This is a genomic window from Variovorax sp. Varisp53, from assembly GCF_059491555.1.
The window spans coordinates 1,640,761-1,695,301 of record NZ_CP168512.1 but is presented as its reverse complement, the minus strand read 5'-3'; the positions used below and the strand labels follow the sequence as shown (position 1 = coordinate 1,695,301).

At 66.1% G+C, this 54,541-nt stretch carries 56 protein-coding genes and 1 other RNA gene (2 of these 57 running past the window's edge); 32 read left to right on the top strand and 25 right to left on the bottom strand.

Features of this window, described 5'->3' with window-relative positions:
• Both ACEOAB_RS07755 and msrA read right to left on the bottom strand, forming a co-directional pair.
• Window positions 1-126 carry the beginning of a hypothetical protein gene (locus tag ACEOAB_RS07755; RefSeq protein ID WP_413750245.1) on the bottom strand. It extends 246 nt beyond the left edge of the window, so the window shows 126 of its 372 coding nt (coding positions 1-126); the start codon lies at window positions 124-126; its stop codon lies beyond the left edge, outside the window.
• 23 nt (window positions 127-149) lie between these two features.
• On the bottom strand, window positions 150-701 hold the full coding sequence (msrA, locus tag ACEOAB_RS07750; protein ID WP_056587401.1) for a peptide-methionine (S)-S-oxide reductase MsrA: 552 nt from the start codon (window positions 699-701) through the stop codon (window positions 150-152).
• Window positions 702-805: 104 nt separating this feature from the next.
• Between msrA and ACEOAB_RS07745 the strand changes: the two genes are divergently transcribed.
• From ACEOAB_RS07745 to ACEOAB_RS07730, 4 genes are read left to right on the top strand one after another with little or no spacing between them, the layout of a single operon-like run.
• Complete coding sequence (locus ACEOAB_RS07745; RefSeq protein ID WP_413750246.1) at window positions 806-1,531, top strand: TetR/AcrR family transcriptional regulator; 726 nt, start codon at window positions 806-808, stop codon at window positions 1,529-1,531.
• Window positions 1,532-1,552: 21 nt separating this feature from the next.
• Complete coding sequence (locus ACEOAB_RS07740) at window positions 1,553-2,230, top strand: protein-L-isoaspartate O-methyltransferase family protein (protein ID WP_056587397.1); 678 nt, start codon at window positions 1,553-1,555, stop codon at window positions 2,228-2,230.
• 16 nt (window positions 2,231-2,246) lie between these two features.
• The gene (locus ACEOAB_RS07735; RefSeq protein WP_413750247.1) at window positions 2,247-2,594 is read left to right on the top strand and encodes a rhodanese-like domain-containing protein; all 348 of its coding nucleotides are present in this window, start codon (window positions 2,247-2,249) and stop codon (window positions 2,592-2,594) included.
• A gap of 21 nt (window positions 2,595-2,615) precedes the next feature.
• On the top strand, window positions 2,616-4,151 hold the full coding sequence (locus ACEOAB_RS07730) for a TolC family outer membrane protein (protein ID WP_495653570.1): 1,536 nt from the start codon (window positions 2,616-2,618) through the stop codon (window positions 4,149-4,151).
• A gap of 130 nt (window positions 4,152-4,281) precedes the next feature.
• Here the strand turns inward: ACEOAB_RS07730 and ACEOAB_RS07725 are convergent, their stop codons facing one another.
• Together ACEOAB_RS07725 and ACEOAB_RS07720 are read right to left on the bottom strand one after the other, a co-directional pair.
• Complete coding sequence (locus ACEOAB_RS07725; protein WP_495653569.1) at window positions 4,282-5,664, bottom strand: 3-deoxy-D-manno-octulosonic acid transferase; 1,383 nt, start codon at window positions 5,662-5,664, stop codon at window positions 4,282-4,284.
• A 4-nt stretch (window positions 5,665-5,668) separates the two neighbouring features.
• A complete protein-coding gene (locus ACEOAB_RS07720; RefSeq protein WP_413748056.1) occupies window positions 5,669-7,051 on the bottom strand; it encodes a phosphomannomutase/phosphoglucomutase in 1,383 nt (460 codons plus the stop codon).
• A gap of 110 nt (window positions 7,052-7,161) precedes the next feature.
• On the opposite strand from ACEOAB_RS07720, the gene ACEOAB_RS07715 reads away from it, so the two are divergent.
• Genes ACEOAB_RS07715 through ACEOAB_RS07705 form a run of 3 tightly spaced genes read left to right on the top strand, consistent with a single transcriptional unit; the run spans window position 7,162 to window position 10,241 of the window.
• Window positions 7,162-8,766 carry a DNA-3-methyladenine glycosylase 2 family protein gene (locus ACEOAB_RS07715; RefSeq protein WP_495653568.1) on the top strand — a complete coding sequence of 535 codons (1,605 nt, stop codon included), beginning with the start codon at window positions 7,162-7,164 and terminating at the stop codon, window positions 8,764-8,766.
• Between the two features lie 6 nt (window positions 8,767-8,772).
• A complete protein-coding gene (locus ACEOAB_RS07710) occupies window positions 8,773-9,270 on the top strand; it encodes a methylated-DNA--[protein]-cysteine S-methyltransferase (RefSeq protein ID WP_056587378.1) in 498 nt (165 codons plus the stop codon).
• Between the two features lie 29 nt (window positions 9,271-9,299).
• Window positions 9,300-10,241: a DMT family transporter gene (locus ACEOAB_RS07705; protein WP_413748055.1), complete on the top strand. Its 942-nt coding sequence runs from the start codon at window positions 9,300-9,302 to the stop codon at window positions 10,239-10,241.
• A 21-nt stretch (window positions 10,242-10,262) separates the two neighbouring features.
• Here ACEOAB_RS07705 and ACEOAB_RS07700 read toward each other — a convergent pair whose 3' ends face one another.
• Window positions 10,263-10,925: a DUF1345 domain-containing protein gene (locus tag ACEOAB_RS07700; protein WP_056587373.1), complete on the bottom strand. Its 663-nt coding sequence runs from the start codon at window positions 10,923-10,925 to the stop codon at window positions 10,263-10,265.
• A gap of 207 nt (window positions 10,926-11,132) precedes the next feature.
• Between ACEOAB_RS07700 and ACEOAB_RS07695 the strand changes: the two genes are divergently transcribed.
• From ACEOAB_RS07695 to ACEOAB_RS07680, 4 genes are all read left to right on the top strand, one after another.
• A complete protein-coding gene (locus ACEOAB_RS07695; RefSeq protein ID WP_413748054.1) occupies window positions 11,133-11,948 on the top strand; it encodes a hypothetical protein in 816 nt (271 codons plus the stop codon).
• A 96-nt stretch (window positions 11,949-12,044) separates the two neighbouring features.
• Complete coding sequence (locus ACEOAB_RS07690; protein WP_413748053.1) at window positions 12,045-13,655, top strand: class I adenylate-forming enzyme family protein; 1,611 nt, start codon at window positions 12,045-12,047, stop codon at window positions 13,653-13,655.
• Between the two features lie 142 nt (window positions 13,656-13,797).
• On the top strand, window positions 13,798-14,634 hold the full coding sequence (locus ACEOAB_RS07685) for a phosphate/phosphite/phosphonate ABC transporter substrate-binding protein (RefSeq protein ID WP_413748052.1): 837 nt from the start codon (window positions 13,798-13,800) through the stop codon (window positions 14,632-14,634).
• Window positions 14,635-14,716: 82 nt separating this feature from the next.
• Window positions 14,717-15,421: a glutathione S-transferase N-terminal domain-containing protein gene (locus tag ACEOAB_RS07680; protein WP_495653567.1), complete on the top strand. Its 705-nt coding sequence runs from the start codon at window positions 14,717-14,719 to the stop codon at window positions 15,419-15,421.
• A gap of 7 nt (window positions 15,422-15,428) precedes the next feature.
• Here ACEOAB_RS07680 and ACEOAB_RS07675 read toward each other — a convergent pair whose 3' ends face one another.
• The 4 genes from ACEOAB_RS07675 to nthA all read right to left on the bottom strand — a co-directional run bounded on the left by ACEOAB_RS07675 (window position 15,429) and on the right by nthA (window position 18,604).
• Window positions 15,429-16,679 carry a glutamate carboxypeptidase gene (locus ACEOAB_RS07675; RefSeq protein ID WP_056587345.1) on the bottom strand — a complete coding sequence of 417 codons (1,251 nt, stop codon included), beginning with the start codon at window positions 16,677-16,679 and terminating at the stop codon, window positions 15,429-15,431.
• Between the two features lie 167 nt (window positions 16,680-16,846).
• Complete coding sequence (locus ACEOAB_RS07670; protein ID WP_056587342.1) at window positions 16,847-17,215, bottom strand: nitrile hydratase accessory protein; 369 nt, start codon at window positions 17,213-17,215, stop codon at window positions 16,847-16,849.
• Between the two features lie 61 nt (window positions 17,216-17,276).
• On the bottom strand, window positions 17,277-17,942 hold the full coding sequence (nthB, locus tag ACEOAB_RS07665; RefSeq protein ID WP_056587339.1) for a nitrile hydratase subunit beta: 666 nt from the start codon (window positions 17,940-17,942) through the stop codon (window positions 17,277-17,279).
• Window positions 17,939-18,604: a nitrile hydratase subunit alpha gene (gene nthA / locus ACEOAB_RS07660; protein ID WP_413748050.1), complete on the bottom strand. Its 666-nt coding sequence runs from the start codon at window positions 18,602-18,604 to the stop codon at window positions 17,939-17,941. Before nthA ends, nthB begins: the two co-directional genes overlap by 4 nt.
• A gap of 70 nt (window positions 18,605-18,674) precedes the next feature.
• Here nthA and ACEOAB_RS07655 point away from each other — a divergent pair, with 70 nt between their 5' ends.
• The 5 genes from ACEOAB_RS07655 (at window position 18,675) to ACEOAB_RS07635 (ending at window position 22,160) form a co-directional block, all read left to right on the top strand.
• Window positions 18,675-19,517, top strand: a complete 843-nt coding sequence (locus ACEOAB_RS07655) for a thymidylate synthase (RefSeq protein WP_413748049.1) — start codon at window positions 18,675-18,677, stop codon at window positions 19,515-19,517.
• A gap of 5 nt (window positions 19,518-19,522) precedes the next feature.
• On the top strand, window positions 19,523-20,047 hold the full coding sequence (locus tag ACEOAB_RS07650; protein WP_413748048.1) for a dihydrofolate reductase: 525 nt from the start codon (window positions 19,523-19,525) through the stop codon (window positions 20,045-20,047).
• Window positions 20,048-20,250: 203 nt separating this feature from the next.
• Complete coding sequence (locus ACEOAB_RS07645) at window positions 20,251-20,490, top strand: hypothetical protein (RefSeq protein WP_007829428.1); 240 nt, start codon at window positions 20,251-20,253, stop codon at window positions 20,488-20,490.
• Between the two features lie 353 nt (window positions 20,491-20,843).
• Window positions 20,844-21,629, top strand: coding sequence for an exodeoxyribonuclease III (gene xth / locus ACEOAB_RS07640; protein WP_413748047.1), 786 nt, complete (start codon window positions 20,844-20,846; stop codon window positions 21,627-21,629).
• A gap of 3 nt (window positions 21,630-21,632) precedes the next feature.
• A complete protein-coding gene (locus ACEOAB_RS07635; RefSeq protein WP_056587322.1) occupies window positions 21,633-22,160 on the top strand; it encodes a hypothetical protein in 528 nt (175 codons plus the stop codon).
• A 158-nt stretch (window positions 22,161-22,318) separates the two neighbouring features.
• On the opposite strand, the gene ntrC is transcribed toward ACEOAB_RS07635, so the two are convergent.
• The 12 genes from ntrC to ACEOAB_RS07575 all read right to left on the bottom strand — a co-directional run bounded on the left by ntrC (window position 22,319) and on the right by ACEOAB_RS07575 (window position 35,945).
• Window positions 22,319-23,851, bottom strand: a complete 1,533-nt coding sequence (gene ntrC, locus ACEOAB_RS07630; RefSeq protein WP_413748046.1) for a nitrogen regulation protein NR(I) — start codon at window positions 23,849-23,851, stop codon at window positions 22,319-22,321.
• A gap of 26 nt (window positions 23,852-23,877) precedes the next feature.
• Window positions 23,878-24,957: a nitrogen regulation protein NR(II) gene (gene glnL, locus ACEOAB_RS07625; protein ID WP_056510423.1), complete on the bottom strand. Its 1,080-nt coding sequence runs from the start codon at window positions 24,955-24,957 to the stop codon at window positions 23,878-23,880.
• 4 nt (window positions 24,958-24,961) lie between these two features.
• Window positions 24,962-25,471 (bottom strand): hypothetical protein, encoded by a 510-nt coding sequence (locus ACEOAB_RS07620; RefSeq protein ID WP_413748045.1) that lies wholly within the window; start codon window positions 25,469-25,471, stop codon window positions 24,962-24,964.
• Between the two features lie 135 nt (window positions 25,472-25,606).
• Window positions 25,607-27,022, bottom strand: coding sequence for a type I glutamate--ammonia ligase (glnA, locus tag ACEOAB_RS07615; protein WP_007829403.1), 1,416 nt, complete (start codon window positions 27,020-27,022; stop codon window positions 25,607-25,609).
• 146 nt (window positions 27,023-27,168) lie between these two features.
• Entirely contained in the window at window positions 27,169-27,969 is an 801-nt protein-coding gene (locus ACEOAB_RS07610) for a competence/damage-inducible protein A (RefSeq protein WP_200955376.1), read from the bottom strand.
• Window positions 27,966-28,856: an EI24 domain-containing protein gene (locus ACEOAB_RS07605; protein WP_056587310.1), complete on the bottom strand. Its 891-nt coding sequence runs from the start codon at window positions 28,854-28,856 to the stop codon at window positions 27,966-27,968. Before ACEOAB_RS07605 ends, ACEOAB_RS07610 begins: the two co-directional genes overlap by 4 nt.
• Window positions 28,857-28,906: 50 nt before the next feature.
• Window positions 28,907-29,881, bottom strand: coding sequence for a sterol desaturase family protein (locus tag ACEOAB_RS07600; RefSeq protein ID WP_056587307.1), 975 nt, complete (start codon window positions 29,879-29,881; stop codon window positions 28,907-28,909).
• A 13-nt stretch (window positions 29,882-29,894) separates the two neighbouring features.
• Window positions 29,895-30,707: a polysaccharide deacetylase family protein gene (locus ACEOAB_RS07595; RefSeq protein WP_056587304.1), complete on the bottom strand. Its 813-nt coding sequence runs from the start codon at window positions 30,705-30,707 to the stop codon at window positions 29,895-29,897.
• Window positions 30,691-31,698, bottom strand: a complete 1,008-nt coding sequence (locus tag ACEOAB_RS07590; RefSeq protein WP_082571939.1) for a YncE family protein — start codon at window positions 31,696-31,698, stop codon at window positions 30,691-30,693. Before ACEOAB_RS07590 ends, ACEOAB_RS07595 begins: the two co-directional genes overlap by 17 nt.
• Before the next feature lie 90 nt (window positions 31,699-31,788).
• The gene (locus ACEOAB_RS07585; protein WP_056587302.1) at window positions 31,789-32,538 is read right to left on the bottom strand and encodes a pseudouridine synthase; all 750 of its coding nucleotides are present in this window, start codon (window positions 32,536-32,538) and stop codon (window positions 31,789-31,791) included.
• Between the two features lie 61 nt (window positions 32,539-32,599).
• Window positions 32,600-34,336, bottom strand: coding sequence for a gamma-glutamyltransferase (ggt, locus tag ACEOAB_RS07580; RefSeq protein ID WP_413748044.1), 1,737 nt, complete (start codon window positions 34,334-34,336; stop codon window positions 32,600-32,602).
• A 37-nt stretch (window positions 34,337-34,373) separates the two neighbouring features.
• Complete coding sequence (locus tag ACEOAB_RS07575; protein ID WP_413748043.1) at window positions 34,374-35,945, bottom strand: class I SAM-dependent methyltransferase; 1,572 nt, start codon at window positions 35,943-35,945, stop codon at window positions 34,374-34,376.
• Window positions 35,946-36,292: 347 nt separating this feature from the next.
• Between ACEOAB_RS07575 and ACEOAB_RS07570 the strand changes: the two genes are divergently transcribed.
• Together ACEOAB_RS07570 and ACEOAB_RS07565 are read left to right on the top strand one after the other, a co-directional pair.
• Window positions 36,293-36,568: a hypothetical protein gene (locus tag ACEOAB_RS07570; RefSeq protein ID WP_056587284.1), complete on the top strand. Its 276-nt coding sequence runs from the start codon at window positions 36,293-36,295 to the stop codon at window positions 36,566-36,568.
• Between the two features lie 9 nt (window positions 36,569-36,577).
• Window positions 36,578-36,781, top strand: coding sequence for a hypothetical protein (locus ACEOAB_RS07565; protein ID WP_413748042.1), 204 nt, complete (start codon window positions 36,578-36,580; stop codon window positions 36,779-36,781).
• Window positions 36,782-36,849: 68 nt separating this feature from the next.
• Here ACEOAB_RS07565 and ssrA read toward each other — a convergent pair.
• From ssrA to ompA, 4 genes are all read right to left on the bottom strand, one after another.
• Window positions 36,850-37,234: a transfer-messenger RNA gene (gene ssrA, locus ACEOAB_RS07560) on the bottom strand.
• Between the two features lie 12 nt (window positions 37,235-37,246).
• Window positions 37,247-37,912 (bottom strand): HAD family hydrolase, encoded by a 666-nt coding sequence (locus ACEOAB_RS07555; protein WP_413748058.1) that lies wholly within the window; start codon window positions 37,910-37,912, stop codon window positions 37,247-37,249.
• Window positions 37,912-38,640 carry a bifunctional 2-polyprenyl-6-hydroxyphenol methylase/3-demethylubiquinol 3-O-methyltransferase UbiG gene (gene ubiG, locus ACEOAB_RS07550; RefSeq protein WP_413748041.1) on the bottom strand — a complete coding sequence of 243 codons (729 nt, stop codon included), beginning with the start codon at window positions 38,638-38,640 and terminating at the stop codon, window positions 37,912-37,914. The genes ACEOAB_RS07555 and ubiG overlap by 1 nt, the downstream gene beginning before the upstream one ends.
• Before the next feature lie 132 nt (window positions 38,641-38,772).
• Window positions 38,773-39,423 carry an outer membrane protein OmpA gene (gene ompA / locus ACEOAB_RS07545; protein ID WP_056587277.1) on the bottom strand — a complete coding sequence of 217 codons (651 nt, stop codon included), beginning with the start codon at window positions 39,421-39,423 and terminating at the stop codon, window positions 38,773-38,775.
• A gap of 224 nt (window positions 39,424-39,647) precedes the next feature.
• Here ompA and gyrA point away from each other — a divergent pair, with 224 nt between their 5' ends.
• The 14 genes from gyrA to ACEOAB_RS07475 form a co-directional block, all read left to right on the top strand.
• Window positions 39,648-42,293: a DNA gyrase subunit A gene (gene gyrA / locus ACEOAB_RS07540; RefSeq protein WP_056587274.1), complete on the top strand. Its 2,646-nt coding sequence runs from the start codon at window positions 39,648-39,650 to the stop codon at window positions 42,291-42,293.
• Window positions 42,290-42,880 (top strand): DUF2059 domain-containing protein, encoded by a 591-nt coding sequence (locus tag ACEOAB_RS07535; protein WP_413748040.1) that lies wholly within the window; start codon window positions 42,290-42,292, stop codon window positions 42,878-42,880. Before gyrA ends, ACEOAB_RS07535 begins: the two co-directional genes overlap by 4 nt.
• 7 nt (window positions 42,881-42,887) lie before the next feature.
• Window positions 42,888-44,018 (top strand): 3-phosphoserine/phosphohydroxythreonine transaminase, encoded by a 1,131-nt coding sequence (serC, locus tag ACEOAB_RS07530; RefSeq protein WP_413748039.1) that lies wholly within the window; start codon window positions 42,888-42,890, stop codon window positions 44,016-44,018.
• Window positions 44,019-44,042: 24 nt separating this feature from the next.
• Complete coding sequence (gene pheA / locus ACEOAB_RS07525) at window positions 44,043-45,167, top strand: prephenate dehydratase (RefSeq protein ID WP_413314741.1); 1,125 nt, start codon at window positions 44,043-44,045, stop codon at window positions 45,165-45,167.
• A gap of 19 nt (window positions 45,168-45,186) precedes the next feature.
• Window positions 45,187-46,077, top strand: coding sequence for a prephenate dehydrogenase (locus ACEOAB_RS07520; protein WP_056587258.1), 891 nt, complete (start codon window positions 45,187-45,189; stop codon window positions 46,075-46,077).
• 1 nt (window position 46,078) lies between these two features.
• Entirely contained in the window at window positions 46,079-48,091 is a 2,013-nt protein-coding gene (locus ACEOAB_RS07515; protein WP_413748038.1) for a bifunctional 3-phosphoshikimate 1-carboxyvinyltransferase/cytidylate kinase, read from the top strand.
• A 230-nt stretch (window positions 48,092-48,321) separates the two neighbouring features.
• Window positions 48,322-50,010 (top strand): 30S ribosomal protein S1, encoded by a 1,689-nt coding sequence (gene rpsA, locus ACEOAB_RS07510; protein WP_007829366.1) that lies wholly within the window; start codon window positions 48,322-48,324, stop codon window positions 50,008-50,010.
• Between the two features lie 78 nt (window positions 50,011-50,088).
• Window positions 50,089-50,415, top strand: a complete 327-nt coding sequence (locus tag ACEOAB_RS07505; protein ID WP_056510378.1) for an integration host factor subunit beta — start codon at window positions 50,089-50,091, stop codon at window positions 50,413-50,415.
• A 57-nt stretch (window positions 50,416-50,472) separates the two neighbouring features.
• Complete coding sequence (locus ACEOAB_RS07500) at window positions 50,473-50,808, top strand: LapA family protein (RefSeq protein ID WP_007829364.1); 336 nt, start codon at window positions 50,473-50,475, stop codon at window positions 50,806-50,808.
• The gene (lapB, locus tag ACEOAB_RS07495) at window positions 50,798-51,967 is read left to right on the top strand and encodes a lipopolysaccharide assembly protein LapB (RefSeq protein ID WP_007829363.1); all 1,170 of its coding nucleotides are present in this window, start codon (window positions 50,798-50,800) and stop codon (window positions 51,965-51,967) included. The genes ACEOAB_RS07500 and lapB overlap by 11 nt, the downstream gene beginning before the upstream one ends.
• A 138-nt stretch (window positions 51,968-52,105) precedes the next feature.
• On the top strand, window positions 52,106-52,435 hold the full coding sequence (locus ACEOAB_RS07490; protein ID WP_495653566.1) for a ComEA family DNA-binding protein: 330 nt from the start codon (window positions 52,106-52,108) through the stop codon (window positions 52,433-52,435).
• 144 nt (window positions 52,436-52,579) lie between these two features.
• A complete protein-coding gene (locus ACEOAB_RS07485; protein ID WP_413748036.1) occupies window positions 52,580-53,548 on the top strand; it encodes a TRAP transporter substrate-binding protein in 969 nt (322 codons plus the stop codon).
• Between the two features lie 21 nt (window positions 53,549-53,569).
• Complete coding sequence (locus ACEOAB_RS07480; RefSeq protein ID WP_413748035.1) at window positions 53,570-54,079, top strand: TRAP transporter small permease; 510 nt, start codon at window positions 53,570-53,572, stop codon at window positions 54,077-54,079.
• Window positions 54,072-54,541: the beginning of a TRAP transporter large permease gene (locus tag ACEOAB_RS07475; RefSeq protein WP_413748034.1), read on the top strand. The gene runs 832 nt beyond the window's last position; the window shows 470 of its 1,302 coding nt (coding positions 1-470); the start codon lies at window positions 54,072-54,074; its stop codon lies off the right edge, out of view. Before ACEOAB_RS07480 ends, ACEOAB_RS07475 begins: the two co-directional genes overlap by 8 nt.

Here is a 54,541-nt window from a genome sequence, read left to right as displayed (position 1 = left end):
CAGGCCCGGCACGTGCAGCGAACGGTGCATCAACCCCAGCGTGCCCGCGAACCACACCGCGACCATCAGCGCGATGACGAGCGCGCGGGTCGAACGGGTCCGGGGCTGGCGGATGAAGAGATGCACGGGGCGCAGGTACCGATCGGCGCTCAGGCCTTGACGCGCGACGCGAAGGTCTTCTGGAACTTCTCGACCTTCGGTCCCACGACGAACGCGCAGTAGCCCTGGTTCGGATTGTTCAGGAAGTAGTCCTGGTGATAGGCCTCGGCCGTCGAGTAGTTGGCGAGCTGCGCCACCTCGGTCACGACCGGCGAGCTGTAGGTCTTGCTGGCTCCAATCTCGCGGATGACCTCCTCGGCCACCTGCTTCTGCGCGTCGCTCGTGTAGTAGATGCCGCTGCGGTACTGGGTGCCGGCGTCGTTGCCCTGGCGGTTGAGCGTGGTCGGGTCGTGCACGACGAAGAAGATCTCGAGGATTTCGCGCAGGCTGATCTGCGCGGGGTCGAATTCGAGTTTCACCACCTCGGCGTGGCCGGTGCGGCCGGTGCAGACCTGCTCGTAGGTCGGGTTGACGGTCTGGCCGTTGCAATAGCCCGACTCCACGTCCAGCACGCCCTGCACCCGGTCGAACACCGCCTCGGTGCACCAGAAGCAGCCACCGCCGAGCACGATGGTTTCGGTGGGCGGCGATGAAGTGGACATGGTGCGGCTCCGGGAGGTTGGAAAAGGACGAGCCCGTTATTGTGGCGGCTTGACGTGACGGATATCGGTCACTACATTACTAACCCGCGAGTCATTAACATCTCATGTCCCCGCCCCGTTCCTTCGTCGACAAGATCATCTGCCCGGTGCGCGCCAAGCGCGAGCGCCGGAAAGAGGCGCGCCCAGGCGAACTGCTGGCCGCCGCGCTCGACCTGTTCGTCGAAAAAGGCTTTGCCGCCACCCGCTCAGAGGAAGTGGCGGCGCGCGCCGGCGTCTCCAAGGGCACCCTCTTTCTCTATTTCCCGAGCAAGGAAGAGCTGTTCAAGGCCGTCGTCATGGAAAGCCTCGGCGGCCGTTTCACGGAGTGGAACGCCGAATTCGCGGCTTTCGAGGGCACCACGGCCGACATGCTGCGCTACTGCATGAGAGTGTGGTGGGAACGCGTCGGCATGACCCAGGCCTCGGGCCTGACCAAGCTCATGATGAGCGAGGGTGCCAACTTTCCCGACCTGGCGGAGTTCTACCGCCGCGAGGTGGTCCGCCCCGGCCACGAACTGCTGCGGCGCATTTTCCAGCGCGGCATCGACAGCGGCGAGTTCGCTCCGATGGACGTCGACCACGCGATCTATTCGGTGGTGGCGCCCATGATCTTCCTCATGCTCTGGAAGCATTCGGCCATGGTCTGCGTCGACGGCGCATCGGCCCTCGACCCCGAAAAATACCTCGCCGCCCAGGCCGAGGTGGTGATCAACGGACTCTGCGTGCGCCCCGGAAGGCCGACCGGAGCGGAGGCGTCATCGGCGACGCCTAAAATTGAAGGTTTGTCCTGAGCCCACAAGGAAAGCCACGCCATGAACCCCACCCCCACCCTCGAGCGCCTGCGCTTCAACATGATCGAACAGCAGATCCGCCCCTGGGATGTGCTGGATACCGACATCCTCGAACTGCTGGCCGAAATCCACCGCGAAGACTACGTCCCCGACGCGCACCGCACGCTGTCGTTCTTCGACATGGAACTGCCGCTGCTCGACGGCTCCGTGCCCGGCGAAATCATGCTGTCGCCCAAGGTCGAGGCCCGCACGCTGCAGGACCTGCACATCCAGAAGCATGAATCGGTGCTCGAGATCGGCACCGGCTCCGGCTTCATGGCCGCCTTGCTGGGCGCCCGCGCCGCCCAGGTGCTGTCGCTCGAAATCAACCCCGTGCTGGCCGCCCGTGCCGCCGAGACGCTGCGCCAGAACGGCGTGACCAACGTCGAAGTGCGCCATGCCGACGGCGCCGTGCCGCTGCCCAGCGGCCCGAGCTTCGACGTGATCGTGCTGAGCGGCTCGGTCGCGCGCATTCCGCAGAACCTGCTGGGTTCGCTCAAGGTCGGTGGCCGCCTCTCGGCCATCGTGGGCGAAGAGCCGATGATGCGCGCCCACTTCGTCACCCGCACCAGCGAAAGCAAGTGGGACACGATCCAGCCCTGGGACACCGTGGCCCCGCGGCTGCTGAACTTCCCCGAGCCCTCGCGCTTCTCGTTCTGAGCGGGCGGTCCACCGAATGATCGACCAAGTCCGCCCCGCCGACCTCGCCGCCTGGTTCGCCCAGGACGCCGATGCCATCCCCGTGCTGCTCGACGTGCGCGAACCCTGGGAACTACAGACGGCGAGCGTCGTGCCCCAGGGCTTCACCCTGGTCGCGATTCCGATGAACGAGATTCCCGGGCGGCTGGCCGAGTTGAATGACGGCCAGCCCGGACTTCGAATTGCCTGCCTGTGCCATCACGGCGCACGCAGCCAGCGCGTGGCCACTTTCCTGAACCAGAACGGCTTTGACCAGCTCGCCAACGTGGCGGGCGGCATCGACGCCTGGTCTTCGCAGCACGACCCTTCCGTGCCGCGCTACTGATTCTTTCTCCAAGGACGTTCAATGCCTTCCAGGCCCCGGCTTTCGCCTCTTTCCGCAGCGCTCGCAAGCATCTTCGCAGCCCTGCTCGCATCGCCGGCCCAGAGCCAGACACTGAACGAACTCTACGAATCCGCCCGCGGCTTCGACGCCACCTACCAGGGCGCACGGGCCCAGTACGACGCCAGCATCGCGCGCGCCGCGCAGGCCAAGGCCGGCATCCTGCCCGCCGTGGGACTCACGGCCGGCGTGACGCGCAGCGACCTCGACATCGAGACCCTCACCGGCGCCGGCCGCGGCACCACCACGCCGCGCGACTTCAACACGCAGAACGTCGGCATCAACGCCACGCAGCCGCTGTACCGGCCGGCCAACTGGGCCACCTACGAGCAGGGCAAGCGCCAGGCCGACATCGCGCGGGCGGTGCTCACCATTGCCGAGCAGGACCTGATCGTGCGCGTGAGCCAGGCGTACTTCGACGTGCTCGCGAGCCAGGACAGCCTGGCGCTCGTGCGCGCGCAGAAGGTCGCCGTGGCCGAGCAGCTGGCATCGGCCAAGCGCAACTTCGAGGTCGGCACCTCCACCATCACCGACTCGCGCGAGGCGCAGGCCCGCTACGACCTCGTGATCGCCCAGGAAATCGCGGCCGAGAACGACCTGCAGGTGAAGAAGGTGGTGCTCGACCAGCTGGTCGGCCGCCCCGGCAGCGTGCCGGTGCCGCTGCGGGTACCGGTGGTGCTGCCCACCGCCATGCCCGCGGACATCAACGCCTGGGTCGCGCAGGCCGACGAGGTGCACCCCGCCATCCAGCAGGCCCGCCTGGGGCTCGACGTGGCCGGGCTCGAAGTGGAGAAGGCCAAGGCCGGCCACAAGCCCACGCTCGACGCCAACCTGGGCTACAACGTCACGCGCAACCCGACGGGCACCAGCACGAGCACCGTGGGCACGCGCATCAATGCGGCCACGGTCGGCGTCACGTTCAACCTGCCGTTGTTCGCCGGCTTCGCCACCGAGAACCGCGTCAAGGAAACGCTGGCGCTCGAGGACCAGTCGCGCAGCGTGCTCGACGGCACCAAGCGCAGCGTGGCGCAGGCCACGCGCGCGGCGTACCTCGGGCTCGTCTCGGGTGCGGGGCAGGTGAAGGCACTGGAAGCGGCCGAGGCGTCGAGCCAGAGCGCGCTCGATGCCAACCGGCTGGGCTACCAGGTGGGCGTGCGCATCAACATCGACGTGCTGAATTCGCAGAGCCAGTTGTTCCAGACCAAGCGCGATCTCGCGCAGGCGCGCTACAACGTGCTGCTGGGCAACCTGAAGCTGCGCCAGGCCAACGGCACGCTGACGATCGACGACATCAACGCCAACAACGCGACGCTGGCGAGCAGCGGCAGCGTGCCGGCGGTGCCTCCAGCCACGGGGCCGGATCGCAGCACAACGACGCCGGTCGCGCCGCCGAGCATCCCGGTGATTCCGCCGGTGCCGGTACCGCCGTTCAATCCGCCGGCACCGACGATGCCGACGGACCCGGTGCCGCCCCTGATCCTCAACCCGCCGGTGCGCTGAGGCTTTTTCTCCCTCCCCTTCCGGGGGAGGGCCGGGGTGGGGGCACGACGGCCTCGGCCCCACTGCTGCGCTCATTGGGCGCTTGGACGCTTCACAGCCTTCCCCCAGAGGGGGAAGGAGCAATACAAACTCAGTCGAGTGTGGGTTCGGCGCGCGGCGGCTCGCTTTCGAGCGGCGCGTGTCCCGACGCCACAGGCTCCGCCGCCTGCGCGATCGCGAGCACCGCAGCGGCCGTGCGCTCGGCCGCCCCGCGATTCGACGAAGAGAACGCCAGCGCGGCCTGCGCCATCGTGGCGCGGCGCTCGGGGTTCTCGACCAGCTTCAGCGCGGCCGTCACGGCCTGCTCCATGTTCTCGACGCGCAGCGATGCGCCGGCCGCCAGCGACAGCTGCGCCGCCTCGGCGAAGTTGAAGGTCGACGGTCCCATGACCACCGGGCAGCCGCAGGCCGCCGGCTCGATCAGGTTCTGCCCGCCCAGCGGCTCGAAGCTGCCGCCCAGCAGCGCCACGTCGGCCAGGCCGTAGTACAGCGCCATCTCGCCCAGCGAATCGCCGAGCCAGATCTCCGCCTCGGCCGGCTGGCCCGCCGCGCTGCGGCGGGCCACGGCGAAGCCTTCGGCCTCGATCAGCGCGGCCACTTCGTCGAAGCGCTGCGGATGGCGCGGCACGATCATCCATTGCACGTCGTGCACGCGCTTGGCAATCGAGCGGATCGCGCCCTGCTCCGGCGGCACGGGCGAGGTCGCACCGAAGCGCTTGAGCACTTCGAGCAGCATCCGCTCCTCGCCGTCGCGCGAACTCGCGAGCACGACCATCGGCCGCGGCAGGTGCTCGCGCAGCGACACGGCCGCGTTCAGCTGGCGCACGTCGGGCGTGGCGTCGAACTTGAGGTTGCCGTAGATCCCGGCCACCTTGGCGCCGAGCGACACCAGCCGGTGCGCATCGGCCTCGGTCTGCGCCCACACGGCCGCAAGGGCCGAGTAGGCGGGCCGCGCGAGCCATGCAAGCCGTTCGGCCGCAGCGAGCGATTTCTCGTTGAGCCGCGCATTGGCCAGCACCAGCGGAATGCGGCGCTCGGCGCAGGCAGCGGCCATTTCGGGCCAGACCTCGGTCTCCATCAGCACGCCGATGCGCGGCTCGAAGCGATCCAGGAAACGCGCCACCGCGCCCGGCGTGTCCCACGGCTGCCAGACCTGCGTGTCGCCCGGCTCGAGCAGCTTGGCGCCCTCTTCACGGCCGGTGGCGGTGCCGTGCGTGAGCAGGATCGGGATGCCCGGGTACTGCCTGCGCAGTTCGGCGATCAGGATGGCGGCCGCGCGCGTCTCGCCGAGCGAAACCGCGTGCACCCAGCATTGGGCCTTGCCGGTGGTGGCTTCGTTGTAATGGCCGAAGCGCTCTTCCACGGCCACGCCATAGCCCGGCTCGGCCTCCGCGCGGGGCCGCAGCTTGCGGCGCACGAGCGGTTGCACAACGGTGGTGAAGACGCCGTAGAGGCGCAGCAGCAGGGAACGCACAGGCTCAGTGGGACGCTTCGGCGAGCTTGGCGTCGGGCTTGGCCGTACGCAGCAGCGCGAGCATCTCGGTTTCGATGCGCTTCAGCGCGGCATCGGTCTGGCCTTCGAAGCGAAGCACGAGCACGGGGGTGGTGTTCGATGCGCGGATCAGGCCGAAGCCATCGGGCCAGTCGACACGCAGGCCGTCGATGGTCGAGACCTTGGCCGGGGCCGCGAAGCTCGCGCCCTTCACGAGCTTGTCGACCACGGTGTGCGGCTCGCCTTCGGCGCAGGGCACGTTCAGTTCGGGCGTCGAGAAGCTGGTGGGCAGCGCGTTGAGCACGTCGCTCGCGTTCGGGCTCTTGCTCAAGATTTCGAGCAGCCGGCAGCCCGCATAGGTGCCGTCGTCGAAGCCGAACCAGCGCTCCTTGAAGAAGATGTGGCCGCTCATCTCGCCGCCCAGCGGCGAATCGATTTCCTTCATCTTCGCCTTGATGAGCGAATGGCCGGTCTTGAAGATCATCGGCACGCCGCCCGCGGCCTCGATGGCCGGCGCCAGGCGCTGCGAGCACTTCACGTCGTAGACGATGGTGCCGCCGGGCACGCGCGACAGCACGTCCTGCGCAAAGAGTTGCATCTGGCGGTCGGGGAAGATGTTCTGGCCGTCCTTGGTGACGATGCCCAGGCGGTCGCCGTCGCCGTCGAAGGCCAGGCCCAGTTCGGCATCGCCCGCGGCCAGCGCGGCCATCAGGTCCTTGAGGTTCTCGGGCTTGCTCGGATCGGGATGGTGGTTGGGGAAGTCGCCGTCGACTTCGCTGAACAGTTCGGTCACCTCGCAGCCGATGGCGCGGAAGATGGCCGGGGCCGATGCACCCGCGATGCCGTTGCCCGAGTCGACCACGATCTTCATCGGACGGGCCAGCTTGATGTCGCCGGCAATGCGCTTCACGTAGGCCTCGGTCACGTCGACCTTGCGCACGCTGCCGCCGGGGGCGAGTTGCGCGGTGCCGGCTTCCATGGTCTTGCGCAGGCCCTGGATCTCGTCGCCGTAGATCGCGCGGCCGGCCAGCACCATCTTGAAGCCGTTGTAGTCCTTGGGGTTGTGGCTGCCGGTGACCTGGATGCCGCTCGTGCACAGCGTGTGGGCCGCGAAGTACAGCATCGGGGTGGTGACGGCGCCCACGTCGATCACCTCGACGCCGGTGGCGACGAGGCCCTTGATCAGCGCCTCGGCCAGCACGGGGCCCGACAGGCGGCCATCGCGTCCCACGGCCACGGACTTCTCGCCGGCGGCACGGGCGGCGCTGCCGAAGGCCCGGCCGAGCGCTTCGGCCACCTCCGCATCGAGAGTGACGGGCACAACGCCGCGGATGTCATAGGCCTTGAAGATGGACGCGCTGAGCTGCATGAAGGCGTTTCCCTGTTGGTTTTTGGAACGAGGCATTGTAGGCAAGGCTCCGGGCGCCCACATGACCGAAAACGGCCAGTTGAAACGAGTCGAAACCGTATCATTTCCCCATGCCCACCAGCCACACCTCCACCGAAGCGCTCGAGAGCGACGCCTGCTACCTGGCGATGAAGACGCACGATGCGCGCTTCGACGGGTCGTTCTTCACCGCCGTGACCTCCACCGGCATCTATTGCCGTCCGGTCTGCCGCGTCAAGCTGCCGCGGCGCGAGAACTGCCGGTTCTTCCGCCACGCGGCACAGGCCGAGGCCGCGGGCTTTCGCCCCTGCCTGCGCTGCCGGCCCGAACTCGCGCCGCGCGCAGCCACCTGGTCGACCGAGGACGCCTCGCGCATCCTCGCGCTGCAGGCGGCGCGGCTGATCGACGAGCCCGATGCGTGGTCGGAAGACGGCCCCGGCGCAGCGCAGATCGCAGCGCGGCTCGGCGTGAGCGACCGCCACCTGCGGCGCATCTTCGAGGTGCAGTTCGGCGTGTCCCCGCTGCAGTACCTGCAGACGCGCCGGCTGCTGGCCGCCAAGCAGCTCATTGCCGACACCCGCCTGCCGATGACGCAGGTGGCACTGGCCAGCGGCTTCGCGAGCGTGCGGCGATTCAATGCGGCCTTTCTCGAACACTACGGCCTGAACCCGAGCGCCCTGCGGCGTGCTGGCGGCGCCACTGCCGAGGGCGGCGAAGGCAAGGCGATCGAGGTGCGGCTGGGCTTTCGTCCGCCTTATGACGCCAACGCCATGCTCGGCTTCTTCGCGCGCCGTGCGCTGTGCGGCGTCGAAGTCGTCTCGACATCGGACGGCAAGCAGCCCGCCAAGGGCAGCACGCCCACTTACGCGAAGCTCACCCGCACCCTGCGCATCCAGCAGGGCGGACAGGCGCATGCCGGCTGGCTGCAGCTGCGCTTCGACCTCGAGCGCGAACAGGTGCTGCTGTCGATCAGCGATTCGCTGGCCGCGGTGCTGCCCATCGTCATCAGCCGCGCCCGCGCGCTGTTCGACCTCGACGCCGAACCGATGGCCATCAACGCAGCGCTGCATGCGGCCTTTCCGCACGGCGACGGACTGCGCGTGCCCGGTGCGGTCGACGGCTTTGAGCTGGCGGTGCGTGCGGTGCTGGGCCAGCAGATCACGGTGGCCGCGGCTCGCACGCTGGGCTCGCGGCTGGTCGAGGCCTTCGGCGAGCCGCTTGCGACGCCCGTCGAAGGATTGGATCGCCTGTTTCCCACGCCCGCGGCCATTGCCGCCGCGAGCGGCGATTCGCTGGGCCAGCTCGGCATCGTGCGCCAGCGGCAAAGCGCGCTGCACGCCATCGCGCGCGAGGTCGCGGCCGGCAAGCTGGCGCTGCATGCGGGCGCCGACGTGCCATCGACCATCGCCGCGCTGCAGGAACTGCCCGGCATCGGCGCGTGGACCGCGCAGTACATCGCCATGCGCGCGCTGCGCTGGCCCGACGCCTTCCCGGCCGGCGACGTGGCGCTGCAGAAGGCGCTGGGCGTGACCACCGCGCGCGCGGCCAGCGAAGCCTCGCAAGCCTGGCGGCCGTGGCGCAGCTATGCGGTGCTGCGGGCGTGGCACGCGCCCTCTTCTCCTTCTCCTGTCGCGGGCGCCACCGACGCGGCGATCGCGGAATCCCCTCTCATCACTACGGCAGGCCTCACCGCCTGAAATGTCATGAAGTTCAAGAGCAAAGTCATCTACACCTCGCACATCGACACGCCGCTCGGCGGCATCACGATGGCGGCCACCGACCAGGGCCTGGCCGGCGTCTGGTTCGACCAGCAGCGCCACTGGCCCGACACCGCGGGCTGGATCACGAAGGACGACCATCCCGCGCTCGCGGAGGCGGCCGCCCAGCTGCGCGACTATTTCGCCGGCAAGCGCGAGCGCTTCGACATGAAACTCGACCTGTCGCACGGCACCGCCTTCCAGCAGAGCGTGTGGCAGCAGCTGCTGGCCATTCCGGCCGGCGCCACCACGAGCTACGGCAAGCTGAGCATGAACGTGGGCAACCCGGCCGCAGTGCGCGCGGTGGGCGCGGCCGTGGGGCGCAACCCGATCAGCGTGATCGTGCCCTGCCACCGCGTGCTCGGTGCCGACGGTTCGCTGACCGGTTACGCTGGCGGGCTCGAACGCAAGACCGCCCTGCTCGAACTCGAGGGAGCGCTCTGAGCATCCACAAGAAGCAGAGCGAAAGACGCATGACCACCACGAACAACAACATCGCCGCCGCCACGCCCCTCGCACCCAGCGCCTGGCTCATCGACCTTGTGCTGCTGGGCGCGCTCTGGGGCGCGTCTTTTCTCTTCATGCGCATCGGCGCGGCCGAGTTCGGTGCGCTGCCGACGGCGGCGGTGCGGGTGGCGATCGCCGCGCTGTTCCTGCTGCCCATCGCATTGCTGCGCGGCCAGGGGCCATCCCTGGCGAAGCACTGGAAGGCCAGCTTCACGGTCGGTGTCTTCAACTCGGGCATGCCGTTCGCGCTGTTCTGCTTCGCGCTGCTGACCATCAACACCGGCCTGGCCGCCGTGCTCAATGCCACCACGCCGATGTTCGGCGCACTCGTGGCGTGGGCCTGGTTCCGCGAGCGCCCGAACGGCTCACGCCTCATCGGTCTCGCGATCGGCTTTGCCGGCGTCGCCATGCTCGCGAGCCGCAGCGCCGGCCTGCATGCGGGCGCCAGCGGCCATGCCGCGCTCTTCGCGGTGCTGGCCTGCCTGGGCGCATGCCTGTGCTACGGCATCTCGGCCAGCGCCACGCGCGCTCACCTGGGCGGCGTGCCCGCGCTGACCACCGCCACCGGCAGCCAGATCGGCGCCACGCTGTTCCTCGCCATTCCCGCCTTCTGGCTCTGGCCCGCGCAGATGCCCAGCCTGCGCGCATGGCTGGCGCTGCTGGCGCTGGGCATCGCCTGCACGGGCATCGCCTACATCCTGTTCTTCCGTCTGATCGAACGCGCCGGGCCGGCCCGCGCGCTGACCGTGACCTTCCTGGTGCCGGTGTTCGCGCTGTTCTACGGCGCGGTGTTCCTCGGAGAAAACATCACGCAGTGGATGCTGATCTGCGCGGCCGTCATCGTCTGCGGCGTGGCGCTGTCGACCGGCATCGTCAAGCTCGGCCTGCCGCGCAGGGCCTCGGCCTGAGCGTGTTTTCTTGCGGGGCGCCTACACGGCACCCGCGACGACGTTCACCGAGAGCGCCAGCACCAGCATGTTGAACGCAAAGGCCAGCACGCTGTGCAGCAGCGTGATGCGCCGCATCTCCTTCGAGGTCGCCTGCACGTCGGACACCTGCGAGGTCATGCCGATCACGTACGAGTAGTAGAGAAAGTCGAAGTAGTCGGGGGCGTCGTGCCCGCCCGGAAAATCGAGCCCACCGTCAGGCGTACCGTCCCGCTGGTCGATGTAGTAGCGGTGCGCATAGTGAAAGGCATAGATGGTGTGCATCGTCAGCCACGACCCTGCCAGCGCCACCAGGCCCAGCGCGACATGCGCCGCGCGCTCCCAGCCGCTCAGCCCCTTCACCTGCTGCAGCAGCATCGCGATGGCCACCACGCTCATGCCCACCACCACCAGCATCGAGACCAGGATCACCACATTGGGCTGGTCCAACGACTGGGCGCGCTCGCGCGTGCGCTTCGCATCGAAGGTGTCGGCCAGCCACCACGACAGCAGCTGGAAGACCCCCACGCCTACGCACCATCCGGCCAGCCCGCGCGCCATGCCGCTCATGGGCAGCGGCATCAGCGCGGCCGCAACGGCGCAGCCGGTGGCCGCGCCATAGAGAAGACGTTGGGGACCGGTGGTGGTGGAAAGATGTCGGCGCATGGGCGAGCACTGTAGCGCCGTAGCGTAGAAGGAGTCCTACAAGTACAGCGGCATTCCGCGCATCGAGAAAGCTCGCGCGCGCCACTAGGGTTCTCGCTGTTCAAGGGAGCTTCGCCCGGAAGCACAGCGCAAGGCCTCAGGCCTGCGCCCATTTCATCGCGTGCCCGCGGCATCCATTTCCCATCCGGGTCACCAAGGATTTCATCCATGCTGCTGCTCCCCCCTCGCCCCGCTTTGGGCGCACTGTTCGGCTCCGGCCTCCTGCTTGCCGCCGCGCCGGCTCTGGCCGATCCCTCGCCCGCGCTCGACCGGTTCAGCTTCTCGGTCGGCGCCTTCAGCGCCGATCCGAAGTTCAACGCCTCGGTCGGCACGCCGTATGGCACGCTGCAATCGGGCGACATCAAGCCGGGCCGCGTGACCATGCCGCGCATCACGGCCGACGTGCTGATCGGCGACAGCCACGGCGTCTCGTTCGACTACTACCAGTACCGGCGCGACTACTCCGGTGGTGTCGCGAACACCACGTCCCTGGGCAGCTTCGGTTCGCTGAATACTTTCGGCAACGCCACCGTCAACACCAAGCTCGACTTTGCCAAGCTCTCGTACAAGTGGTGGATCGGCTCGGGCAACACCGTGCTCGGCCTGGGTGCCGGCGCCGCCTACTACCGTGCGACGCTCGGCGCGATTGCGCTCGCCGGGGTCAACGGCCAGGTCAGAACGCTGAACGAAAGCTCCAGCGACAACGCCGTGGCGCCGCTGCTCGAAGTGGGCGTGCGCCACGCCATCACGCCGGACCTGCGGCTGTTCGCCGACGCCTCGGGCGTGTGGAAGAGCAGCGGCCGCTTCCACGGCAACATCTACAACGCCTCCGCCGGCGTCGAGTGGTTCCCGGTGAAGAACGTGGGCCTGGTGCTCGCCTATGGCCTGACGAACATCGACCTGACGCGCGAGAGCGGCTCTGCCGATTCTCGTTTGAAGGTCCGCCTGCAGGGGCCTTCGGCTTTCCTCAAGGCACGCTTCTAGGCCCTGGGTCGTTCTGCGTGTAGCCAGTCTTCGCAAGACGCGGTGCGGCGGCCAGCCTTAGGCTGCGCCCATCATCGAAGAACGGAGACACAGAGCATGCCTGCAGCCGCCACCGGCCTCGCGCCGCCGCAGTTCCATCCGCGCATCTCGCGCATCGCGCTGGGCGACGTGATCCACCGCAGCGCGCGCCGCTTCGGCACGCGCACTGCGCTGATCGAGGGCGAACACCGCATGTCCTACGGCGAACTCGACGCCGCGTCGAACCGCTTCGCACATCACCTGCTGGGCCTGGGCCTCTCGAGCGGCGAGCGCGTGGGCATGCTGTGCAACAACTCGATCCAGATGGTGGTCGCCATGCTGGGCATCCAGAAGGCCGGGCTGGTGTGGGTGCCGATCAACACCGCGCTGGCGGTGGACGCCATCGGCTACATCCTCGCGCATGCAGGGGTGCGCCACCTGGTGATCGACACCGCGCTGCATGCGAAGCCCGAGCTGCGCGAACTGGTGGCTGCGCAAGGCATCGCGCCGATGCTCTGCGTGCTCGACGGCGATGCGCCGCCCGCCGGCCTGCCGACCGTGCCGCAGGCCATCGTGCAGGGACCCCACACGCTGCCCGACGTGCCCATCGACAGCACGCAGCTTGCGTTCATCATGTACACCAGCGGCACCACAGGGCGCCAGAAGGGCGTGATGCATTCGCATGCGTCGGTGCACTCGGTGCTGCTGAGCAACATGGTCGAATGGGGCAGCAGCCCCGAGCGCGCCGACGTGTGGAGCAGCGTGCTGCCGCTGTTCCATTGCGGCCAGCACACAGTGCTGATGTCGGCGCTGGCGGTGGGCGGCGCGCTCGTCGTGCTGCGCGGCTTCGACCCCGGCGCGGTGCTCGCCGCCATCGAGCGCCACCGGATCACGGTGATGGTCGGCCTGCCGATGATGTACGGCGCGCTGCTCGCGCACCCGCAGCGCGCTGCGCGCGACCTGTCGAGCCTGCGGCTGTGCGTCTACGCGATGGCGCCGATGTCGCGCACGCTGCTGCTGCGCCTGCTCGACGGGTTCTGCCCCAACTTCGCACTCGTCTCGGGCCAGACCGAGATGTACCCCGGCGCCACCATCTTCGAGGTGCAGGAGCAGCGCAAGCGCTTCGGCTCGTACTGGGGCGTGGGCACGCTGGTGAACGAGGTCGCCGTGATGGGCGATGAGGGCGAACTGCTCGGGCCGGAGCAGGTCGGCGAGATCGTCTTTCGCGGCCCCAACGTGATGCTGGGCTACTACAAGGACCCGGAGGCGACGGCGAACGCGCAGCGCTTCGGCTGGCACCATTCGGGCGACCTGGGCAAGTTCGATGCCGACGGGCAGCTGGTCTTCCTCGACCGGCTGAAGGACATGGTGAAGTCGGGCGGCGAGAACGTGCCGTCGATCAAGGTCGAGGAAGTTCTGCTGCGGCACCCCGCCGTGCTCAATGCGGCGGTGGTGGGCCTGCCGCACGAGCGCTGGGGCGAAGCCATCACCGCCTTCGTCACGCGCCGGCCCGATGCGCCAGCGGACTTCAGCGAGGCCGCGCTGGCGGCGCACTGCAAGGAGCACCTCGGCAGCTTCGAGGTGCCGAAGGAAATCGTCTTCCTGCCTGCGCTGCCGATGACCTCCACCGGCAAGATCCAGAAGTTCGAGTTGCGCAAGGCACACCAGGGTCTCTATCAACGGGGCTGACGCGGCGATGGCGCCTCGCCGCACGGCCCGCGGGCCGCCAAAGTGTTGTTTCATCAGTGCTAACCCCGCGGTCCGGGCTTGTTCCCTCGAGTGGATGAATGTAATAATTTAGTTACAACGCCACCCTCCGGAAAAAGTCCCCATGAAACACCGCGCCGCCCTCCATTCACCTCGCACCATCGCCCGCGGTACGGCCGCGCTGCTTCTCGCAGCCTGCGCTTCGTCGCATGCCTTTGTGATCGGTGTCAGCGAAGGCGTGAGCTACAACGTGTCCGACGCGCAGGTCACCGGCCGCTTCGAGCCCATCGCCGAGGTGCTGTCCAAGGCGCTCAAGCAGCCGGTGACGATCAAGATCTTCAATTCGTACAACGGTGCGCGCGACGCGCTGAAGCAGCAGCAGGTCGACTTCGCTTTCGTGCACCCGTCGCACGTGGCGCTCGGCGCCATCAAGGGCGGGCAGTACAGCGCATTCGCCTGGACCACCGGCTACACCGACTACAAGGTGTCGTTCCTGTGCAAGGAACAGCAGCCGATCTCCGACTGGAAGAGCGTGGCCGGCAAGCAGCTGGTCATGCCCGACGCCGACTCGATCACCGCGGTGATCACACGCGCGATGCTGCGCGAGCAGGGCCTGCAGGGTACTGCGGTCAAGGTCACCAACACGCGCTTCCAGGAGGCCGTGCCCTTCTACGTGCAGAACGGCTTTGCAGCCTACGGCGCAACGGCAGCCTCCGGCGTGATCAAGACCTGGAAAGACGGCGGCGGCAAGGTCTGCGCGGAATCGCGCGCCGTGCCGATCAAGCAGTGGCTCGCGTCGCGCAAGCTCGACGCGGCCACGGTGAACGCGGCGCGCGATGCGCTGCTGAGCCTTGCGCAGACCGACGCCGGCAAGCGCGCGCTCGCTGCGTCCACCTATGTGGGCTTCGTCACGCCTTCGTCCGACGTCGAGTCCTCGCTGATGAGCTGGCTGGGGATCTGAGGGGCAAGGCCGTACGCGCACGCCGCCTGCCCGGGCCGGGCAGAATCCGGCGCTTGCCGTCTCCCTCCCAAGGACTCCCTCCATGACCGATCTCTCGAGCTTCCCCATCACGAAAAAATGGCCCGCGCAGCACCCTGACCGGCTGCAGATGTACTCGCTGCCCACGCCCAACGGCGTGAAGGTGTCGATCATGCTGGAGGAGACCGGCCTGCCCTACGAGCCGCACCTCGTGAGCTTCGAGACCCACGACCAGACCTCGCCAGCGTTCCTGTCGCTCAACCCGAACAACAAGATCCCGGCCATCCTCGACCCCGATGGCCCGGGCGGCAAGCCGCTGGCGCTGTTCGAATCGGGCGCCATCCTCGTGTACCTCGCCGAGAAGACCGGCAAGTTCATTCCGCAGGACGCCGCCGGCCGCTACGAAACCCTGCAGTGGGTGATGTTCCAGATGGGCGGCATCGGCCCGATGTTCGGCCAGCTCGGCTTCTTCAACAAGTTCGCAGGCAAGGACTATGAAGACAAGCGCCCGCGCGACCGCTACGTGGCCGAGTCGAAGCGCCTGCTCGGCGTGCTCGACCAGCGCTTGTCGGATCGCGCATGGATCGTGGGCGACAGCTACACCATCGCCGACATCGCCACCTTCCCGTGGGTGCGCAACCTGATCGGCTTCTACGAGGCAGCGGACCTCGTGGGCTTCAAGGATTTTCCGAACGTGGCGCGCGCGCTCGAAGCCTTCGTGGCGCGCCCCGCCGTGGTGGGGGGGGGGGGGATTCCGAAGCGCGGCTGAGCGCCTCTCAGTTCGCGCTCAGGTCCATCAGCATGCGCGACAGCAGATAGAGGCGCGGCACCACGCTCTCGACCTCCGCGTACTCCTCCGGCGTGTGGATGCCGCCACCCACGATGCCGAAGCCATCGAGCACCGGCACGCCGACGCCCGCCACCAGGCTCGCGTCGGCCGCGCCGCCGCTGCTCTCGACGGTGAGCTTCTTGCCGATCTCGCCGTAGATGCCTTCGGCCATGCGCACCAGCTTGTCGGACGCGGGCGAACGCGGCATCGGCGGCAGGCCGCGGATCAGGCGCACGCGCACCTCGGTCTCGGGGATCAGCTTGTTCTGCGAGATGCGGACCAGGTCTTTCTCCACGCGGTCGAGCTCCTCGGGCGTGGCCGCGCGCACATCGCCCTTGGCGCTCGCGGTCGCCGGAATCACGTTGGTCGGTCCGTTGGCCGTGAGCACCGTGAAGTTGACGGTGGTCTTCTTCGCCGCGTCCGCCGTCTTCGACAGCTGCAGCACCTGGTGCGCCACTTCCATCGCCGCATTGCGGCCCGCCTCGGGCGCCACGCCCGCGTGAGCGGCCAGCCCCTTCACCTCGACGAGCGCGGTGGCCGAGCCCTTGCGCTCGACAACGAGGCCATCGGCCGGGCGGCCCGGCTCCAGGTTCAGCGCCACGTCGTGCTGCTTCGCGATGCGCTCGATCAGCGCGCTGGTGCCGACGGAGCCGGTCTCCTCGTTGGTGTCGAGCAGGAAGGTGATCTGCCCATAGTCCTTGAAGCCGATCTGCTGCAGGATCTTCAGCGCGTAGAGCCCGGCGATCACCCCGCCCTTGTCGTCCATCACGCCGGGGCCGTAGGCGCGGCCGTCCTTGATGTAGAAGGGCTTGGCCGCAGCCGTGCCTTCCTTGAACACGGTGTCCATGTGCGCGAGGATCAGGATCTTCTTCTTGCCCTGGCCGGTCAGTGTCGCGACCACGTTGGTACCGGGATGCGGATCGGCCGGAAAGGTCTCGATGCGCGCACCGAGCTTGCGCAGCTCTTCCACCGCCATCTCCCGGACCTTGTCGAGGCCCGCGGTGTCGGCCGAGCCGGAGTCGATGTTGACCATGCGCTCCAGCATCTTCAGCGCCTCGTCCTTGCTTTGCGTGGCGGCGTCGAGCACGCCCTGATGCGGCTTCTGGGCCATGGCATTGCCAGCCAGGAGCGCACACGCGAGCGCGGTGCATTGGGCGATGGCGAGCATGTGGCGGCGAGCGGGAGTCCGCGATTTCATGGCTGAAGAAGCCGAAGCGGGATGGCGCGAGAGGGTCGTCATGTTGTTCGTTCTGTTGAAGGAATGTCGAGGAAGGCGCGGCAGGCTATCACCCGACTCGCGAACGGATCAAGCTCACGATGCGGGCGCTGCCGCACGCACTCTACAGACACTTCAACCGGAAAAGCTCAGCCCGAAAAGTCTTCCCCGCGCAGCTCGATCGGCTGCCCATGCGGCGTGCGGCCGGCCGCGTGCTCCCAGGCATGCCGGTAGCGGGCCAGTTCGTCGCCCGAGCTGGCGCCCTTGCTGGCCACGAGCTTCTCGAGCGCGGCCAGCCAGTGCAGGTAGTAGGTCTGGCCGGTGTCGGGGTCGCCCGCGGCCTGAGCCTCGGAGATCTGCGCCGCCAGCGCCTCGGCCCATTCGGGCCATGTGAAGAGGCCGCGCTCGTGCAGCGCAAGCGTCATCGCGAAGGCCTGGGCTTCCCATAGCGCGCTGAACACCGGCCCGTCCGCATCGCGCGGCATGCCGGGCGACAGCGGCATGCGCTCGCCGCTCATTGGAATACCTTCGTGCTTCGCACTGCGGTGCGAGCTTGCTTGGGGCGGCCCGGCGCGGCGCTCATGCCACGGCCTCCAGATAGCTCTCCCACGCATCGACCGACACCGAGAGGTTCTGGCGCGGCGCATCGTCGCCCCACAGTTCGGCTTCGTCGAACTCCACCGTGTAGAGCCACTGCGGCTGCTCGCCGAGCCCTTGCGCGTTGGTGTCGGCGAACACATGCGCGCCATGTACGTGAACGATGGTGCCGCGCTTGCCCTGCACATAGGCCGGCAGCCGCGTGTGATGGTCGACCTTGCCGAGGTGCATGCGCACCTCCTGGCCAGGAGCGAAGCGAGCCGGTGCAGGTGCTGGTCGCTCGGCGGGCGAGCCCTTGGCCAGCACCGACTGCACATCGGCCGCGCGCAGCACGCGGGCCACAGGCGCGGCCGCGTGGCGCATCTCGCCGCTCGCGATCTCGTCGGGAAAGAGCTGACCGCGTTGCAGCATCAGCTGCTCCAGCGCGCGAAGCCAGATCTGGTAATAGCTCAGCTCGCCATAGTCGGGCAGCGTCTCGCGCACGGAGCGGCTCGCATCGATGTTCCACGAGCCCGTCGCGCCCATGGCCAGCACGAGCGCCAGCGCGCGCGGCTCCCAATCGGCATGAAAAAGCTCGCCCTCGGCTTCGGGCACCACCTTGCCGAAGCCGGGCTGCCCGCCGAGGTCCGCCTTCGTCGCGTAGCTCATGCGGCGCTCCCCGCTTCCGCAGTCGCGCCGGCCAGCCGCGTGCCGATCATCGAATCGCGCGAGACCAGATCGGCAAGCTCGTCTTCACTCAGACCTTCAGTGCCGGCGGGCCGCTGCGGAATCACGATGTAGCGCACCTCGGCGGTCGAATCCCACACGCGGATGCGCGTGGTCTCGGGCAGGGTCACGCCGAAGTCGGCGAGCACGCCGCGCGGGTCCTTCACCGCGCGCGAGCGGTACGGCGCGCTCTTGTACCAGGTGGGCGGCAGGCCCAGCACCGGCCACGGGTAGCAGCTGCACAGGGTGCACACCACCATGTGGTGCGTGTCGTCGGTGTTCTCCACCGCCACCATGTGCTCGCCCTGCCGCCCCGTGTAGTCCAGCGAGGCGATGGCTGCCGTGGCGTCGGCCAGCAGCCACTGCCGGAAGGCCGGATCGACCCAGGCCCGCGCCACCACCCTCGCGCCGTTGCGCGGGCCGATGCGGGTCTGGTAGGTGTCGATCAGCACGTCGAGCGCGGCCGGGTCGATGTAGCCCTTCTGCGCGAGCACGCTTTCGAGCGCACGCACGCGCAGGTCCATCTCGCCGAGTTCTCTGTGTTCGTGGTCATGGCCGTGGTGGTGACCGTGGCCGCTGTCGTCGTGGGGGTGGTCTGCACTCATTCCGACGATGCTACGCCCGGGCACTTAAAATTCGAAGCCTCGCGCCAGAACCCCCGGAAGCCTTTCGCCCATGACCTCCACGCCCGCCCGCCCCGTCCGCTCCCAGTACGAAGACTTCATGCGCCACGTCGACACGCATGGCGTCTTCAAGAGCGACCGCACGGGCACAGGCACCAAGAGCGTGTTCGGCCACCAGATGCGCTTCGACCTGAACGAGGGCTTCCCGCTGGTCACCACGAAGAAGGTGCACCTGAAGTCCATCATCCAGGAGCTGCTGTGGTTCCTCACCGGCTCCAGCAACAACAACTGGCTCAAGGAACGCGGCGTCACCATCTGGGACGAATGGGCGCGCGAGGACGGCGACCTGGGCCCGGTGTACGGCGTGCAATGGCGCAGCTGGCCCACGCCCGACGGCGGCTACATCGACCAGATCGCCGACGTCATCAAGACGCTGAAGACCAACCCCGATTCGCGCCGCATCATCGTGAGCGCATGGAACGTGGCCGAGCTGTCGAAGATGGCGCTCATGCCCTGCCATGCCTTCTTCCAGTTCTACGTGGCGCCGCCGCAGGCCGAGGGTGAACGCGGCAAGCTCAGCTGCCAGCTCTACCAGCGCAGCGCCGACATCTTCCTGGGCGTGCCCTTCAACATCGCGAGCTACGCGCTGCTCACGCACATGGTGGCGCAGCAGTGCGACCTCGACGTGGGCGACTTCATCTGGACCGGCGGCGACTGCCACATCTACAGCAACCATGCCGAGCAGGTCGCGCTGCAACTCAGCCGCACGCCCTACCCGTACCCCACGCTGAACATCAAGCGCAAGCCGGCGTCGATCTTCGAATACCAGTACGAAGATTTCGAGGTGCTGGACTACCGGCACGGCGATCCGATCAAGGCGCCCGTGGCGGTATGAGCGGAATGAGCAAGCCCCGCGTCAACCTCATCTTCGCGCGCGCCGCCAACGGCGTGATTGGCGCGAACAACACCATCCCCTGGCACATCCCGGAGGACATGGCGCACTTCAAGCAGCAGACCGCGGGCGCGCCGGTGATCATGGGCCGCAAGACCTGGGACTCGCTGCCGCCACGCTTCCGGCCGCTGCCGGGCCGGCAGAACATCGTGGTGACGCGGCAGCCCGGCTGGCAGGCCGACGGCGCACTGCGCGCGGGCAGCCTGCAGGAGGCGCTGTCGCTTTGCGAATCGTCATCGAAGGCCGACGCCGTGTGGGTCATCGGCGGCGCGCAGATCTACGCCGAGGCCGAGCCGCTCGCGCAGCGCGCGGTCGTGACCGAGGTTGCGCGCAACTACGAAGGCGATGCCTACGCTCCGGATCTCGACGCAGCCGTGTGGCGCGAGACGCAGCGCGAATCGCATGTCTCGGCCAAGGAAGGCCTGGGCTTCAGCTTCGTGACCTACGAGCGCATCGCATCCCCGAACGGATGAGCGGCGACAGTTTGGCCAGCCCGGACGGTTCAACAAACTAGCCGTCCGTCTGCCGGGAACAAACTGGCACCTTCGTCGCACCCGCAGCGCGAAAGGAAAACTTCGGTACGCGCCGGAAAAGGCATGCGCGGTTCAGGGTTTAGACAACGCCAATTGTTTGTGCGCAAAATGTCGCTCCCGCCCTCAACCCAAGGAGACGGCTCATGTCCATGGAATTTCTTCGGGTCATCGCCGAGCAGAAATTGCCATACGTCATTCACACGCCGGCAGACATCGACAGGCTGCGCGTGCTGCGTGCGGCAGAGTTGGTGACGGCCTTCATTCCGCCCTCGGACCGCGCGCCCGATGCGCGCGCGATACGCCAGCTGGCCCAGGTCGAATCGATCACCGCCAAGGGCAAGCTGGCGCTCAACAAGGCCACGTCGGCATTCATCGAGCTGTAGGAAGCCGCGCCTTCGGCCTCGCATGGCGCGCTGCGCGGGCATCGCGCAAATGATGCGGCTCACGCTGCGGTTCTTGCCACTGGCTGGGCCGGATGTGCCGAACGGATTCGCCCTCCGCGCACCGAGTCGTCTGCTTTCGTGACAAAGCACTCGTGCATGTAACTTCAGAAGACGAACTCTCGTCGGATCGGGCATGCAGCCCTGAAGGCGAGGCGCCTTGCGCAGGGCGCCGCTCAAGCCATCACCGAGGCAACGGCAGAATGTGCGACGAATTACCTTCGCACGAGGATTGCGAAAACCAAGGCCCCGCGGCCCGTGCCACACTGACAGCCCTGCAGATACTTGTCGACCTCATGAAAATAGCCACCTGGAACGTCAACTCCCTCACCGCACGCCTGCAGCACGTGCTCGACTGGCTCATCGCCAATCCGGTCGACGTGCTGTGCCTGCAGGAACTCAAGATGACCGACGACAAGTTCCCGCTCGACGTGCTCAAGTCGGCCGGCTATGAAGCGGCGGTGTTCGGCCAGAAGACCTACAACGGCGTGGCGATCCTCAGCCTTGCGCCAATGCGCGACGTGGTGAAGAACATCGGCGGCTTCACCGACGACCAGTCGCGCGTGATCGCAGCCACCATTGAAACGCCGTCGGGTCCGCTGCGTGTGGTCAACGGCTACTTCGTGAACGGCCAGGCGCCGGGCACCGACAAGTTCGAATACAAGCTGAAGTGGCTCGACGCGCTGCGAGACTGGCTGCGCCAGGAAATGGTGTCGAACCCGAACCTCGTGCTGCTGGGCGACTTCAACATCACGCCGGAAGACCGCGACAGCTTCGACCCGGTGGGCCTGAAGGAAACGATCCACCACACCACCGAGGAGCGCAATCATTTCAAGGCGCTGCTCGAACTGGGCCTGACAGACAGTTTTCGCATGTTCGAGCAGCCCGAGAAAAGCTACTCGTGGTGGGACTACCGCATGCTGGGCTACCAGAAGAACCGCGGGCTGCGCATCGACCACGTCCTGGTGAGCCAGCCGCTGGTGCCGCGCGTGAAGGGCTGCATCATCGACCGCGTGCCGCGCAAATGGGAAAAGCCGAGCGACCATGCGCCGGTGGTGCTCGATCTGGACCAGGGGGCCTGACCGATGGCCGCGCCCACCCGCATCGCAGGCCGCATCGCATTGGTGGCCACCGCACTCGCGCTGTCTGCCTGCTCCCTGCTGAAGCCCACCGACAAGGCCGAAGGCGGTACGGGCGCCACCGCGACCTCCCCCACCGGCGAAGCCGCGCCGGACGACCGCAACGTGCCCACCGTGCGCCTGATCACGGCACAAACGCCAGCCGTGCGAACGTATCGCAAGATCGGCGCACGCCACATCTACAACAAGTACGCAAGCCGCATCTACAAGGGCAAGATCCCGCCGCTGGTGTATGCGGTGGTGGTGGTCGAGACCGAGATCGACGCCACCGGCAAGGTGGTGAACGTCACCTTCAGCCGCACGCCGAGCCATGCGCCCGAAGTGCCGCCGATGATTGCCGAACTGATCAAGGCCACGTCGCCACTGCCCAATCCGGGCAAGCTGGGCGGTCACACGTACGTTGACACCTGGCTCTGGGACAAGAGCGGGAAATTCCAGATCGACTCGCTGACGCTCGGCCAGCGCAGCAGGTAGCTTGGCACACCCCCAGGCTGCGCGCACTTCGTGTCGCTTCGCCCTCCCCCTTGCAGGGGGCGATACCGGCGGCCCGGCAAAGCCGGTTCCGCGGTATCCCTGGAACAAGTCCCGCGTTGTTCGATTGCAGGTCGTAAAAAAGGCCCCGAAGGGCCTTTTCATTCGATCCCGAGTTCCTGGATCTTTCGGGTGATGGTGTTGCGCCCGATGCCGAGCTTCTGCGCGGCCTCGATGCGTCGGCCCCGCGTGTTGGCCAGGGCCGTGAGGATCAGCCTCGACTCGAAGCGGCGCGTGAGTACGTCCCAGACGTCGGTGCGGCCGGCCGCCAGCAACGCCTGCGCCTCGACCTCCAGGCCGCTTTCCCAACTGCTCGCGCCTGCATGCGCTTCGGTGGATTCGGAAACGGCGGGCGCAGGCGCTGATTCACCGCTGGCCGCAACCGGCAGCGATGCGACGGGCTGGGCCGTTGCGGTTGGTGCGGCAGCCGCGGCTTCGGGCACGTGGGCCTCGGCGCCTGCACCGACGGCCATCACCTCGGGCGGCAGGTCCTTCGCTTCGATCAGCTGGGCCGGCGCCATCACGGTCAGCCAGTGGCAGATGTTCTCGAGCTGGCGCACATTGCCCGGAAAGCTGAAGGCCGCGAGCCTGGCCAGCGCCGCGTCGGAAATGCGCTTGGGCTCGACGCCGAGCTGGCGCGCACTCACCTGCAGGAAGTGGCGCGTGAGCGCGGGCACGTCTTCGCCGCGTTCGCGCAATGCCGGCAGGCGCAGGCGGATCACGTTGAGGCGGTGGAACAGGTCTTCGCGAAAGCCGCCGAGCTTGACGCGCTGCTCCAGGTCCTGGTGCGTGGCGGCGATCACGCGCACGTTGGCCTTCACCGAGTTATGGCCGCCCACGCGGTAGAAATGGCCGTCGCTCAGCACGCGCAGCAGGCGCGTCTGCAGGTCGAAGGGCATGTCGCCGATTTCGTCGAGGAACAGCGTGCCGCCCTCGGCCTGCTCGAAGCGGCCGCGGCGCATGGTCTGCGCGCCGGTGAAGGCACCGCGTTCGTGGCCGAAGAGTTCGCTCTCGAGCAGGTCTTTCGGGATGGCCGCGGTGTTGATGGCCACGAAGGGGCCGTTGGCGCGCGGCGAGTGCTTGTGCAGCGCACGCGCCACCAGTTCCTTGCCCGAGCCCGATTCGCCGGTGATGAGCACCGTGACGTTGCTTTGCGAGAGCCGGCCGATGGCACGGAACACATCCTGCATCGCGGGCGCCTGGCCGAGCATTTCAGGCGCCGCAACCATGCGTTCTTCGGCGACTTCCTCGCGCTGGCTTTCGTCGACGGCGCGGCGGATGAGCTCGACCGCGCGCGGCAGGTCGAAGGGCTTGGGCAGGTATTCGAAGGCCCCGCCCTGGAAGGCCGAGACAGCGCTGTCGAGGTCTGAAAAGGCCGTCATGATGATGACGGGCAGGCCAGGATGTTTGGCCTTGATCTTGTCGAGCAGGTCGAGCCCGGAACCGCCGGGCATGCGGATGTCGCTCACCAGGACCTGGGGACCTTGCTGATCGTCGTCGGCGGCCTGTTCGAGTGCTGCGAGCACCTCGCGCGTGTTCGTGAAACTGCGCGTGGGCAAGTCTTCGCGCAGCAGAGCCTTCTCGAGCACGAAGCGAATCGATTGGTCGTCATCAACTATCCAGATCGGCTTCATGCATCTCCTCTGTTGCCGGGGCTGCGCTAGGGCAGCGGAATCAATATCTTGAAATCGGTTCGGCCCGGGACGCTGTCGCACTCGATCACGCCGTGATGCTGCTGCACAAAAGTCTGTGCAAGCGTCAATCCCAGCCCGGTCCCGCCTTCCCTGCCCGATACCAGCGGATAGAAGATGCGGTCCTTGATCGTGTCCGGCACACCCGGTCCATTGTCGATGACATGCAATTCCAGTGCCAGTCGATACCACTGCTTGTTGAAGATCACCTGGCGGGCGATGCGCGTCTTGAAAGTGATCTGCGCATCGCCCGCCGCGCGGCGCTCGGCCAGCGCCTGTGCGGCGTTGTGCGTGATGTTGAGCGTGGCCTGGATGAGCTGCTCGCGGTCGCCGCGGAACTCGGGAATAGACACGTCGAAATCACGCTCGATGTGCAGGTCGCGCGGAAACTCCGCAAGGATGACCGAGCGCACGCGCTCGCACACCTCGTGGATGTTGACGTCGCCCACCACGTGCGGCCGGCGGTGCGGCGCGAGCAGGCGGTCGACCAGCGTCTGCAGCCGGTCGGCCTCATGGATGATGACCTGGGTGTATTCGATGAGGTCGCGCGACTCGACCTCCATCTGCAGCAGCTGTGCCGCGCCGCGGATGCCGCCGAGCGGGTTCTTGATCTCGTGCGCGAGGTTGCGGATGAGTTCCTTGTTGGCCTGCGCCTGGTCGATGAGGCGCTCTTCGCGGTCCTGCCGCACCTGATGCTCGAGCGGCGACATCTCGATGATGAGTTCGCCCTTCTTGTCGCCATGCGCGAGCGTGACCTGCACCGGCATGAGCTCGTGATTGACGCGGCGCAGGAAGGCTTCGTAGCGCAGCGTGGCGAAGTCGTTGCTGCTTGCGCCGTCGATCGCCGTGCGCAGCACCTGCGGCTCGTGAAAGCACGCACCGAACTGCGAACCCTCGAGGGTGCGCCGCGATGTACCCAGTGCGTCTTCGAGGCCTGCATTGGCAAACAGCACCGAGCCGTTGCTGTTGACCACCGCGATCAGCGTGGACAGCAGGTCGAAGGACTGGAAGCGCGGATTGGCGCCGCTCGCCTTCTTCCCGAACACCATATGGCTATTGCGACTGCTGCTTGTTCGGCAGGCGGCCGATCTCGCGACGGATGCCGGCGATGTCGCTTTCGTTGCGCGCCAGCTCGGCCTTCATTTCGGCGACGCGGTCCAGGTACTTCTGGTAGTTGCGGCCTTCGCTGCCCTGCTTTTCGGGCTCGCCGTTGTTGTATTCCTTCTGCAGCTCGGCCTGGCGTGCCTCGGCCTTCTTGAGCTCGGCTTCGAGCACCGTACGCGCCTCGCCGTCGCGCGCGCGCTGGTCGACGCCTTCGACACGCGGGCTGCCCGCCGGCGCGCGTGCCGCGGAGGAACCACCGGACGACGCGGAGCCGCCGCCCGAAGTCTTTGTGCCTTGCACGACCGTGACGTTGCCGCCTTCCATGACCTTGCAGCCCTTCTGCTGGGCGATGGTGGCGTTGTTGGTGTACTCGTTGCCGCAACGCCAGACGCGCTCTTGCGCGAGCGCCGGTAGCGCGATCAATGAACCGGCCAGAAAAATGAGAGAAGCAGTCTTCATGTGTATCGGTGGAGGGCGGCGACAAAGGTGCATTTTCGTGCAATTCGATGCCAACCGTGACCAAATGTTCCAGCCCAATGAAAAAGGACGGCCGAGGCCGTCCTTTTGTCTTGAATCCCCGTCAGGGGCCCGCCTTTACAGCGAGTAGTACATGTCGAACTCGACCGGATGGGTCGCCATGCGGAAGCGCGTGACTTCCTGCATCTTCAGTTCGATGTACGCGTCGATGTATGCATCGGTGAACACGCCGCCCTTGGTCAGGAACGCACGGTCCTTGTCCAGGTATTCCAGGGCCTGGTCGAGGCTGTGGCAGACGGTCGGGATCAGCGCGTCTTCTTCCGGCGGCAGGTGGTACAGGTCCTTGCTGGCGGCTTCGCCCGGATGGATCTTGTTTTCCACGCCGTCGAGGCCGGCCATCAGCAGCGCAGCGAAGCCGAGGTAGGGGTTCATCAGCGGATCGGGGAAGCGCGCTTCGACGCGGCGGCCCTTCGGGTTGGCCACGAACGGAATGCGGATCGAGGCCGAGCGGTTCTTGGCCGAGTAGGCCAGCTTCACCGGGGCTTCGAAGCCGGGCACCAGGCGCTTGTAGCTGTTGGTGCCGGGGTTCGTGATGGCGTTCAGGGCACGGGCGTGCTTGATGATGCCGCCGATGTAGTGCAGCGCGAAGTCGCTCAGGCCGGCATAGCCGTCGCCTGCGAACAGGTTCTTGCCGTCCTTCCAGACCGACTGGTGCACGTGCATGCCGGAGCCGTTGTCGCCGACGATGGGCTTGGGCATGAAGGTGGCGGTCTTGCCGTAGGCGTGGGCCACGTTGTGGATCACGTACTTTTGCAGCTGGACCCAGTCGGCGCGCTGGACCAGCGTGCTGAACTTGGTGCCGAGTTCCATCTGGCCGGCGTTGGCCACTTCATGGTGATGCACTTCGACCGGGATGCCGAGCGATTCGAGCACCAGGCACATTTCCGAGCGCATGTCCTGGAAGCTGTCGACCGGGGGAACCGGGAAGTAGCCGCCCTTGACTGCGGGACGGTGGCCGGTGTTGCCGTGCTCGTATTCCTTGTCGGTGTTCCACGAGGCTTCTTCGGAGTCGATCTTCACGAAGCAGCCCGACATGTCGTTCTTCCAGCGGACGCCGTCGAACACGAAGAATTCGGGTTCCGGACCGAAGAAGGCGGTGTCGCCCAGGCCCGAGGCCTTCATGTAGGCTTCGGCGCGCTTGGCGAGCGAACGCGGATCGCGCTCGTAGGCCTTGCCGTCTGCGGGGTCGATCACGTCGCAGGTCAGGATCAGCGTCGTTTCTTCGAAGAAGGGATCGATGTTGGCGGTGTTCGGGTCGGGCATGAGCTGCATGTCCGAAGCTTCGATGCCCTTCCAGCCGGCGATGGACGAACCGTCGAACGCGTGGCCCGAGGTGAATTTGTCTTCATCGAAAGCCGAGACCGGCACGGTGACGTGCTGCTCTTTGCCACGGGTGTCGGTGAAGCGGAAGTCGACGAACTTGACCTCGTTTTCCTTGACGAGCTTGAGTACATCGGCGACGGTCTTTGCCATCAGTTTCTCCTGAGTTGGATGGTGGTTAGGAATACAGGGACGAGGGATGCAGTTTCTGTGCCATTGTCGCCTCACCGGACGAGGCCTTGGCGGGGGCTGCAAACCCCAAATGGAGGCGGAAATTCACCAAGTTGGTGCCATTGATATCAACGCACCAATTCTGGGCCAAGCTTGGCATCAAAGGTGTGCAACCCTTCGATCAACTGGAGATATGCGGCATCGAGCCGGCCGGGGTCGCCCTTGACGCCCAGCTCGATGTGCCGGCCATATTCAGGGTGGTCGACGCTGGGCAGGCTGAACACCTTGATGCCGGCGTGCGTGGCCTCGATGGCCTGCATGAGCGGGGTCAGCGTGGCTTCCATGGCACCGAAAACGATCACCGACTTCTCGGCGACGGCATTGCGGGTGAACAGGTCGGCGTAGCGGCTGTCGAGCACGGACTCGATCATCGGCCAGGCCATGACCGGAAAGCCCGGCACGAAATGCACGTGGTCGACGCTGAAACCCGGAATCTTGTTGTACGGGTTGCGGATGATGGTCGCGCCCTGCGGGAACACGCCCATGTTGAGGCGGTGGATGTTGTCGGGACGGTCGGGCTCATAGGGCAGGCCCTGTTCCTCCGCCGTGTCCCGCATGCGTTCGCGGATCAGCATCTCGGCTTCGGGGTGCAGCGCGAGCGGCACGCGCAGCGCCTGGGCAGCGCACTGGCGGGTGTGGTCGTCGGGCGTGGCGCCGATGCCGCCGGTCGAGAACACGATGTCGCCCGAGGCAAAGGCGCGCATGAGCGCGGCGGTGATGCGCGTGGGCTCGTCGCCCACGTACTCCGCCCAGCCGAGTTGCAGGCCGCGCGCGGCGAGCAGCTCGATGACCTTGGCCATGTGCTTGTCGGCCCGCTTGCCGGAAAGGATCTCGTCGCCGACGACGATGAGACCGAATGCGCGTGTCATGGTGAACCCCATTGAGAGAGTGCGGCCTTGCTGGCTCCCTCGGCTTCGAGGGCCGACGTGGTGCCGTCGGCGGTCGACGCTTCGGCCATGGCACGCTGAGCGCGCAGTTGCGCAAGCGCGTCGAGGCAGTAGTGTGCGAACCAGAGCGCCGAGAAGGCGAAGACCAGTGTGTAGATCCAGATGGCGATCGGCACCAGCACGAAGAAGGCAGCGGCGAACAGCAGCCCCGATGCCCAGACGATGCTGGGCGCGGCGCCCAGGTAGCCGCAGAGCACGCCGATGCACAGCAGCGGCAGCCGATGCGCGCGCAGCAGCGCGGCGCGCTCCTCAGGGCTGGCGTGCTCGGCCAGCGCATCGAAGCTCATCACGCGGTAGGTGAGCCAGCCCCAGATCAGCGGCGGCAGGATCAGCACCAGCGGCGGAATGAGCCACAGCGGCATCGACACCACGAGGGCGATCAGCGCCAGGATGGTGACGCCCAGCGAACGCGCGACGCTGCCGAAGAACGAAGCGCCCTTTTTCTGTTCGAGCGAGGGAAAGCGCCGCTCGGCCACCAGCTTGGTCAGCGCGGGAGCCATGAAGCCGGCCACGATCAGCAGGCAGAGCACCACGATCACCGGGGTGGCGGCAAACACCACGACCAGGGACGCCAGCGCGGAAGTGACGTCACCGGAGAAAAGACGGCCGATCCAGGCCCAGAAGCTCGACAGCAGCGGCCAGGCGTCGAGCGCGCCCCGCGTCCATACAACCGCGTCGTCCCAGTAGAAGTAACCGAGCCCCGCGGCCAGCACCACCATCAGGCCCAAAGGCAGCAGCGACAGCACGATCACGCGCGGCAGCATGCAATAGGCGACCGCGCGCCAGAAGGAGTCGAGGAGCAGGCGCATGAGGCAGCGAGGATAACGCGTCGGACGCGCCTTTCAGGGCCCGGAGCCCCTCAGCCGCGACCGGCCATCCGCTTCAGGCCGAGCCACTGCTGGGCCCAGAAGCCACGGCCGTAGTCGCGCACGCGTCCATTCGCGTCCGACTCGACCTGGTCGCGGATGCCGGTCGGGTCGTAGCGGTCCTCGAAGTTCGCGGTGCGAAACAGCATGTCCCACCACGGCAGCAGCACGCCGAAGTTGTGGCCGCCCAGCGTGCTCTTGCCATTCGACTCGTGCCCCAGTCCGATGCTGTGGTGCAGCCGATGGAAGCGCGGGCTGATCCACAGCCGCTCGCCGATGGCGCCGAAGCTCAACCGCAGGTTGGCGTGCTGCAGGCTTTCGCTGAGCTGCGTGAAGGCGACGAAGGCAATGAACTGCCCCGGCGCCACGCCGATCAGCTGCGCCACGATGACGATCAGCGCGTCATGGACGATGTCGTCGAGCAGGTGATTGCGGTCGTCGCTCCACATGGTCATCTGGCGCTGCGAGTGGTGCAGCGAATGCAGACCCCACCACCAGTTGAACTGGTGCTGGCCGCGGTGGATCCAGTAGCCGACGAAGTCGAGCACCACGAGGTAGATGGCGAAGGCCACCACCGGCACATCGGTCACGCCGGGCCACACCTCGTCGAGATGGAAGGTGCCCCACCCCGCCGTGCGCAGGCTGCCCAGCGCATCGTCGAAGAAGGGCTGCAGCGTGAAGAACAGCGCCAGCCGGAACAGGCCGAGGCGGTGGATCAGCGTGTAGAGCACGTCGATGCGGATCGCATGGCGATCGACCACCGGCTCCACCGAGCGCCAGCGCTGCAACGGCCCGATGACCGCGATCAGCACCAGGATCTGGATGAGGCCGACCAGCAGCCAGCCGGTGGCGTCGAAGGCGTCCTCGGTCCAGCCGCCGAGGCCGACGGCATAGACCAGCGGCTGCACGGCGGTCTCGAAGAACCAGCCCTGCAAGGCGGAAAAGGCGTCTGTCAGCCAATCGATCATGGCGGCAACTCGTTCAGGGGTGGGACGCGATCCAGGCGCGGAAGTCCGGATGCTGGCGCAGCGTCTGGAAGCAGAAGCCCTTGGCCTTGAGACCGACGATCAGCGGCTCGAGGTTGGCCGGCGCCCACGGGTCCTTGCGCGACCAGATGCCCAGGTGCGCAAGCAGGATGTCGCCAGGACGGATGGTGTCGAGCGCCTGCGTCAGCAGCCTGGCGTTGCCGAACTTCTCGCTCGGCAGTTCGTCGCCGAGGAAGCCGGCGGGTGCCCAGCCGACGTACTTGTAGCCGCAGCCCTCGGCGGCGGCCAGCAACGCGGGGGATGTCTTGCCGCCCGGCGCGCGGTACAGCGGCAGCGGTTTCTTGCCCGTGATGGCGGCCAGGCGGTCGGACGACTTGCGGATGTTGGCGCAGTACTCGGCCGCGCTCCAGGTCGATTCCTTGCCGTCCTGCGGGCCGGCCGAAGGCTTGATGCGGAAGCTCGGCGGCGTGCCCTTGACGTCGGCGCGCCAGTACGCGTGGTCGTAAGTGTGCGAGCCGAATTCGTTGCCCTCGGTCGCCCTCGCCTTCCACCACGGCGCCCAATGGTCGTCGAGGCTGTCGCCGTCGGTCTGGGTGCGCTCGGCGGCGGCGAAGAAGGTGACGCGCACGTCATGCCGTTTGAGCACGTCGGCCACCAGCGGGGCGATGCCCATATGGCCGGTGTCGAAGGTCAGGTACACGGGCTTTTCGCAGGTGGCGCCCGGCTGCGCGCTCCAGGCCACGGGAGCCAGGGCCCCGGCCAGCGACAACGCGAGGGCCGCGCCGATGCGGCTAGATGCGCTTGCCATGATCGAGCGTCCAGACACCGTGCGGCGAACGGCCGACGTTGACCTGGCGCACGACCTTGTTGCTGGCCAGGTCGACCACGCTGAGCTTCTTGGCCCATCGCGAAGTCACGTACAGCGTCTTGCCATCGGCCGAGACATCCATGCAGTCGGGGCCGCCGGGCACGGGATAGTTCGCGATGACCTTCAGCGTCGCCAGGTCGATCCGGCTGATGCTGTTGGCCACGCGGTTGCTGACGAACACGCTCTTGCCGTCGCCGGCCGAGCGGAAGGCGTGGGCGCCCTTGCCGGTGGGGATCTTGCCGACCAGCTTCGGCTCGGCGCCGGCCACGTCGAACACCTGCACGCCGTCGCTGCCGGTCAGGCCCACCAGCAGGGTCTTGTCGTTGTGCACGCCGAAGATGTCGGCCGGCATGGTGCCGGTGGCGGTGCGCCACTTGACGGTCTGCGTGGGCAGGTCGATGGCGATCATCTCGTCGCTGTCCTGCATCGTCACGTAGGCGATGGTGCTGGTGTTGTCGATCCAGATGTGGCTGGGCGTCTTGCCGCTGGCGATGCGCTTGGCCAGCTTCAGGTCTTTCCCGTCCCAGCGGTAGATGTCGACGTGGTTCAGGCGGTTGCCCGCCGTGACGAACCACTTCATGTCGCGCGAGAATTGCAGCTGGTACGGATCGATGATGCCGTAGACCACGCGCTGCACTTCGGCCGTGCGGGGGTTCAGGAAGGTCAGCGAATCGCCCGCCGAGTTGGCCACGATGACCGACTTCTCGTCAGGCGTCATGTAGAGGTGGTGCGGCTCCTTGCCGGTGGCGATGCGCTGCTTTTCCGTCCAGTCGACCGGATTGATCACGCTCACGTTGGCATCCAGCGAGTTGAGCACGAAGATCGGCGGAGGTTCGGCCGGCGCGGCGGCAGCGGTGTGTGCCGCCAGGGCCGTCAGACAGGAAAGCAGGAAGGCCACGGTGCGGCCGTTCGGTCGAGCAGGGAGTCGCAAGGGAAGGTTCCGAGAGAGAGCTGCGAATCTTAACGGCCAGGACTTATGGCTGGCTGACCGGGAATACGCTCTTTCGCTCGCTTTGCCCCCCTATTTCGCCGGTTTCGCTGGCTTGGCCGGCGCGCGCAGCGCCGCGACCTCTTCGGCCGTCAGCCACCGCCACTGCCCCGGAGCCAGGTCGTCGGGCAGCGCCAGGTCGCCGATGCGCGATCGGTGCAGCCCCTCGACCCGGTTGCCAACCGCCGCCAGCATGCGCTTGACCTGGTGGTATTTGCCTTCGGTGAGCGTGAGCCGCAGGTGCAGCGGGCTGTCGGATTCGCAGGCGGCCGCGCGCACGGGCTTCGGGTCGTCGTCGAGCACGACGCCGGCCAGCAGCTTCGCGATCTGCGCCTCGTCCACCGGGTGCTTGGCCGTCACTTCATAGACCTTCGGCACATGGTGCTTGGGCGAACCCATTTTGTGGATGAACTGGCCGTCGTCGGTCATCAGCAGAAGGCCGGTGGTGTCCTGGTCGAGCCGGCCGATCGCCTGCACGCCCTGCACCGCCCCCTTGTTGGGACGCAGGCGCAGCGGCGACGGCAGCAGCGTGTAGATGCTCGGGTAGGTCGAGGGCTTCTGGGAGCACTCGGTGCCGGCCGGCTTGTGCAGCATCAGATAGGCCTTCTCGTGGTACGCCCACGCAGTGCCCTGGACGGTGAAAAGCAGGCCTTCGGGATCGAGGTCGGCAAAGGGGTCGGTCACCGCCTGGCCCGCGATGGTCACGTGGCCTTGCTGGACCAGGCCCGCGCACACGCGGCGCGTGCCGAAGCCCTGGGTGTAGAGGATGTCTTGCAGGTGCATGAAAAAAGAAAAAAGCGGCCGTGCCGACAAGGGCACGACCGCCTGCTAGTTTGCCGCAGTATCAGTAGCCGGCGGCCAGGCCGGTGTTGCGGCGAGGGTCGTTGGCGCCATAGAAGCGGTTGGCGCCAACCGGCTTGCCGCCCAGCGACGGCGCGCCGACGATGATCGCCGCCAGGTGGTTGGCCGGCTGCGGCACGCCCAGGTTGTGGCCCATGTCGGTCAGGATCTTGCGCGTGTCGGGGCTCAGTGCGAAGGTCTCGACGTTGGTGACGTCGGGCAGCCATTGCTGGTGGAAGCGCGGCGCATCAACGGCCTCCTGCACGTTCATGCCGTAGTCGACCACGTTCAGGATGGTGTGCAGCACGGCCGTGATGATGCGGCTGCCGCCCGGTGTGCCGACCACGAACACCGGCTTGCCGTCCTTCGACACGATGGTCGGGCTCATCGAGCTCAGCGGGCGCTTGCCTGGCTCGATCTTGTTGGCCTCGCCCTGCACCAGGCCGTAGAGGTTGGGCACACCCACCTTCGCAGTGAAGTCGTCCATCTCGTTGTTCAGCAGCACACCGGTCTTGGCGGCCGTGACCTTGGCGCCGAACCAGTCGTTCAGCGTGTAGGTGACCGACACCGCGTTGCCCCACTGGTCGGTGATCGAATAGTGGGTGGTGTTGCTGCCTTCATGCGGCGCCACGCCGGGCTTGATGTCCTTCGAGACGCCGGCCTTCTTCGGATCGATGACGGCGCGGATCTTCTCGGCGTAGCCCTTGTCGAGCAGTCGCTCGAGCGGGTTCTTCACGAAATCGGGGTCGCCCAGGTAGCTGTTGCGGTCCACGTAGGAATGGCGCATGGCCTCGATCTGGTAGTGCACCGACTGGGCCGAGCGGAAGCCCAGGTCCTTGAGCGGATAGCCCTCGAGGATGTTGAGCATCTCGCAGATGATCACGCCGCCCGAGCTAGGCGGCGGCGCCGACACCACGCGGTAGCCGCGGTAGTCGCACTCGACCGGCGCGAGTTCGCGCGTCTTGTACTGATCGAGGTCGGCCTGCGTGATGATGCCCTTGCCGGCCTGGCTGGAAGCCACGATGGCCTGACCCACCCAGCCCTTGTAGAACCCGTCGGTGCCCTTGGTGCTGATTTCCTTCAGCGTCCTGGCGAGGTCTTTCTGCACCAGCTTCTGGCCGACGGCGAAAGGCTCACCCTTGTTCAGGAAGATCGCGCCGGAGACCGGGTCCTTCTTGAAATCGTTGGTGGCCGTGAGCAGCATGTCGATGTCGCCCTGCTCCAGCGCGAAGCCCTTGTCGGCCAGCTGGATCGACGGGGCGATCAGGTCGGCGCGCTTCATCGTGCCGTACTTTTCGCGCGCGTACTCCATGCCCGAGACCGAGCCCGGCACGCCCACGGCGAGGTGCCCATTGGTGCTCAGGCCCTTGATGACGTTGCCGTCCTTGTCGAGGTACATGTTGGCCGTGGCGGCCAGCGGCGCCTTCTCGCGGAAGTCGAGAAAGGTCTTGCGGCCATCGGCCAGCTGCACGGTCATGAAGCCGCCGCCGCCGAGATTGCCGGCGGCCGGATACACCACCGCCAGCGCATAGCCCACGGCCACCGCCGCATCGACCGCGTTGCCGCCGCGCTTGAGCACGTCGACGCCGACCTTGCTGGCCAGGTGCTGCGCGCTCACGACCATGCCGTGCTCGGATGCGACAGGCGCCACCGACGCGGCATTCGACGCGCCGGCGGCCGCCAGCGCGAGCACCGCGGCGACGGCGGCGCGCAGCTTCGGGGTCCATTGGATTTGTTGCATGGGGAAGTCTCCTCTTGGGCGTGATGAAGAATGAAGTTCAGGCCATCAGCAGCGCCTTGCGGCGCAGGGCGTCGAGCGCCAGCGCGACCTGCTGGCGGGCGAATTCCTTGACTGCCGGCGGGTCGGTCAGCGGCTTGTCGTCCTTGACGAAGCGCAGGCGATCGCTGCGCACTTCCGCCTCGAGATGCTCAGCCAGCGCATCGTGCGAGTGTGTGCCGTCGAGCAGCGGCAGCAGGCTTCGCTCGAGCAGCGTCAGCACCACGGGCTCGTGCCATTGATTGCAGGTGTTGGCTGTGGCACCGGCGTCGGACGCAAGGCCGGAAGCACCCCGAACAGCGGGCAGGACCCGCGGCCGGTCGGAAATCGCGTCGGCCGCTGGCACCGCAGTGCGGCGAATGCGCAGGGCGCCGAGGATCAACAGCTCCTCGAGCATGGCCAGCACGGTGGCTTCGACTTCGGCAGGCGGCTGCGCCGTGAGCGCGGAGGTGGCCTCGATGAGGGCCGGCACCGACATCGACGCCGGATAACGCATGTCGAGCAGATGCGCCACGGCCTTGTGCACCGGTACCCGCAGCGTGACCTTGCGGCCCTGGATCGCGCTGCACGGCTGCTCGCGGGCATCGAGCGTGAGCGCCTCGCCGCTGTCGGCCCTGAAGATGCCGGCGAATTCGAGCAAACGGATGCGCGCGGGCTCCAGCTTGTAGCGGATATGCCTGGCTTGCCCCTGCTTGACCAGCAGGGTCTGGCGGAAGGTGCGATTGACCAGGAAGTCGAGGTACTGCTCCATCATGACCTGGCTGCCGCCGCATTCGCGCAGCAGCGGATCGCGCACCTTGTCGCCGTAGTTCTGCACGAACATCGTCGACGGCTCTGCATCGGCCAGGTAGGCGAGGCCATGAACGCCCGCCCGCGCCACAAACTCCTTGAAATAGCACGGAGCATTGCAGGGCTCGAGGAACTCATGCAGCAGGTACGAGCTGCTGGCGCTGCGCACGATCGGCATCGCCTCCTCGAGCGTCTTCTTGAGCACGCTGTCGGCGCGGGCCGACTGCTCGAGGAAATCGAGCATGCCGCGTGCATAGGACAGCTTTTCGTCGGGCGTATCGCGTGGGCCACCGCGCAGGATCATTGCGTCGCGCACGATCTCGCGCGCCTTCCACCCGGGGTACACGTTGTAGCTCACGTAGGCCACGCCGCTCGGCGCGAGGTTCTCCGAGCAGATGCGCAGGATCGCGTCCTGCACCGGGCCCGGCACCCAGCTGTAGACGCCGTGGCACACGATGTAGTCGAACTGGCCGAACGAGGCGTCGATGTCCGCGAGGTTGAAGGCCTTGAGCTCGATGTTCGACAGCCCGGCGCGCCCGATGGCCGCCATGCCCTGCGCCACTTGCACCGGCGAGAGGTCGACGCCGATCGCAGAAGCCTCGGGGTGGCGCGCCGCAAAGGGAATCAGGTTGCCGCCGGCCGCACAGCCAAGCTCCAGCACGCGGGCCGTTGCAGGGGACGGAACTTCGAGCCCGAAGAGAAATGCCAGCGCTTCCAGATGCTCCATCGCCGACTGTGGGAACGGATGCGAGTCATAGGGCACCGTGTCGTAGTAAGTGGTCAACTCTGAAGTCAGCGAATCCGGCACGAGCGTCCTTTTCGGGATCTGGGCAAGCGGCAGTGCCTTGGTACGGGCACCGCGGGCAGCGATGGATTGCAGCAAATGCAATATGACAACGCTGGCCGACTATAGCCCGCGTTCGGGCAAAAAAACGAGCCCGCGCAGGCTGCGCGAATGGCACAGAAAAAAGCCCAGCCGCGAGGGCTGGGCTTGAAAGCCTCTCTGCTTGGCATGCATCGAGGTCCCCGCACAGGTTGACCAGCGGGGGACGGTTACCCGTCAAGGAGAAATTTCAGCTGGGACACAGTTTACTGTATATTTATACAGTCTTTTCAAAAAGGATACCCGCCATGTCTCTGACCGAAGAAACAACCGCTGCGCCCAATCACGCGCTCAAGGAAGCGCTGGCCTGGATCTCGAAGTTCGCGCACGCGTGGAAGGCCATCGAGCCTTCGCCGAGAAGCCTCAGCATCGACGGCTTCATCATCTGGGGGCCTGTGCTCTACGAGAAGCACAAGGGTGAAGATCCCGTGCAGTTGGCGCGCCAGTTGTTCGGCAAGTCCGGTGAATACTTCAAGTATCTCTACCCGGACCGCGGGCCCGGTGCCAGCGATCGCCGGTCTTAGAATGACCCGATGAATTGGCGCACACTGCTTCCGCTTGCCTTGGCCCTCGCTGGCTGCTCGACACCACCCAACGAAGTGACGCAGGTTCGCGACGGCGTGCTGCGGGCCAAGACGTACGTACAGGCCTCGGACTATTGCGATGCGCAAAGCAAGACGCCGCGCTGGCTCGGCAAGGCGCCTGCAGAACAGGGCGTCCTGTTCCAGTGCAACTGAGTCTGGGATCGCTGGACATGGTCCAGCATCTGCAAGGCCTTGTTCAGTGAGACCCGCGTTGAGAAATGTGGTGGAGCTGGGGGGATTTGAACCCCCGTCCGCAAGCCTTCATCGCGCAGTTCTACATGTTTAGTGATCTGATTTGAGTCTCGCTTCCGGAGTCGCGCAGTCACACGCTAAACCGGACGCCAGCACCCTATTTTCTCGCCCCGACCCAAGGTACCCGGATCGGAGCCAGCCCATGTAATTATCCTTGCAGCCGGGAGGTCAGGATTGCTCCAGACCCCCTTGCCCAGCCCATCGGCCAACTGTTGCAAGGCTCACTGGCAATTAAGCAGCGAGTGCGAAACGTTCGTCGTTTGCAGTTAGTTTGTTTGAATCTGTTTTACGAGCGCATTCAGCTCGACATGCCCCGCTGCGACTCCGAACCCACGTCGAAACCAGTGCAGCCCCAAGGCTCACATTTTAGGCTCTATTGAGTAACTTCAAGAGCTCAAGGGGCGAAGAGATTGAAGCATCGGCCTGCCAGAGCATCGAATCGGCCTGCGGCCCCATGTAGCCATAGGTCGCCGCAACCGTACGCATGCCCGCAGCCCGGCCCGCGATGATGTCGCGCTCGTCGTCGCCGACATAGACACACGCCTCCGATGGCACGCCGAGCCGGCGCGCCGCCTCATGCAAGGGCTCGGGATGCGGCTTCGCGAATGGCGTGGTGTCGCCGCTCACTACCGCGCCCGCACTCGCGAAAAGCGGGATGGCGCGCGTCAGCGGATCGGTGAAGCGCATCGACTTGTTGGTGACGACGCCCCACAGCAACCCAAGCTCGCGCAGCGCCTCGATCAGCGCCTGGATGCCGTCGAATACCTGCGTGTTGAGCAGCATGCGGCGCTCATAAGCCACGAAGAACTCTTCGCGCAGCTCATTGAACTCGGGCGAATCCGGCGTGATGCCGAAAGCAACGCCGAGCATGCCGCGCGCGCCTGCTCCGGCCATGGGGCGGTAGCGCTCCAGCGGGTACGAGTGGAGGCCGCGATCGGTGCGCATCTTGTCGGCTGCAGCACCCAGATCGGGTGCGCTGTCGATCAGCGTGCCGTCGAGGTCGAACAGCACGGCCCGGGTCTGCGCGCCCATCATTTCGTTGAATCCGGCGAGGCCGGCTTCTGCGTGGCGAACATGTAGTTGACGCTGGTGTCGCCGCTGAGCCAGTAGCGCCGGGTCAACGGGTTGTGCTCCATGCCACGGGTGTATCGCAGATCCAGGCCCGCCGCGCGGCAGTAGCCGGCCAGTTCGCTGGGCCGGATCAGCTTTGCATATTCGTGGGTCCCGCGCGGCAGCATGCCGAGGACGTACTCGGCGCCCACGATCGCAAACATGAACGACTTCAGATTGCGGTTGATCGTCGAGAAGAACACCCAACCGCCCGGCTTGACGAGCGCTGAGCAGGCCTGGATCACCGAGGCCGGCTGCGGCACATGCTCGAGCATCTCCATGCAGGTGACGACATCAAAGCTGCCCGGCTGCTCGGCGGCCAGCGCCTCGGCACTGATTTCGCGGTACTTCACTCCGCGGGTGCCGGCTTCGAGCGCATGCAGTTGCGCGACCTTGAGCGCCTTGCCCGCAAGGTCGATGCCCAGCACCTCGGCGCCCTTGCGAGCCATCGAGTCGGCCAGGATGCCGCCGCCGCAGCCGATATCAAGCACGCGACGCTGCGAAATTGGCGCAATTCCGTCAATCCAGTCCAGGCGCAGTGGATTGATTTCATGCAGCGGGCGGAATTCGCTCTCCAAATCCCACCAGCGATGTGCGAGTTCTGAAAACTTGGCCAGTTCGGCGGGATCCGCATTCACGTTTTCTGTCATACAGCGATTATGAAACGAGCAATGACCGATAAGCAGCGCGTCGGCTTTGCTGACAAAAGATCAATCGCGAATTCGACGGCCATAAAAAAACCCCGCCTAGGCGGGGTTTTCATGATCGATGGAATCGACTGATTAGTTGGCGCGGGTGCCGACCACTTCGATTTCCACGCGACGGTTCTTGGCGCGGCCTTCCTTGGTGCGGTTGTCAGCCACAGGCTGCTTCTCGCCCTTGCCTTCGGTGTAGACGCGGTTGCGTTCGATGCCCTTCGAGACCAGGAAGGCCTTGACGGCTTCGGCGCGACGCACCGACAGACGCTGGTTGTAGGCGTCCGTACCGATCGAATCGGTGTGGCCCACAGCGATGATGACTTCGAGGTTCACGCCACGGATCTTCTCGACCAGGTCGGTCAGCTTGGCGCGACCTTCGGGCTTCAGAACCGACTTGTCGAAGTCGAAGAAGGCATCAGCAGCGAAGGTCACCTTGTTGGCAGCGACTTGCGGCGCGGCCGGTGCGACCGGAGCAGCAGGGGTCGGAGCAACAGCAGCCGGAGCAGCAGGAACCAGAGCGCCGTCGCAACCAGCGGCAGCCGTAGCCGGCGTCCAGTTGGCATCGCGCCAGCACAGTTCGTTCGTGCCGTTCTTCCAAACCAGTTCGCCGGTGCCGTTTTGCCAGTTGTCGATCGTAGGACCGCCGTCCGCAGCGGTGACACGGGTCTGCGCGCCGGCGGCAGTGGCGAGCGCAGCGACTGCAAACATCATCGCCACTTTATTCAGTTTCTTCATGGTTCTCCTCTTGGGGAAAAAGCCGCAGCCGCGCTGCGAATCAAGGACGCTTTAAGTGACCACCACCCAAAACGTTGAGGCGATTGTGCCATAGGGTCTTTGGCAAACAGGCCGCTGGACGGCCCGGAAGCGTAGGACGGAGGCGGAATAGGCCGCTTGTGTTGCGGCGGTGCGACACCCCTCACAGCGTAAAATTTCGCCTTCCTGCCGCCAGCCCCTTGCTCATGACCTCCTTCGCAAAAGAAACCCTGCCCATCAGTCTCGAAGAGGAAATGCGCAGCAGCTATCTCGATTACGCCATGAGCGTGATCGTGGGCCGAGCACTCCCCGACGCCCGCGATGGCCTCAAGCCCGTGCACCGCCGCGTGCTCTACGCGATGCATGAGCTCAACAACGATTGGAACCGGCCGTACAAGAAGTCGGCCCGTATCGTCGGCGACGTGATCGGTAAATATCACCCGCACGGCGACCAGTCGGTCTACGACACCATCGTGCGACTGGCCCAGGACTTCTCGATGCGCCACATGCTGGTCGACGGCCAGGGCAACTTCGGGTCGGTCGATGGAGACAACGCGGCCGCAATGCGGTATACGGAAATCCGGCTGGCCAAAATTGCGCACGAAATGCTGGCCGATATCGATAAGGAAACTGTCGACTTTCAGGACAATTACGACGGTTCGGAAAAAGAACCGAAAGTACTGCCCAGCCAGTTGCCGAATTTGCTGGTCAATGGCTCCGGCGGTATTGCGGTCGGTATGGCTACCAATATTCCGCCGCACAACCTGAATGAGGTTGTCGACGCCTGCCTGCACCTGCTGCGCAACCCCGAAGCCAGCATCGACGAGCTGATGGAAATCGTGCCGGCGCCCGACTTCCCCACCGCCGGCATCATCTACGGCATCAACGGCGTGAAGGACGGCTACCGCACCGGCCGCGGCAAGGTCGTGATGCGCGCCAAGTGCCACTTCGAGGACATCGACCGCGGCCAGCGCCAGGCGATCATCGTCGACGAACTCCCCTACCAGGTCAACAAGAAGACGCTGCAGGAACGCATGGCCGAACTGGTGCACGAGAAGAAGATCGAAGGCATCAGCCACATCCAGGACGAATCCGACAAGTCGGGCATGCGCCTGGTGATCGAGCTCAAGCGCGGCGAAGTGCCCGAGGTGGTGCTCAACAACCTCTACAAGCAGACGCAGCTGCAGGACACCTTCGGCATCAACATGGTGGCGCTGGTCGACGGCCAGCCCAAGCTGTGCAACCTGAAGGACCTGATCCAGGTCTTCCTGCAGCACCGCCGCGAAGTGGTCACGCGCCGCACCGTCTTCACGCTGCGCAAGGCCCGCGAACGCGGCCACGTGCTCGAAGGCCTGGCGGTGGCACTCGCCAACATCGACGAATTCATCCGCATCATCCGCGAATCGCCCACGCCACCCGTTGCCAAGGCCGAGCTGATGACCCGCAGCTGGGACAGCAAGCTGGTGCGCGAAATGCTCACGCGCACGCGCGCCGACGGCGGCGTGATCAACGCGGACGACTACCGCCCCGAAGGCCTCGAGCGCGAGTTCGGCATGGGCGGCGACGGCCTCTACCGCCTGTCGGAAACGCAAGCCCAGGAAATCCTGCAGATGCGCCTGCAGCGCCTGACCGGCCTCGAGCAGGACAAGATCGTCGCCGAATACAAGGACGTGATGGCCGAGATCGACGACCTGCTCGACATCCTCGCCAAGCCCGAACGCGTCTCGACCATCATTGGCGAAGAACTCGGCACCATCAAGCAGGAGTTCGGCCAGTCGAAGATCGGCGCGCGCCGCAGCCTGGTGGAGCACAGCGCCTACGACCTCTCGACCGAAGACCTGATCACGCCGACCGACATGGTCGTCACGCTCTCGCACAGCGGCTACATCAAGAGCCAGCCGCTGGGCGAGTACCGCGCACAAAAACGCGGCGGCCGCGGCAAGCAGGCGACGGCCACGAAGGAAGACGACTGGATCGACCAGCTTTTCATCGCCAACACGCACGACTACATCCTGTGCTTCTCGAACCGCGGCCGGCTGTATTGGCTCAAGGTGTGGGAAGTGCCGGCGGGTTCGCGCGGCTCGCGCGGACGCCCCATCGTCAACATGTTCCCGCTGCAGGAAGGCGAGAAGATCAACGTCGCCCTCGCCCTGACCGGCGATAAGCGCAACTTCCCGGCCGACCAGTACGTATTCATGGCGACCTCGATGGGCACAGTCAAGAAGACGGCACTCGACGAGTTCAACAACCCGCGCAAGGGCGGCATCATTGCCGTGAACCTCGATGAAGGCGACTACCTGATCGGCGCCGCACTCACCGACGGCAAGCACGACGTGATGCTCTTCAGCGACAACGGAAAAGCCGTGCGCTTCGACGAGGAAGACGTCCGGCCGCTGGGCCGCAACGCCCGCGGCGTGCGCGGCATGTCACTGGAGCCGGGCCAGGGCGTGATCGCCATGCTGGTGGCCGAGGACGAGCAGCAAAGCGTGCTCACCGCCACGGAAAATGGTTACGGAAAGCGGACAAGCATTACCGAATACACCCGCCACGGCCGGGGAACCAAAGGCATGATCGCGATTCAACAGAGTGAGCGCAACGGCAAGGTCGTTGCCGCCACTCTGGTGCATGCGGATGATGAGATCATGCTCATCACCGACAAGGGCGTGCTGGTGCGCACCCGGGTTGCCGAAATTCGTGAACTTGGTCGCGCAACGCAAGGCGTTACGCTGATCGGGCTCGACGAAGGCGCCAAACTCAGCGGACTACAACGTATCGTCGAAAACGACGCGAACGGCGAAACCGAGCCTGACGCGGACGATACTTCCTCATCTTCAACGGAGAATCCTCAGTGAAAAAAATCAAACTCGCGCTTCTGACGGTCGCCCTGGCTGGCAGTTCGATGGCCGCCATGGCCCAGGACAAGGCCGCGCTCATCAAGCAGTTCATCGACATCCAGCGCCCCGGCATCGAATCGCTGGCACGCGGCCTGGTCGAGCAATCGAGCGCTCCGATCGCACAGGCGGGTTCGCAGTACCTCCAGACGCAGGTGCCTGAAGCCAAGCGCGAAGCCGCCGCCAAGGCTGCCGACGCCGAACTGAAGAAGTACTTCGACGAGACCTATCCGATCGTTCGCGACAAGGCCATTCAACTGGCCCCAGGTGCCCTCACCCCGCTGCTGGAGCAGAACTTCAACGAAGACGAACTCAAGCAGCTGCTGGCCTGGATCAATTCGCCCCTGAGCAAGAAGTACCAGGACCTGAACCCGAAGATGCAGACCGCACTGACGGAAAAGCTCGTGTCCGACACGCGCGCCTCGGTCGAACCCAAGATGCGCGCACTCGACACCGCAGTCGCCAAGGCACTCGGCGCGCCGACCGACGGTGCCGCCCAAGGTTCCGCTCCCGCCAAGGCACCTGCCAAGGCTCCAGCCAAGAAGTAAAAGCAACGTGACCCAGCAGCAGACGCCGGCCGGCAAGCGCCCCTACAACTTCTCGGCCGGTCCGGCTGCCATGCCGGAGGCGGTGCTGCAACGCGCCGCTGCCGAAATGCTCGATTGGCAGGGCAGTGGCATGAGCGTGATGGAAATGAGCCATCGCGGCAAGGAATTCGGCGCCATCTGCACGCAAGCCGAAGCCGACTTCCGCACGCTGCTGGCCGTGCCCTCGAATTTCCACATCCTGTTCATGCAGGGTGGCGGCCTTGGCGAAAACGCCATCGTGCCGATGAACCTGTCGCGCGGCAAAACCGCCGATTTCGTCCTCACCGGCAGCTGGAGCATCAAGTCGCACAAGGAAGCGCAGCGCTATTGCACGGCGCGCGTGGCCGCGAGCAATGCCGAGGACCAGCATACGAAGCTGCCCGATCCGTCGACCTGGCAACTCTCCAAGGATGCCTCGTACGTGCACGTGTGCTCCAACGAGACCATCAACGGCATCGAATTCCAGCAACTGCCCGACCTGGCCGCGCTCGGCAGCAATGCCCCGCTGGTCATCGATTTTTCCTCGCACGTTGCTTCGCGCAGCGTCGATTGGAGCCGCGTGGGCCTTGCCTTCGGCGGCGCACAAAAGAATCTCGGCCCCGCCGGCCTGACGATCGTGGTCGTACGCGACGATCTGCTGGGCCACGCGCTCGAGATCTGCCCGAGCGCGTTCAACTACAAGACCGTGGCCGACAACCACTCCATGTACAACACCCCGCCGACCTGGGGCATCTACATGGCGGGGCTCACGTTCCAGTGGCTGCTGCAACAGACCGAAGGCACGCAAACCGGCATCGCCGCCATGGAGCAGCGCAACATCGCCAAGGCGAAGCTGCTGTACGGCTTCATCGACGGCTCCGACTTCTATGCCAACCGCATCGATCCCGGCTGCCGCTCGCGCATGAACGTGCCGTTTTTCCTGGCGGACGAAAGCCGCAACGAAGCTTTCCTGGCCGGCGCGCGCGAGGCCGGGCTGCTGCAGCTCAAGGGCCACAAGTCTGTGGGCGGCATGCGCGCAAGCATCTACAACGCCATGCCGCTGGCAGGCGTACAGGAACTTGTGAGCTACATGCGAGAATTCGAGCGATCGCATGCCTAGGCGCATGCCCTAGCTGCTCGCACGATGACCGCCTCCACACCCACAACGCCCTCCTCTCCTTCCGATAAATCAGAAAGCCTGGCCGATCTGCGCGTGCAGATCGACTCGCTCGACCAGCAGCTGCTGAGCCTGCTCAACGAACGGGCCCACGTTGCCGAACTGGTCGGCGAGGTCAAGAAGCGCGAGGGCACGCCGTTCTTCCGCCCCGACCGCGTGGCGCAGGTCATCGAGAAGATGAAGAAGAGCAATGGCGGTCCGCTCAAGGATCTCCATGTGGCGGCCATCTGGCGCGAGATCATGTCGGCCTGCCTGGCGCTCGAATCGCCGCAACGCGTGGCCGTGCTCGGCCCCGAAGGCACTTTCTGCGAGCAGGCGGCCATCGAGTACTTTGGCGGCGCCGCCGACCTGATTTACTGCGCCAGCTTCGACGAAGTGTTCCACGCCACCGCCGCGGGCAGCGCCCAGTACGGCGTCGTCGGCGTCGAGAACTCGACCGAAGGCGTGGTCACGCGCTCGCTCGACCTGTTCCTGCATTCGCCCACCCACGTCGTCGGTGAAGTCAGCCTGCTGGTGCGCCACCACCTGCTGCGCAGCAGCAATTCGCTCGAGGGCATCGAAGCCGTGCTGGCCCATCCACAGGCGCTCGCGCAATGCCAGACCTGGCTGTCCAAGCACCTGCCCAACGCCGAGCGGCGCGCCGTGTCGAGCAACGCCGAAGGTGCCCGACTCGCGGCCACCAACCCGGCATGGGCCGCGCTGGCCGGCGAACGCGCCGCCACTCGCTTCGGCCTGCACATCGTGGCGCATGCCATCCAGGACGACTCGTACAACCGCACCCGCTTCTCGGTGATCTGCCTGCCACAGACGCTGGCCATGCCGCCGGCCTCGGGCCGTGACTGCACGAGCCTGATCGTCTCGGTGCCCAATCGGCCCGGCGCGGTGCACGACCTGCTGGTGCCGCTGAAGGCCAACAACGTGTCGATGACGCGTTTCGAGTCGCGTCCGGCGCGCACCGGCCAGTGGGAGTACTACTTCTACATCGACCTCGACGGCCACCCTTCGCAGCCCAACGTGGCCGCGGCGCTGGCCGAACTGCGCGGACTCTGCGCCTTCTACAAGGTGCTGGGCGCCTATCCCGTCAAGGCCTGAGCGGCAGGCAAGCAGAAGCATGTTCGAACAACTGGGACTGATCGGCTGCGGCCTGATGGGCGGCTCGTTTGCGCTCGCGCTCAAGCGCGCGAAGCTGGTGAAACGCGTGGTGGGCTACAGCAAGTCGCCCTCCACCACCGAGCGGGCGCGCCAGCTGGGCGTGATCGACGTGGTGGCGCCTTCGGCGCTGCTGGCGGTATCGGGCGCCGACATCGTGCTGCTGGCGGTGCCGGTGGCGGCGTCGGAAGCCACGTTCAAGGCGATCCGCCATGGCATTTCGAGCGAAACGCTCGTGATGGACGTGGGCTCGACCAAGGGCGACGTGATCGAGGCCGCGCGCAACGGCCTGCAAAAGCAGTTCGCGAACTTCGTGCCGGCGCATCCGATTGCCGGCAAGGAGCTTTCGGGCATCGAGCATGCAGAGGCTTCGCTTTTCACCGGCCGCCAGGTCGTTCTGACGCCCGTCAAGACCACGCTGCGCTCCAATGTGCAGCGGGCCTCGCAGGCATGGAGCGGCATCGGCGCGCACGTCGTCACCATGACGCACGATGAGCACGACGCCGCCTTCGCCGCCGTGAGCCACCTGCCGCACCTGCTGGCTTTCGCGTACACCAATGCCATCGCCAGCCAGCCGCAGGGCGACCGCTTCCTGAGCCTCGCGGGTCCAGGCTTCCGCGACTTCTCGCGCATTGCCGCCAGCGACCCCGTCATGTGGCGCGATGTGCTGCTGGCCAACCGCGAACAGGTGCTGCAGCAGTCGCAGGCCTTCCGCAAGGCCCTGGAAGATCTTGAAGCACTGATGACCGCAGGCGATCTGCAGGCCCTGGAGCAATCCATCGCCGCCGCCAGCAAGGCGCGCGCGGCCTGGAAGCCGGCCACCGACACCTCATCGCAGCAGCAGGACAACTGAGATGTTCTCGACGGCCTTCCTCGATCTCCCGCCTCTCGCCGGCGCGGCCGGCACGGTCCGGCTGCCGGGCTCCAAGAGCATTTCCAACCGCGTGCTGCTGCTCGCCGCGCTCGCGAGCGGCACCACCACGATCCACGACCTGCTGGACTCCGACGACACCCGCGTGATGCTCGACGCCCTGCGCGCGCTCGGCTGCGGCATCGACCCTGCAGGCAGCACGCTGCGCATCACCGGCCTGGGCGGGCAGCCGAAGCCCAACGAAACGCTGCTGCCGCTGTTCCTCGGCAATGCCGGCACCGCGATGCGCCCGCTGACCGCGGCGCTGGCGCTGCTGGGCGGCGAGTTCGAGCTCAGCGGCGTGCCGCGCATGCACGAGCGCCCGATCGGCGACCTCGTCGATGCGCTGACCCAGCTTGGCTGCCGCATCGACTACCTCGGCAATCCGGGCTATCCACCGCTGCGCATCCACCCGGTGCCGCATGGCGAACTCTCGCTCGATGCCCCGATTCGCGTGCGCGGCGACGTATCGAGCCAGTTCCTCACGGCCCTGCTGCTGGCGCTGCCGCTGGCGGCGGCCAACGACATCGTGATCGAGGTGATCGGCGAGCTGATCTCCAAGCCCTACATCGAGATCACGCTGAACCTGCTGGCGCGCTTCGGCATCCACGTGCGGCGCGACGGCTGGGAGCGCTTCACCATTCCCGCGGGCAGCAGCTACAGCTCGCCGGGCGACATCCACGTCGAGGCCGATGCCTCCTCCGCCAGCTATTTCATAGCACTGGGCGCCATCGCAACAGGCGTATCGGGCAAGAACGGCATCCGGATCGAGGGCGTGGGCGCCGATTCGATACAGGGCGACATCCGCTTCATCGACGCCGCCCGCCAGATGGGTGCGCTGGTCGACAGCGGCCCGAACTGGCTCGAAGTACGCCGCGGGGCCTGGCCGCTCAAGGCCATCGACCTCGACGCCAACCACATCCCCGACGCCGCGATGACGCTGGCCGTGATGGCGCTCTACGCCGACGGCCCGAGTACGCTGCGCAACATCGCGAGCTGGCGCGTGAAGGAAACCGACCGCATCGACGCCATGGCCAACGAGCTGAAAAAGCTTGGCGCCGCCGTCGAAGCGGGCCCCGACTTCATCCGCGTTCACCCGCTGGCGCAGTCCGGCTGGCTCCCCGCAAGCATCCGCACCTACGACGATCACCGCGTGGCCATGTGCTTCTCGCTGGCGGCCTTCAACCCTGCCGGCGTGCCAGTGCGCATCCTCGATCCGCACTGCGTCGCCAAGACCTTCCCCGACTACTTCGAGACCCTGTTCTCGGTGGCCGAAGCCACCGAGGTGCCGGTGATCTGCATCGACGGCCCGACCGCCTCCGGCAAGGGCACGCTGGCGGCCGAAGTGGCGCGCCTGCTGGGCTATCACTACCTCGATTCGGGCTCGCTCTACCGCGTGACCGGCCTCGCCATGCGCCGCGCCGCCCTGGAGGCCACTGCCGCGAACGAGGCACAAATTGCCACCCTCGCCGCCGCGCTGCCCCTGCAGTTCACCGAAGGAAAGGTGCTGCTGGCCGGGGAAGACGTGGGCGACGACATCCGCACCGAAGCCGCCGGCATGGACGCCTCGCGTGTCTCCGCGTTGCCCGCCGTGCGCGAGGCACTGCAGGACCTGCAGCACCGCTTCCGCCGCCTGCCCGGGCTGGTGGCCGACGGACGCGACATGGGCACGGTGATCTTCCCCGACGCAGCGCTCAAGGTGTTCCTTACGGCCGGCGCTGCCCAGCGTGCCGAACGGCGCCATAAGCAGTTGATTTCAAAGGGTATTTCGACTACACTCGACAGTCTTCGCTCCGACTTGGAAGCACGTGACGCCCGGGACTCTTCCCGCAGCGTCGCTCCCCTCAAGCCGGCGCAGGACGCTCGCCACCTCGACAACTCCCAGCTGTCGATCGAACAATCGATCGATACGGTGTTGAACTGGTGGCAGGAAATTCAACCGTTCAAGCCCGCTTGAGCGGTTGAAGTGCAGCCCTTCAAGTCCGCTTGAAAGGCTCGCGCCAACCGGGTTTTCCGGGTGGCGCCTACCGCTCCAGCAGGCTCCTTCCGCGCGACAGCGCACCGGCCTGCTGGTTGTTCAACCAACCGGGCTCATGCCCACAACCAACCGCCGTCTACAGACCCACAGCAGCCGCACGCAATTTCGCATGAGCGCCTGCCAACCCTGCCTGACGGAAGGAACCATAAATGTCTGAATCTTTTGCCGACCTATTCGAAGAGTCCCTGAAGCGTTCCGAAATGCGCACCGGCGAGGTCATCACGGCCGAAGTCGTGCGTGTCGAACACAACCACGTCGTGGTCAACGCCGGCCTGAAGTCCGAAGCGTACGTGCCAATCGAAGAGTTCAAGAACGACAAGGGCGAACTCGAAGTCCAGGCCGGCGATTTCGTTTCCGTTGCCATCGGCAGCGTTGAAAACGGCTACGGCGACACCATCCTCTCGCGCGATACCGCCAAGCGTCTGGCTTCGTGGCTCGCCCTGGAGAAGGCCCTGGAATCGGGCGACTTCGTCACCGGTACCACCAGCGGCAAGGTCAAGGGCGGCCTAACCGTGCTCGTCAACGGCATCCGCGCATTCCTGCCCGGCTCGCTGATCGACACGCGTCCGATCAAGGACCTGACCCCGTACGAGAACAAGACCCTCGAATTCAAGGTCATCAAGCTCGACCGCAAGCGCAACAACGTCGTGCTGTCGCGCCGTGCCGTGGTCGAAGCCAGCATGGGCGAAGAACGCGCCAAGCTGATGGAAACGCTGAAGGAAGGCGCAGTCGTGCGCGGCGTGGTCAAGAACATCACCGAATACGGTGCGTTCGTGGACCTCGGCGGCATCGACGGCCTGCTGCACATCACCGACATGGCATGGCGCCGTGTTCGCCACCCGAGCGAAGTCGTTCAGGCCGGCCAGGAAATCACCGCCAAGATCCTCAAGTTCGACACCGAAAAGAACCGTGTCTCGCTGGGTCTGAAGCAAATGGGTGACGACCCGTGGATGGGCGTTTCGCGCCGCTACCCGCAATCGACCCGCCTGTTCGGCAAGGTCACGAACATTGCCGACTACGGCGCGTTCGTCGAACTCGAACCCGGCATCGAAGGCCTGGTGCACGTCTCGGAAATGGACTGGACCAACAAGAACATCGCTCCGAACAAGATCGTCTCGCTGGGCGACGAAGTCGAAGTCATGGTCCTGGAGATCGACGAAGACAAGCGCCGCATCAGCCTGGGCATGAAGCAGTGCAAGGCCAACCCGTGGCAAGAGTTCGCTCAAAACACGAAGCGTGGCGACCGCGTCAAGGGCCCGATCAAGTCGATCACCGACTTCGGCGTGTTCGTGGGTCTGGCTGCCGGCATCGACGGCCTGGTTCACCTGTCTGACCTCTCGTGGAACGAAGCCGGCGAAACCGCCGTTCGCAACTACAAGAAGGGCCAGGAAGTCGAAGCGATCGTGCTGGCTGTGGATGTCGACCGCGAGCGCATCTCGCTGGGCATCAAGCAACTCGACAGCGACCCGTTCACCACGTTCACCACCGTGAACGACAAGGGCCAGATCGTGACCGGCAAGGTCAAGACCGTGGACGCCCGCGGCGCTGAAATCGACCTCGGCGAAGACATCATCGGCTACCTGCGTGCTTCGGAAATCTCGCGCGACCGCGTCGAAGATGCCCGCAACGTGCTGAAGGAAGGCGACGAAGTCACCGCCATCGTCGTGAATGTGGATCGCAAGACCCGCAACATCCAGCTGTCGATCAAGCAGAAGGACATGGTCGACGAGCAAGGCGCCATGGCCAGCCTGAGCCAGCAGTCGGCACGCGAAAACGCGGGCACGACGAGCCTGGGCGCCCTGCTGCGCGCCAAGCTCGACAACAACGACAGCAAGTAAGCTGAGTCCGAAGACAGAGCAGGCCCTGGGGCCGCTCTGTCTTTTTTTTCGTCCACGTTTTTCGTTTATGTTCGGCCTATGACCCGCTCAGACCTTGTCGAAGAACTCGCAGCGCGCTTTGCACAGCTCACGCACCGCGATGCCGAATACGCCGTCAAGACCATCCTCGACGCGATGAGCGACGCACTGGTGCGCGGGCACCGCATCGAGATCCGCGGCTTCGGCAGCTTCTCGGTCAATCGGCGTCCGCCGCGCATCGGCCGCAATCCGCGTTCGGGCGAGAGCGTGCAGATTCCCGAGAAACGCGTGCCGCACTTCAAGCCCGGCAAGGCGCTGCGCGAGGCCGTGGATGCACGCACCGCGGAGCTCGACGCCGGCAAGGAAGCCAAGGGCCGCAAGGCCTGACCGGCGGCCCGTCCCGATGGTCGCAAACGTAGAATCGTCCCGCCAACGGGAACGTGCATGAAATACCTCCTGTGGCTGCTCAAGGCAGCCATTTTTTTTACGCTCTTTGCTTTCGCGCTGAACAACCAGCACGACGCAACCGTCTATTTCTTCTTCGGCACCTACTGGCGCGCGCCGTTGGTGCTCGTCGTGCTCGCGGCCTTCGCCGGCGGGCTCGTGGTGGGCGCGCTCGGCATGCTGCCGGGCTGGTGGAAGCATCGCACCGCCGCGGCGCAACTGCCCGCCGCCTCCGAGGCCCAGCCATCCGCGCCGTCGGTCGCCACGAGCACTCCTGCATCGGCGCCATCCATCTCCGCCACCGACCTTCCCGCCGTACGTCAACATGGACTTTGATCCCAGCTGGCTGTTGATCAGCCTGCCCGTCGCCTTCGTGCTGGGCTGGCTCGCATCGCGCTTCGACATCCGCCAGCTCAAGCTCGAGAACAGGCAAGCACCCAAGGCCTACTTCCGTGGCCTCAACTTCCTGCTCAACGAGCAGCAAGACCAGGCCATCGACGCCTTCATCGAGGCGGTGCAGAACGACCCTGACACGCAGGAGCTGCACTTCGCGCTCGGCAATCTCTTTCGCCGCCGCGGCGAGTACCAGCGCGCGGTGCGCGTGCACGAGCACCTGCTGGGCCGAGGCGACCTGAGCCGCAGCGACCGCGAGCGCGCGCAGCACGCTCTGGCACAGGACTTCCTGCGCGCCGGCCTGCTCGACCGCGCCGAAGCCGCGCTGCAGAAGCTCGAAGGCACGCGCTACGAGAACGAGGCGCGGCTGTCTCTGCTGGCCATCTACGAGCGCTCGCGCGAATGGGCGCAGGCCGCCGACGTGGCGCAGAAGCTCGACGAGTCCGACCAGGCCAGCTACAGCACGCGCCGCGCGCATCACCTCTGCGAGCAAGCGACCGAGCGCGTGGCGGCAGGCGACCTGTCCAGCGCGGCGAAGCTGCTCGCGCAGGCCGTCGAGCTTGCGCCGCAAGCACCGCGCCCCGCCATCGACACGGCCAACCTGCAATTGCGCAAAGGCGAAGCGGCCGCGGCCTTCGACACGCTCGTGGCCCTGAGCGACACGGCGCCGCTGGCGCTGCCGCTCTATGCGGCCACACTGCAGCAGGCCGCCGTGGCCGCGCACCGCCAAGGCGAGGCGCTCGCGCTGCTGCAACGCCGCTACGTGGAGTCGCCGTCGATCGACGTGCTCGAAGCACTGATGGCGCTCGGCGGCACCCCGACCGCCACCGCCGAAGAACCCAACCCCACGCCGCGCGACGGCTACATCGCACATCTTGCACAGCAGCCCTCGCTGGTCGCTGCCTCGCGCTGGCTCGCGGGCGAACACTTCGAGCACCAGCAGTTCCATCCGCAGGTGCAGCGCGCGCTCGACCAGGCTACGCGGCCACTCATGCGCTATCGCTGCGCCGCCTGCGGCTTCGAGGCGCACCAATACTTCTGGCACTGCCCCGGCTGCCAGGCCTGGGACAGCTATCCGCCGCGCCGTGTAGAAGAACTCTGATCACATTTTTGAACAATGGTCACGTGGCGGCCGGTGCGGCTTCCACGCGTCAACGCCCTTCTTTTGTGCCTCGTTGAGCCTGAGCCGGCGCTCTTGCCGGCTGTCAGTCATATCAACAAGACAAAGGGAGTTCTCATCATGTTCAAGAAAATCCTGGCCGCCACGGCCATGCTGTTCGCGGTCGTTTCGTTCGCCGCCGTCGACGTCAACAAGGGCACGGCCGCCGATCTCGACGGCGTCAAGGGCGTCGGCCCCTCCATGTCCAAGCGCATTCTCGACGCGCGCAAGGAAGGTGAGTTCAAGGACTGGCCCGACCTCATGCAGCGCGTGAAGGGCGTCAAGGAAAAGAAGGCCGCCAAGCTGTCGGCCGAAGGCCTGACGGTCAATGGCCAGGCCTTCGGTGGGGCGGCACCTGCCGCTCCCAAAGAAGGCAAGACAGGCAAGATAGCCAAAGCCGCCAAACCCTGATTTCCCATCCGTCCTATAGCAAGCAAGCCGCCTGTGGGCGGCTTTTTTCATGCATGCACCAAGGCAGGGAAATGCCTCAGGGATGGTCCGGATTTTGCTCGTATGCTCGTTTTCGTTTTCACTTTCATACGTTCCGGAGAGCTCATGAATCACAAGTTCGGCATCGCCCTCGCTGGCCTGACCCTTGGCGCCGCAGTCTTCGCGCAGACCAAATGGGACCTGCCCACCGCCTACCCGGCGAGCAACTTCCACACCGAGAACATCACCCAGTTCGCGAGCGACGTGGACAAGGGCAGCGGCGGCAAGCTCAAGATCACGGTGCACGCCAACGCCTCGCTGTTCAAGGCACCCGAGATCAAGCGCGCAGTGCAGGGTGGCCAGGCTCAGCTCGGCGAGATCCTCCTCGTGAACTATCAGAACGAGTGGCAGCCGTTCGGCGCCGATGGCATCCCGTTCCTGGCCGACAGCTACGACGCCGCCTGGAAGCTCTACCAGGCACAGAAGCCGGTGCTCGAGAAGAAGCTGGCCGAGCAAGGCATCGTGCTGCTCTACACGGTCGCCTGGCCGCCACAAGGCATCTTCGTGAAGAAGGAAATTGCATCGGCCGCCGACCTGAAGGGAGTGAAGTGGCGCGCCTACAGTCCCGCCACCGCACGCATCGGCGAACTCGTCGGCGCGCAGCCCGTCACGGTCCAACAGGCCGAGCTCTCGCAGGCCATGGCCACGGGCGTGATCGAGTCGTACATGTCCTCGGGGTCGACCGGCTACGACACCAAGACCTACGAATACATCAAGAATTTCTACGACACCCAGGCCTGGCTGCCGAAGAACGCGGTGCTCATGAACAAGAAGGCCTTCGATGCGCTCGACAAGCCCACACAGGACGCGGTGCTCAAGGCGGCGGCGGAGGCCGAGAAGCGCGGATGGGACCTGTCGAAGAAAAAGAACCTCGAATACCTCGACCTGCTCAAGAAGAACGGCATGACGGTGCACGTGCCCTCCGCACAGCTCAAGGCCGACATGAAGAAGGTCGGCGACACCATGCTCAAGGAGTGGACCGAGAAGGCCGGTGCCGAGGGCCAGGCCGTCGTCGACGCCTACAAGAAGATGTGAGGCGGACTCGAACTGCACCCGATGCGCAAGACGCTTGACCTTCTCTACACGAGCGCCGCCGCATTGGCGGCGCTCTTCATGGTCGGCCTGCTGGCGATGGTCCTCCTGTCCATCCTCGGCCGCCAGCTTCACTTCAACATTCCCGGCATCGATGCCTATGCGGGCTACCTGATGGCCGGCGCGGGCTTCCTGGCGCTCGCGCACACGCTCAAGCGCGGGGAGCACATCCGCGTGACGCTGGTGCTGCAGGCCCTGCCGCCCGCGGCGCAGCGCTGGCTCGAGCGCTGGGCGATGGCCGCTGCGGCGCTCCTCGCGCTGCTGTTCGCCTGGTACAGCGTTCGCCTGGCCTGGCAGTCGTTCGACTTCCACGACATCTCCACCGGCAACGACGCCACCCCGCTGTGGATGCCGCAACTGTCGATGGCGCTCGGCGCCATCGTCTTTGCCGTCGCGTCGCTGGACGAACTCGTGATCGAGTGGCGTGGCCGCCCCGCCAAGGCCGTCGAGACGGAGGCCCTTCGCCATGAGTGACATCGCCGTCGCAGGCCTCCTGATCGCCGCGCTGTTCCTCATCCTCGGCAGCGGCGTCTGGATCGGCCTCACGCTCTCGGGCGTGGCATGGATCGCCATGCAGATCTTCTCGTCGCGCTCCGCCGGCGACGCCATGGCCGTGACCATCTGGGGGTCGGCCTCGAGCTGGACGCTCACCGCGCTGCCGCTGTTCGTGTGGATGGGCGAGATCCTGTTTCGCACCCGGCTCTCGCAGGACATGTTCAAGGGTCTCGCGCCCTGGATGCAAAGCCTGCCGGGCCGGCTGCTGCATACCAACGTGGTGGGGTGCGCCGTGTTCGCCGCGGTCTCCGGGTCGAGCGCGGCCACCTGCGCCACCATCGGCAAGATGAGCCTGCCGGAGCTAAAGCGCCGCGGCTACCCCGACGACATGGTCATCGGCACGCTGGCCGGCGCGGGCACGCTCGGCCTCTTGATTCCGCC

What these genes read in the sequence shown, in the direction of transcription:
- msrA (WP_056587401.1), bottom strand. Translation starts at nt 701, where the DNA reads ATGTCCACTTCATCGCCGCCCACCGAAACCATCGTGCTCGGCGGTGGC.
- ACEOAB_RS07745 (WP_413750246.1), top strand. Translation starts at nt 806, where the DNA reads ATGTCCCCGCCCCGTTCCTTCGTCGACAAGATCATCTGCCCGGTGCGC.
- ACEOAB_RS07740 (WP_056587397.1), top strand. Translation starts at nt 1,553, where the DNA reads ATGAACCCCACCCCCACCCTCGAGCGCCTGCGCTTCAACATGATCGAA.
- ACEOAB_RS07735 (WP_413750247.1), top strand. Translation starts at nt 2,247, where the DNA reads ATGATCGACCAAGTCCGCCCCGCCGACCTCGCCGCCTGGTTCGCCCAG.
- ACEOAB_RS07730 (WP_495653570.1), top strand. Translation starts at nt 2,616, where the DNA reads ATGCCTTCCAGGCCCCGGCTTTCGCCTCTTTCCGCAGCGCTCGCAAGC.
- ACEOAB_RS07720 (WP_413748056.1), bottom strand. Translation starts at nt 7,051, where the DNA reads ATGCAGCTCAGCGCGTCCATCTTCAAGGCCTATGACATCCGCGGCGTT.
- ACEOAB_RS07715 (WP_495653568.1), top strand. Translation starts at nt 7,162, where the DNA reads ATGCCCACCAGCCACACCTCCACCGAAGCGCTCGAGAGCGACGCCTGC.
- ACEOAB_RS07710 (WP_056587378.1), top strand. Translation starts at nt 8,773, where the DNA reads ATGAAGTTCAAGAGCAAAGTCATCTACACCTCGCACATCGACACGCCG.
- ACEOAB_RS07705 (WP_413748055.1), top strand. Translation starts at nt 9,300, where the DNA reads ATGACCACCACGAACAACAACATCGCCGCCGCCACGCCCCTCGCACCC.
- ACEOAB_RS07700 (WP_056587373.1), bottom strand. Translation starts at nt 10,925, where the DNA reads ATGCGCCGACATCTTTCCACCACCACCGGTCCCCAACGTCTTCTCTAT.
- ACEOAB_RS07695 (WP_413748054.1), top strand. Translation starts at nt 11,133, where the DNA reads ATGCTGCTGCTCCCCCCTCGCCCCGCTTTGGGCGCACTGTTCGGCTCC.
- ACEOAB_RS07690 (WP_413748053.1), top strand. Translation starts at nt 12,045, where the DNA reads ATGCCTGCAGCCGCCACCGGCCTCGCGCCGCCGCAGTTCCATCCGCGC.
- ACEOAB_RS07685 (WP_413748052.1), top strand. Translation starts at nt 13,798, where the DNA reads ATGAAACACCGCGCCGCCCTCCATTCACCTCGCACCATCGCCCGCGGT.
- ACEOAB_RS07680 (WP_495653567.1), top strand. Translation starts at nt 14,717, where the DNA reads ATGACCGATCTCTCGAGCTTCCCCATCACGAAAAAATGGCCCGCGCAG.
- ACEOAB_RS07675 (WP_056587345.1), bottom strand. Translation starts at nt 16,679, where the DNA reads ATGAAATCGCGGACTCCCGCTCGCCGCCACATGCTCGCCATCGCCCAA.
- ACEOAB_RS07670 (WP_056587342.1), bottom strand. Translation starts at nt 17,215, where the DNA reads ATGAGCGGCGAGCGCATGCCGCTGTCGCCCGGCATGCCGCGCGATGCG.
- nthB (WP_056587339.1), bottom strand. Translation starts at nt 17,942, where the DNA reads ATGAGCTACGCGACGAAGGCGGACCTCGGCGGGCAGCCCGGCTTCGGC.
- nthA (WP_413748050.1), bottom strand. Translation starts at nt 18,604, where the DNA reads ATGAGTGCAGACCACCCCCACGACGACAGCGGCCACGGTCACCACCAC.
- ACEOAB_RS07655 (WP_413748049.1), top strand. Translation starts at nt 18,675, where the DNA reads ATGACCTCCACGCCCGCCCGCCCCGTCCGCTCCCAGTACGAAGACTTC.
- ACEOAB_RS07650 (WP_413748048.1), top strand. Translation starts at nt 19,523, where the DNA reads ATGAGCAAGCCCCGCGTCAACCTCATCTTCGCGCGCGCCGCCAACGGC.
- ACEOAB_RS07645 (WP_007829428.1), top strand. Translation starts at nt 20,251, where the DNA reads ATGTCCATGGAATTTCTTCGGGTCATCGCCGAGCAGAAATTGCCATAC.
- xth (WP_413748047.1), top strand. Translation starts at nt 20,844, where the DNA reads ATGAAAATAGCCACCTGGAACGTCAACTCCCTCACCGCACGCCTGCAG.
- ACEOAB_RS07635 (WP_056587322.1), top strand. Translation starts at nt 21,633, where the DNA reads ATGGCCGCGCCCACCCGCATCGCAGGCCGCATCGCATTGGTGGCCACC.
- ntrC (WP_413748046.1), bottom strand. Translation starts at nt 23,851, where the DNA reads ATGAAGCCGATCTGGATAGTTGATGACGACCAATCGATTCGCTTCGTG.
- glnL (WP_056510423.1), bottom strand. Translation starts at nt 24,957, where the DNA reads ATGGTGTTCGGGAAGAAGGCGAGCGGCGCCAATCCGCGCTTCCAGTCC.
- ACEOAB_RS07620 (WP_413748045.1), bottom strand. Translation starts at nt 25,471, where the DNA reads ATGAAGACTGCTTCTCTCATTTTTCTGGCCGGTTCATTGATCGCGCTA.
- glnA (WP_007829403.1), bottom strand. Translation starts at nt 27,022, where the DNA reads ATGGCAAAGACCGTCGCCGATGTACTCAAGCTCGTCAAGGAAAACGAG.
- ACEOAB_RS07610 (WP_200955376.1), bottom strand. Translation starts at nt 27,969, where the DNA reads ATGACACGCGCATTCGGTCTCATCGTCGTCGGCGACGAGATCCTTTCC.
- ACEOAB_RS07605 (WP_056587310.1), bottom strand. Translation starts at nt 28,856, where the DNA reads ATGCGCCTGCTCCTCGACTCCTTCTGGCGCGCGGTCGCCTATTGCATG.
- ACEOAB_RS07600 (WP_056587307.1), bottom strand. Translation starts at nt 29,881, where the DNA reads ATGATCGATTGGCTGACAGACGCCTTTTCCGCCTTGCAGGGCTGGTTC.
- ACEOAB_RS07595 (WP_056587304.1), bottom strand. Translation starts at nt 30,707, where the DNA reads ATGGCAAGCGCATCTAGCCGCATCGGCGCGGCCCTCGCGTTGTCGCTG.
- ACEOAB_RS07585 (WP_056587302.1), bottom strand. Translation starts at nt 32,538, where the DNA reads ATGCACCTGCAAGACATCCTCTACACCCAGGGCTTCGGCACGCGCCGC.
- ggt (WP_413748044.1), bottom strand. Translation starts at nt 34,336, where the DNA reads ATGCAACAAATCCAATGGACCCCGAAGCTGCGCGCCGCCGTCGCCGCG.
- ACEOAB_RS07570 (WP_056587284.1), top strand. Translation starts at nt 36,293, where the DNA reads ATGTCTCTGACCGAAGAAACAACCGCTGCGCCCAATCACGCGCTCAAG.
- ACEOAB_RS07565 (WP_413748042.1), top strand. Translation starts at nt 36,578, where the DNA reads ATGAATTGGCGCACACTGCTTCCGCTTGCCTTGGCCCTCGCTGGCTGC.
- ACEOAB_RS07555 (WP_413748058.1), bottom strand. Translation starts at nt 37,912, where the DNA reads ATGGGCGCGCAGACCCGGGCCGTGCTGTTCGACCTCGACGGCACGCTG.
- ubiG (WP_413748041.1), bottom strand. Translation starts at nt 38,640, where the DNA reads ATGACAGAAAACGTGAATGCGGATCCCGCCGAACTGGCCAAGTTTTCA.
- ompA (WP_056587277.1), bottom strand. Translation starts at nt 39,423, where the DNA reads ATGAAGAAACTGAATAAAGTGGCGATGATGTTTGCAGTCGCTGCGCTC.
- gyrA (WP_056587274.1), top strand. Translation starts at nt 39,648, where the DNA reads ATGACCTCCTTCGCAAAAGAAACCCTGCCCATCAGTCTCGAAGAGGAA.
- pheA (WP_413314741.1), top strand. Translation starts at nt 44,043, where the DNA reads ATGACCGCCTCCACACCCACAACGCCCTCCTCTCCTTCCGATAAATCA.
- ACEOAB_RS07520 (WP_056587258.1), top strand. Translation starts at nt 45,187, where the DNA reads ATGTTCGAACAACTGGGACTGATCGGCTGCGGCCTGATGGGCGGCTCG.
- ACEOAB_RS07515 (WP_413748038.1), top strand. Translation starts at nt 46,079, where the DNA reads ATGTTCTCGACGGCCTTCCTCGATCTCCCGCCTCTCGCCGGCGCGGCC.
- rpsA (WP_007829366.1), top strand. Translation starts at nt 48,322, where the DNA reads ATGTCTGAATCTTTTGCCGACCTATTCGAAGAGTCCCTGAAGCGTTCC.
- ACEOAB_RS07505 (WP_056510378.1), top strand. Translation starts at nt 50,089, where the DNA reads ATGACCCGCTCAGACCTTGTCGAAGAACTCGCAGCGCGCTTTGCACAG.
- ACEOAB_RS07500 (WP_007829364.1), top strand. Translation starts at nt 50,473, where the DNA reads ATGAAATACCTCCTGTGGCTGCTCAAGGCAGCCATTTTTTTTACGCTC.
- lapB (WP_007829363.1), top strand. Translation starts at nt 50,798, where the DNA reads ATGGACTTTGATCCCAGCTGGCTGTTGATCAGCCTGCCCGTCGCCTTC.
- ACEOAB_RS07490 (WP_495653566.1), top strand. Translation starts at nt 52,106, where the DNA reads ATGTTCAAGAAAATCCTGGCCGCCACGGCCATGCTGTTCGCGGTCGTT.
- ACEOAB_RS07485 (WP_413748036.1), top strand. Translation starts at nt 52,580, where the DNA reads ATGAATCACAAGTTCGGCATCGCCCTCGCTGGCCTGACCCTTGGCGCC.
- ACEOAB_RS07480 (WP_413748035.1), top strand. Translation starts at nt 53,570, where the DNA reads ATGCGCAAGACGCTTGACCTTCTCTACACGAGCGCCGCCGCATTGGCG.